This window comes from Amycolatopsis tolypomycina (assembly GCF_900105945.1).
GTDB classification, from domain to species: Bacteria; Actinomycetota; Actinomycetes; order Mycobacteriales; family Pseudonocardiaceae; genus Amycolatopsis; species Amycolatopsis tolypomycina.
Window position 1 is genome coordinate 6,306,467 of the sequence record NZ_FNSO01000004.1, and the last position, 57,671, is coordinate 6,364,137.

At 68.9% G+C, this 57,671-nt stretch carries 40 protein-coding genes, 2 tRNA genes and 1 pseudogene; 16 read left to right on the top strand and 27 right to left on the bottom strand.

Features of this window, described 5'->3' with window-relative positions; all coding sequences use genetic code 11:
- The first annotated feature begins 104 nt into the window (after positions 1-104).
- The 3 genes from BLW76_RS38475 (at position 105) to BLW76_RS38485 (ending at position 3,337) form a co-directional block, all read left to right on the top strand.
- Positions 105-854, top strand: a complete 750-nt coding sequence (locus BLW76_RS38475; RefSeq protein WP_091316832.1) for a class I SAM-dependent methyltransferase — start codon at positions 105-107, stop codon at positions 852-854.
- Positions 855-893: 39 nt separating this feature from the next.
- The gene (locus BLW76_RS38480; protein WP_091316834.1) at positions 894-2,216 is read left to right on the top strand and encodes a M20 family metallopeptidase; all 1,323 of its coding nucleotides are present in this window, start codon (positions 894-896) and stop codon (positions 2,214-2,216) included.
- A gap of 98 nt (positions 2,217-2,314) precedes the next feature.
- Positions 2,315-3,337: a S1C family serine protease gene (locus BLW76_RS38485; RefSeq protein ID WP_091316835.1), complete on the top strand. Its 1,023-nt coding sequence runs from the start codon at positions 2,315-2,317 to the stop codon at positions 3,335-3,337.
- Positions 3,338-3,451: 114 nt separating this feature from the next.
- Here the strand turns inward: BLW76_RS38485 and BLW76_RS38490 are convergent, their stop codons facing one another.
- The gene (locus tag BLW76_RS38490; RefSeq protein ID WP_091316837.1) at positions 3,452-3,829 is read right to left on the bottom strand and encodes a DUF3224 domain-containing protein; all 378 of its coding nucleotides are present in this window, start codon (positions 3,827-3,829) and stop codon (positions 3,452-3,454) included.
- 67 nt (positions 3,830-3,896) lie between these two features.
- Positions 3,897-5,423, bottom strand: a complete 1,527-nt coding sequence (locus BLW76_RS38495) for a helicase HerA-like domain-containing protein (protein ID WP_091316839.1) — start codon at positions 5,421-5,423, stop codon at positions 3,897-3,899.
- 102 nt (positions 5,424-5,525) lie between these two features.
- On the opposite strand from BLW76_RS38495, the gene orn reads away from it, so the two are divergent.
- The 3 genes from orn to proP all read left to right on the top strand — a co-directional run bounded on the left by orn (position 5,526) and on the right by proP (position 7,945).
- Positions 5,526-6,134, top strand: coding sequence for an oligoribonuclease (orn, locus tag BLW76_RS38500; RefSeq protein ID WP_091316840.1), 609 nt, complete (start codon positions 5,526-5,528; stop codon positions 6,132-6,134).
- A gap of 77 nt (positions 6,135-6,211) precedes the next feature.
- Positions 6,212-6,287 (top strand) — tRNA-His (locus BLW76_RS38505).
- A gap of 206 nt (positions 6,288-6,493) precedes the next feature.
- Positions 6,494-7,945 (top strand): glycine betaine/L-proline transporter ProP, encoded by a 1,452-nt coding sequence (proP, locus tag BLW76_RS38510; RefSeq protein ID WP_091316842.1) that lies wholly within the window; start codon positions 6,494-6,496, stop codon positions 7,943-7,945.
- On the opposite strand, the gene BLW76_RS38515 is transcribed toward proP, so the two are convergent.
- A complete protein-coding gene (locus BLW76_RS38515; protein ID WP_208613473.1) occupies positions 7,942-9,129 on the bottom strand; it encodes a L,D-transpeptidase family protein in 1,188 nt (395 codons plus the stop codon). The two genes, proP and BLW76_RS38515, sit on opposite strands and share 4 nt — an antisense overlap.
- 166 nt (positions 9,130-9,295) lie before the next feature.
- Between BLW76_RS38515 and BLW76_RS38520 the strand changes: the two genes are divergently transcribed.
- Positions 9,296-9,368: transfer RNA gene (locus BLW76_RS38520), tRNA-Lys, on the top strand.
- Positions 9,369-9,475: 107 nt separating this feature from the next.
- Here BLW76_RS38520 and BLW76_RS38525 read toward each other — a convergent pair.
- The 6 genes from BLW76_RS38525 to BLW76_RS38545 form a co-directional block, all read right to left on the bottom strand.
- Positions 9,476-10,669, bottom strand: a complete 1,194-nt coding sequence (locus tag BLW76_RS38525) for a tyrosine-type recombinase/integrase (protein WP_167384873.1) — start codon at positions 10,667-10,669, stop codon at positions 9,476-9,478.
- A 992-nt stretch (positions 10,670-11,661) separates the two neighbouring features.
- Positions 11,662-12,051: a hypothetical protein gene (locus BLW76_RS38530; protein WP_091316845.1), complete on the bottom strand. Its 390-nt coding sequence runs from the start codon at positions 12,049-12,051 to the stop codon at positions 11,662-11,664.
- Between the two features lie 7 nt (positions 12,052-12,058).
- Positions 12,059-13,540 (bottom strand): RHS repeat domain-containing protein, encoded by a 1,482-nt coding sequence (locus tag BLW76_RS38535; RefSeq protein ID WP_482746700.1) that lies wholly within the window; start codon positions 13,538-13,540, stop codon positions 12,059-12,061.
- 82 nt (positions 13,541-13,622) lie between these two features.
- Positions 13,623-14,003 (bottom strand): hypothetical protein, encoded by a 381-nt coding sequence (locus BLW76_RS48150; protein WP_143060765.1) that lies wholly within the window; start codon positions 14,001-14,003, stop codon positions 13,623-13,625.
- Positions 14,004-14,099: 96 nt separating this feature from the next.
- Positions 14,100-19,844 carry an RHS repeat-associated core domain-containing protein gene (locus BLW76_RS38540; RefSeq protein ID WP_167384874.1) on the bottom strand — a complete coding sequence of 1,915 codons (5,745 nt, stop codon included), beginning with the start codon at positions 19,842-19,844 and terminating at the stop codon, positions 14,100-14,102.
- A gap of 140 nt (positions 19,845-19,984) precedes the next feature.
- A complete protein-coding gene (locus BLW76_RS38545) occupies positions 19,985-26,653 on the bottom strand; it encodes a LamG domain-containing protein (RefSeq protein WP_143060766.1) in 6,669 nt (2,222 codons plus the stop codon).
- Between the two features lie 1,081 nt (positions 26,654-27,734).
- Here BLW76_RS38545 and BLW76_RS38550 point away from each other — a divergent pair.
- Positions 27,735-28,280: a sulfite exporter TauE/SafE family protein gene (locus BLW76_RS38550; RefSeq protein ID WP_091316852.1), complete on the top strand. Its 546-nt coding sequence runs from the start codon at positions 27,735-27,737 to the stop codon at positions 28,278-28,280.
- 24 nt (positions 28,281-28,304) lie between these two features.
- Here the strand turns inward: BLW76_RS38550 and BLW76_RS38555 are convergent, their stop codons facing one another.
- Genes BLW76_RS38555 through BLW76_RS38580 form a run of 6 tightly spaced genes read right to left on the bottom strand, consistent with a single transcriptional unit; the run spans position 28,305 to position 34,380 of the window.
- On the bottom strand, positions 28,305-28,766 hold the full coding sequence (locus BLW76_RS38555; RefSeq protein WP_091316853.1) for a hypothetical protein: 462 nt from the start codon (positions 28,764-28,766) through the stop codon (positions 28,305-28,307).
- Positions 28,767-28,783: 17 nt separating this feature from the next.
- Entirely contained in the window at positions 28,784-32,917 is a 4,134-nt protein-coding gene (locus tag BLW76_RS49005; RefSeq protein WP_167384875.1) for a golvesin C-terminal-like domain-containing protein, read from the bottom strand.
- A 28-nt stretch (positions 32,918-32,945) separates the two neighbouring features.
- Positions 32,946-33,296 carry a hypothetical protein gene (locus tag BLW76_RS38565; RefSeq protein WP_091316857.1) on the bottom strand — a complete coding sequence of 117 codons (351 nt, stop codon included), beginning with the start codon at positions 33,294-33,296 and terminating at the stop codon, positions 32,946-32,948.
- A gap of 4 nt (positions 33,297-33,300) precedes the next feature.
- Entirely contained in the window at positions 33,301-33,675 is a 375-nt protein-coding gene (locus tag BLW76_RS38570; protein ID WP_091316858.1) for a hypothetical protein, read from the bottom strand.
- Between the two features lie 22 nt (positions 33,676-33,697).
- Positions 33,698-34,030 (bottom strand): hypothetical protein, encoded by a 333-nt coding sequence (locus tag BLW76_RS38575; RefSeq protein WP_091316860.1) that lies wholly within the window; start codon positions 34,028-34,030, stop codon positions 33,698-33,700.
- Positions 34,027-34,380 (bottom strand): hypothetical protein, encoded by a 354-nt coding sequence (locus tag BLW76_RS38580; protein WP_091316862.1) that lies wholly within the window; start codon positions 34,378-34,380, stop codon positions 34,027-34,029. The genes BLW76_RS38575 and BLW76_RS38580 overlap by 4 nt, the downstream gene beginning before the upstream one ends.
- A 163-nt stretch (positions 34,381-34,543) precedes the next feature.
- Here BLW76_RS38580 and BLW76_RS38585 point away from each other — a divergent pair, with 163 nt between their 5' ends.
- Together BLW76_RS38585 and BLW76_RS38590 are read left to right on the top strand one after the other, a co-directional pair.
- Positions 34,544-35,038: a DUF2690 domain-containing protein gene (locus BLW76_RS38585; protein WP_167384876.1), complete on the top strand. Its 495-nt coding sequence runs from the start codon at positions 34,544-34,546 to the stop codon at positions 35,036-35,038.
- Positions 35,039-35,205: 167 nt separating this feature from the next.
- The gene (locus BLW76_RS38590; protein ID WP_091316865.1) at positions 35,206-36,237 is read left to right on the top strand and encodes a winged helix-turn-helix domain-containing protein; all 1,032 of its coding nucleotides are present in this window, start codon (positions 35,206-35,208) and stop codon (positions 36,235-36,237) included.
- Here the strand turns inward: BLW76_RS38590 and BLW76_RS38595 are convergent.
- The 3 genes from BLW76_RS38595 to BLW76_RS50150 all read right to left on the bottom strand — a co-directional run bounded on the left by BLW76_RS38595 (position 36,155) and on the right by BLW76_RS50150 (position 40,871).
- Positions 36,155-39,460: an AfsR/SARP family transcriptional regulator gene (locus BLW76_RS38595; protein ID WP_091316866.1), complete on the bottom strand. Its 3,306-nt coding sequence runs from the start codon at positions 39,458-39,460 to the stop codon at positions 36,155-36,157. The two genes, BLW76_RS38590 and BLW76_RS38595, sit on opposite strands and share 83 nt — an antisense overlap.
- 129 nt (positions 39,461-39,589) lie before the next feature.
- Entirely contained in the window at positions 39,590-40,240 is a 651-nt protein-coding gene (locus BLW76_RS38600) for a hypothetical protein (RefSeq protein ID WP_091316868.1), read from the bottom strand.
- 16 nt (positions 40,241-40,256) lie between these two features.
- The gene (locus tag BLW76_RS50150) at positions 40,257-40,871 is read right to left on the bottom strand and encodes an HAD family hydrolase (RefSeq protein WP_244170509.1); all 615 of its coding nucleotides are present in this window, start codon (positions 40,869-40,871) and stop codon (positions 40,257-40,259) included.
- 548 nt (positions 40,872-41,419) lie between these two features.
- Here BLW76_RS50150 and BLW76_RS38610 point away from each other — a divergent pair.
- Positions 41,420-42,394 carry a hypothetical protein gene (locus BLW76_RS38610; RefSeq protein ID WP_091316869.1) on the top strand — a complete coding sequence of 325 codons (975 nt, stop codon included), beginning with the start codon at positions 41,420-41,422 and terminating at the stop codon, positions 42,392-42,394.
- A gap of 783 nt (positions 42,395-43,177) precedes the next feature.
- A complete protein-coding gene (locus BLW76_RS38620; protein WP_091316871.1) occupies positions 43,178-43,942 on the top strand; it encodes a DUF1206 domain-containing protein in 765 nt (254 codons plus the stop codon).
- A gap of 180 nt (positions 43,943-44,122) precedes the next feature.
- Here the strand turns inward: BLW76_RS38620 and BLW76_RS38625 are convergent, their stop codons facing one another.
- Together BLW76_RS38625 and BLW76_RS38630 are read right to left on the bottom strand one after the other, a co-directional pair.
- Complete coding sequence (locus BLW76_RS38625; RefSeq protein ID WP_091316873.1) at positions 44,123-44,473, bottom strand: UBP-type zinc finger domain-containing protein; 351 nt, start codon at positions 44,471-44,473, stop codon at positions 44,123-44,125.
- 156 nt (positions 44,474-44,629) lie between these two features.
- The gene (locus BLW76_RS38630) at positions 44,630-45,811 is read right to left on the bottom strand and encodes a serine hydrolase domain-containing protein (protein ID WP_091316875.1); all 1,182 of its coding nucleotides are present in this window, start codon (positions 45,809-45,811) and stop codon (positions 44,630-44,632) included.
- 92 nt (positions 45,812-45,903) lie between these two features.
- Here BLW76_RS38630 and BLW76_RS38635 point away from each other — a divergent pair, with 92 nt between their 5' ends.
- Together BLW76_RS38635 and BLW76_RS38640 are read left to right on the top strand one after the other, a co-directional pair.
- Positions 45,904-46,794 carry a LysR family transcriptional regulator gene (locus BLW76_RS38635; protein WP_091316876.1) on the top strand — a complete coding sequence of 297 codons (891 nt, stop codon included), beginning with the start codon at positions 45,904-45,906 and terminating at the stop codon, positions 46,792-46,794.
- Positions 46,795-47,112: 318 nt separating this feature from the next.
- Positions 47,113-48,129: a glycoside hydrolase family 5 protein gene (locus BLW76_RS38640; protein WP_244170510.1), complete on the top strand. Its 1,017-nt coding sequence runs from the start codon at positions 47,113-47,115 to the stop codon at positions 48,127-48,129.
- On the opposite strand, the gene BLW76_RS38645 is transcribed toward BLW76_RS38640, so the two are convergent.
- The 4 genes and pseudogenes from BLW76_RS38645 to BLW76_RS38660 form a co-directional block, all read right to left on the bottom strand.
- The gene (locus BLW76_RS38645; protein WP_091316879.1) at positions 48,107-48,547 is read right to left on the bottom strand and encodes a DUF6292 family protein; all 441 of its coding nucleotides are present in this window, start codon (positions 48,545-48,547) and stop codon (positions 48,107-48,109) included. The genes BLW76_RS38640 and BLW76_RS38645 overlap by 23 nt on opposite strands.
- A gap of 179 nt (positions 48,548-48,726) precedes the next feature.
- Positions 48,727-49,388: pseudogene (locus BLW76_RS38650) on the bottom strand (ABC transporter permease).
- A gap of 59 nt (positions 49,389-49,447) precedes the next feature.
- Positions 49,448-50,173: an ABC transporter ATP-binding protein gene (locus tag BLW76_RS38655; protein WP_091316881.1), complete on the bottom strand. Its 726-nt coding sequence runs from the start codon at positions 50,171-50,173 to the stop codon at positions 49,448-49,450.
- A gap of 169 nt (positions 50,174-50,342) precedes the next feature.
- Positions 50,343-53,219 (bottom strand): glycoside hydrolase family 9 protein, encoded by a 2,877-nt coding sequence (locus BLW76_RS38660; protein WP_208613474.1) that lies wholly within the window; start codon positions 53,217-53,219, stop codon positions 50,343-50,345.
- A 245-nt stretch (positions 53,220-53,464) separates the two neighbouring features.
- Between BLW76_RS38660 and BLW76_RS38665 the strand changes: the two genes are divergently transcribed.
- Together BLW76_RS38665 and BLW76_RS38670 are read left to right on the top strand one after the other, a co-directional pair.
- On the top strand, positions 53,465-55,093 hold the full coding sequence (locus BLW76_RS38665; protein ID WP_091316883.1) for a glycoside hydrolase family 27 protein: 1,629 nt from the start codon (positions 53,465-53,467) through the stop codon (positions 55,091-55,093).
- Between the two features lie 95 nt (positions 55,094-55,188).
- Positions 55,189-55,422 carry a hypothetical protein gene (locus tag BLW76_RS38670; RefSeq protein WP_091316885.1) on the top strand — a complete coding sequence of 78 codons (234 nt, stop codon included), beginning with the start codon at positions 55,189-55,191 and terminating at the stop codon, positions 55,420-55,422.
- Between the two features lie 243 nt (positions 55,423-55,665).
- Here BLW76_RS38670 and BLW76_RS38675 read toward each other — a convergent pair whose 3' ends face one another.
- The 3 genes from BLW76_RS38675 to BLW76_RS38685 all read right to left on the bottom strand — a co-directional run bounded on the left by BLW76_RS38675 (position 55,666) and on the right by BLW76_RS38685 (position 57,267).
- Positions 55,666-56,019, bottom strand: coding sequence for a hypothetical protein (locus BLW76_RS38675; RefSeq protein WP_091316886.1), 354 nt, complete (start codon positions 56,017-56,019; stop codon positions 55,666-55,668).
- Positions 56,020-56,480: 461 nt separating this feature from the next.
- Complete coding sequence (locus tag BLW76_RS38680; RefSeq protein WP_091316887.1) at positions 56,481-56,831, bottom strand: hypothetical protein; 351 nt, start codon at positions 56,829-56,831, stop codon at positions 56,481-56,483.
- A gap of 82 nt (positions 56,832-56,913) precedes the next feature.
- The gene (locus BLW76_RS38685) at positions 56,914-57,267 is read right to left on the bottom strand and encodes a hypothetical protein (RefSeq protein ID WP_091316888.1); all 354 of its coding nucleotides are present in this window, start codon (positions 57,265-57,267) and stop codon (positions 56,914-56,916) included.
- Positions 57,268-57,671: the final 404 nt, after the last annotated feature.

Genomic DNA, 57,671 nt, shown 5'->3' on the forward strand with positions numbered 1-57,671 from the left:
GGACCGACAATTCCGGGGGTCGAACGCCTGAACGCGGATTTGTTCACTCGATCGAGTGGGCGGGGAGTTGGCATACTGCCGGTATCCGAAAGTCAGGAGGACCCGTGCCGACCAGCGCTTCCGACCGCCTCCGGTCCCTGCTCGGGACGCCGGCCGAGACGGAGAACGGCTACCTCGACCTGCTGGGCGCCGCGGACCAGGCCGGTCCGCCGACCGGGCTCACGCAGCGCCTGATGCGCACGACCCTGCTCCCGCAGGTCTACGAGCGGTACTGGCGCCCCGCTCTCGGCCGGGCGCTCAAAGGCCCGCTCGGGCCGAGCATGGCGGGGGAAGTCCGGCTCGCCGTGCGGCACCTCGCCCTGCAACCGGGCCACACCGTGCTCGACGTGGCCTGCGGCACCGGCCGGTTCACCCGCGCGTTCGGCGCGGCCGTCGGCCCGGACGGGCTCGCCATCGGGCTCGACGGCGCCCGCACCATGCTCGCCAAAGCCGTGGCCGAGGGCGGTCCGGACACCGTCGCCTACCTGCGCGCGGATGCGGTGCACCTCCCGCTGAAGCCGTCCACAGTGGACGGCGTCTGCTGCTTCGCCGCGCTCCACATGTTCGCCGAGCCGGAGACCGCGTTGGACTCCTTCGCGCGCGTGCTGAAACCGGGTGGCCGGATCGTGCTGCTGACCAGCGCCCGCCGCAGCCGGCAGCCCGCCCGCCTGCTCGAATCGGCCGGCGGGCTGGTGAGCGGCCAGAAGATGTTCGACCGCGGGGAAATCGCGGCGAACCTGCGCGCCCGCGGCTTCACGGAGATCACCGAGCGGTACGCCGGCGTCACGCAGATCGTGGCGGGCCGGCTCGGCTGAGCACCGCGGATTGTCGGGGGTCCCGGTTAGCATCGCCCCATGACCCACACCGCCCCCGTCCCGCCCGACGACAGCTACCTGCGTTCCCTGGTCGAGGCCACCGCCGACGCCGTCACGGCCGCCGAACCGCTGTCCTCGCCACACACCGGCGCGGACGAGGCGACGCGGGCCGAAGTGACGGCCGCGGTCGAACGCACTTCACCCGATCTGGTGGCGTTGAGCCAAGATCTGCACGGCCACCCCGAAGAGGGGTTCGCCGAGCACCGGTCGGTCCGCGCCCTCGCCGACCTGTTGCACCGCCACGGCCACGAAGCCACGGTCGGCGTCGGCGGGCTCGACACCGCGCTGCGCGTCAGCACACCGGCGCAAGCGGGCCCGCACATCGCGGTGCTCGCCGAGTACGACGCGCTGCCCGGGCTCGGCCACGCGTGCGGCCACAACGTCATCTGCACCACCGCCGCGGGCGGCTTCCTCGGCGCCGCCACCGTCGCCGAGCGGCTCGGCGGCCGCGTCAGCCTGATCGGCACGCCCGCCGAGGAAGGCGGGGGCGGCAAGGAGATCCTCGCCCGCGCCGGCGTGTTCGACGACGTCGACGCGGTGATCATGCTGCACCCGTTCAGCCACGACATCGCGTTGCACCCGTTCCTCGGGCGGCGTCAGCTGGAGATGGTCTTCCACGGCGTCGGCGCGCACGCGAGCGCCCAGCCGTTCATGGGCCGCAACGCGCTCGACGCCGCCGTCGCCGCGTACCAAGGCGTCGCCGCCCTGCGCCAGCAGCTTCCGCAGAGCGATCGCGTCCACGGCGTGTTCACCGACGGCGGCGCCCGGCCCAACGTCATCCCGGCGCGGGCCGCGTTGCTGTTCTACCTGCGGTCCCAGACCCCGGAGACCCTGCGCGACCTCGCCGCGCGCATGACGTCGATCGCCGAAGGCGCCGCGGCGATGACCGGCTGCGGTGTCGAGCTGATCTGGGACGCCCAGGCGGCCTACCTGCCGATCCGGTTCAACACCGCGCTCGCCGGCCGCTGGTCGGCCAACCAAGTGATCACCGGCCGCAAGCCACTGCCACCGGGCATCGTGCCGGAGTCGCTCACCGGCTCGACCGACCTGGGCAACCTGTCGTACCGCATGCCGGCGTTGCACCCCATGCTCGCGGTCTCGGGTCCGACGGTGGCGTTGCACACCAAGGAGTTCGCGGCCGCGGCGGGGTCGGAGACAGGCGACGCGGGAGTCCGGGACGGCGCACTCGGGCTCGCCCTCACCGCCGCCGACTATCTCGGCGACGCCGAGCTGCGGCAGGCCGTGCACGACGAGTTCGAGGCGGCGGGAGGTGCGCTGGACGTCCCGTCGTTCTTCGCCTGACACCTGAGGATCGGCTGAGTTTTCTCAGCTGATTCTTCTCAGCAAAGCCTGAGGTGTTTCCACAGGCTGCTCACAAGCACGGGCGCGAATCTTGTCCCATGACCGAGAACGAGAGTCGGCCCGGCCCCGCCTCACCCGGTGGGCACCAGCCGCACCAGCACACCAACCCGCAGTACGGGCCGTACGCGCAGCACGCCTACCAGCAGCAGGCGCCGCCGAATCCGCTCTTCACGCCGCCGCCGGGTCCTCAGGCGCCCACGGCGCTGAAGGCCAAGCCGCGCAAGGGCGGCCGCGTCGCGATGATCGTCAGCGCGACCGCGCTCGGTGCCGCGCTGGTCGGTGGCGTAGGCGGCGCGGCGATCGTCGGGCTCACGACGAACTCGGCGGACGGCGCGACGACGTCGGTCACCACGCCGGCGGCGAACGGGCAGACGGTCTCGAACCCGACCTCCGGCGACGTCAGCGCCGTCGCGGCGAAGGTGACGCCGAGCGTCGTCCAGATCAACGTCACGACCGACCAGGGCGAGGCCATCGGCTCCGGCGTCATCCTCACCTCCGACGGCCGGATCCTGACCAACGCGCACGTCGTGAACGGCGCCCAGAACGTCGTCATCACCACATCCGACGGCAAGAAGTACCAGGCCAGCGTGGTCGGCGCGGACACCAAGGCGGACATCGCCGTGGTCCAGGCCCAAAACGCCAGCGGCTTGACGGCGGCGAGCCTGGGCGACTCGAGCAAGCTTGTCGTCGGCCAGGAAGTGGTCGCGATCGGCTCGCCGGGCGGCCTGCAGAACACCGTCACCACCGGCATCGTCAGCGCGCTGAACCGGAACCTGTCCGACATCGGGCAGGGCGAGCAGCAGCAGCGCTCGCCGTTCAGCCGCACGTCGAACCAGAGCGAAGACTCGCCCAGCTACACCGCGATCCAGACCGACGCCGCGATCAACCAGGGCAACTCCGGCGGCGCGCTGGTCGACGCCCAGGGCAACGTGATCGGCATCAACTCGGCGCTCTACAGCCCGTCGGCTTCGGCCAACGGCGCGGCGGGCAGCGTCGGGATCGGCTTCGCCATCCCGATCAACGACGCCAAGAAGATCGTCGACCAGATCGTGAACAACTAGGACGCGGACGGGCCGTGGTCGGGGCGGCCCGTCCCCCCGCTTCGGGGAGCGGGAGAACACGCGAAGGCCGTTTCGAGAGTCAATCGGGGGCTCTCGAAACGGCCTTCGTGCTGCTCACAGCTCGTACGTGAGCGTGAAGGTGTGGTTCTGCCCGGCGTCGATCTCGATGCTCGCCGTCCCGGAGATCCCGGTCAGCTCGCCGAAGCCCGAGCCGGTGAGGATCTTCAGCGTCAGACCGGAGTCGTCGGCCGAGTGGTGCAGGACGAAGCCGCCCTTGCGACCGTCGACCGAGACCTCGAGACGTTCGAAGGCGACGTACGCGCGCGAAGCAGCGTTGGACGCCGACAGCATCTCGACGGTGCTGGTTCCCTCGACCGCGCCGGTGAACGTCTTGGCGATCGCCACCCGGGCGAATTCCGTGCCGGCGGCCTCGTCGGAGGCCTGCGGCTCCCACTTGTCGAGGACGAACGACGCGGTGGCAGTGCTGGTCATGGCTGGTTTCCTTTCGCGGATGCCCCCAGCCTGCCAGCCATACCTGACAGGTTGCGTCAGGTATTCCTCAGCGCCTCCGGTTGCCGAACAACCCGCGCGTGATCTCCCGGCCGAGCGCGCTCGCCGCGGACCGCATGAACGACTTCACGGCCGGGTTCTTCATCGCGGACTCGAGGAAGCCGGGCTCGTCCTTCGCGGGCGGCGGCGGTTCCGGAGCGGCCTCGGGCGATGGCGGAGGAGCCGCGGCGACCTTCGCGGCCAGCTTCTCGTACGCCGATTCCCGGTCGATCGTCTCGGCGTACTTCGCGTGCAGATCGGACGAAGACACCGCCGCGGCGACGGCCTCGTCGCCGATCGAGCCCATCTTCGACCGCGGCGCCCGCAGCCGCGTCCACGCCACCGGCGTCGGCGCACCCCGCTCCGACAGCACCGTGACGACGGCCTCGCCGATGCCCAGCGACGTCAACGCCGTGTCGAGCTCGTAGAACTTCGTCTTCGGGTAGGTCTTCACCGTCTTGGCCAGCGCCGCCTGATCGTCCGGGGTGAACGCCCGCAGCGCATGCTGGATCCGCGCGCCGAGCTGCGAAAGCACGGCGTTCGGGATGTCCGTGGGCAGCTGCGTGCAGAAGAAGACGCCGACCCCTTTCGACCGGATCAGCTTCACGGTCTGCTCGATGCGCTCGAGGAACGCCTTCGACGCGTCGGCGAACAGCAGGTGGGCCTCGTCGAAGAAGAACACGAGCTTCGGCTGGTCGAGGTCGCCCTCCTCGGGCAGCTCCTCGAACAGCTCGGCCAGCAGCCACATCAGGAACGTCGAGAACAGCGCCGGCTTGGCCTGCAGGTTGTCCAGCTCCAGCAGCGTCACGACGCCCTTGCCGTCGCGGGCGCGCATGAGGTCGTGCACGTCCAGCTCGGGCTCGCCGAAGAAGTCCTCGCCGCCCTGGGCCTCCAGATTGGACAGCGCACGCAGGATCACCCCGGCCGTCGCCGCCGAGACCCCGCCGATGCCCTTGAGGTCCTCCTTGCCCTCGTCGCCGGTCAGGTGCGTGATCACCGACCGGAGGTCCTTCGTGTCCAGCAGCGCAAGGCCGCGCTGGTCGGCCCAGTGGAAGATGAGCCCGAGCGTCGACTCCTGCGTCTCGTTCAGCCCCAGCACCTTGGCCAACAGCACCGGCCCGAAGCTCGTGACCGTCGCCCGGATCGGCGAGCCCTTCCCACCCGTGCCCAGCGACAGGAACTGCACCGGGAACGCCGCGCCCGCCCAGTCGTCACCGAGCTCCTGGGCACGCTTCGTGACCTTGTCGTTCGCCTCGCCGGCCGCGGCCAGCCCCGACAGGTCGCCCTTGACGTCGGCGAGCACCACCGGCACACCGGCCGCCGACAGCTGCTCGGAGATCAGCTGCAACGTCTTCGTCTTGCCCGTGCCGGTCGCCCCCGCGACCAGCCCGTGCCGGTTCAGCGTGGCCAGCGGCAGGCGCACGGCCGCCGCCGCGTCCACCTGCCCGTCGATCACCACCGCGCCCAGCTCCAACGCGGCGCCCTCACTCGCATAACCGGCGGCGATCTCGCTCGCCGGCGACCCCTGCTCGGTCACTCGCAGCTCCCCGATCGTGTGTCCTGGACCACATTGGGAGCGTAACGCGCCGTACGCGCAGGTAACGCCCTTCACATCCCCGTGTCGGGTTAGGGTCACCAGGTGACCGACCGCCTAGTCTGGATCGACTGCGAAATGACGGGGCTCGACCTCGGCAAAGAAGCGTTGATCGAAATCGCCGCCCTCGTCACCGACGCGGACCTCAACGTGCTCGGCGAAGGAGTCGACATCGTCATCCACGCCGACGAGGACAAACTCGCCGGGATGCCCGAAGTCGTCCGCGAGATGCACGCCCACTCCGGCCTCACCGAAGAAGTCCGCCGCTCCACCGTGACCCTCGAAGAAGCCGAACGCCGCGTCCTCGACTACATCCGCGAGCACGTCCCCGAATCCGGCACCGCACCCCTCGCCGGCAACTCCATCGCCACCGACCGCGGCTTCATCGCCCGCGACATGCCCGCCCTCGACGCCCACCTCCACTACCGCATGGTCGACGTCTCCTCCGTCAAGGAACTCGTCCGCCGCTGGTACCCGCGCATCTACTACGCCAAGCCCGAGAAAGGCCTCGCCCACCGCGCACTCGCCGACATCCGCGAATCCATCGGCGAACTCGACTACTACCGGCGCGTCGCCTTCGTCCCCCAGCCCGGCCCCACCAGCGACGAAGCCAAGGCCGCCGCCGCTGAAGTGCAGGAACAGCACCAAAGGTGACCCCCTGAAAACCGGTCGAGGGCACCCGCTACGATTACAGCCAGCGAGGTGATCGCAAGCGGATCCCCTCGGCGATGGTGGGCGTAGCTCAGCTGGTAGAGCACCTGGTTGTGGTCCAGGAGGTCGCGGGTTCGAAACCCGTCGCTCACCCCATCACCCCAGTTTGGTCGGGCCCTGGCGGGCCCTCCCCCGAGCTGGGGTTTCGCCTTTTTGTGGGGGTCGAACCCCCACACCCCCGCCGGGGGCTCGCCCCCGGACCCCCATCCGTGTGGCTGAGTTGCGTTGCCGGGTGCCGATTGTGCAGTTGGTCCTTTTTGGGGCCTTTGCGTTGGTCCGTTCGTGGTAGGGCTCACGACTGGATGGCTCAGCGTGCGGGGTTGGGGGTCTCGTTGCACCTTGGGGTGGTGGAACGTTCAGGTGCGAAGGTCAGGGGTCGGAAGAAGAAGCTTCGGTATGAGGACATCACCGTTGTCGATCAGTCGCTGCTGAAGCGGGCTGTGGGGGCTGCCGCTCTGGGCAATGCCATGGAGTGGTTCGACTTCGGTGTCTATGCCTACATTGCCGACACCATTGCCGAGGTTTTCTTTCCGGCCAGTGTCTCGCCCGGGGTTCGGCTGATCGGGACCTTCGGGGCCTTCACCGCCGCCTTCCTGATGCGGCCCCTCGGAGGGCTCGTGTTCGGGCCGCTGGGGGATCGGATCGGGCGGCAGAAGGTTCTCGCCGTCACCATGATCATGATGGCCATCGGGACCCTGTGCATCGGGTTGATCCCGTCGTACAGCTCCATTGGGGTCTGGTCGCCGATTCTGCTGGTGCTTGCGCGGATGGTTCAGGGGTTCTCCACCGGTGGGGAGTACGGGGGCGCGACCACCTTCATCGCCGAGTACTCGCCCGACAAACGGCGGGGGTTCATGGGGTCCTGGCTCGAGTTCGGGACGCTGTCCGGGTACGTGCTCGGGGCGTCCGTCGTCACCGGGATGAAGGCCTGGGTGCCGCACGAGACGCTGCTCGACTGGGGGTGGCGGGTTCCGTTCCTGGTCGCCGGGCCGCTCGGCATCATCGGGCTCTACATGCGGCTCAAGCTGGAAGAGACGCCGGCGTTCCAGAAGCACGCCGAGGAGGCCGAGAAGCGAGGACGGTCCGGGGAGCCGTTCTGGAAGATGTTCACCCAGTACTGGCCCGCGCTGCTCATCTGCGTCGGCCTGGTGCTCGTGTTCAACGTCACCGACTACATGCTGCTGTCGTACATGCCGACGTACCTGTCCGAGCAGCTGCACCTCGACGCCACCCACGGGCTGCTGCTGATCATCGTCGTCATGGTCGTGATGATGCTCATCATCATGGTCGGCGGGCGGATCACCGACCACGTCGGCCGCAAGCCCGTGATGATGGCCGGCTGCCTCGGGTTCCTCGTGCTGTCGTGGCCGCTGATGCTGCTCGTGCACGACGGCGGCCTCGTCCTCACCTTCCTCGGGCTCATGGGCCTCGGCCTGCTGCTGCTCTGCTTCGAGGTGTCGATGCCCGCGGCGCTGCCCGCGCTGTTCCCCACGGCCATCCGCTACGGCGCGCTGTCCATCGCGTTCAACATCTCGGTGTCGCTCTTCGGCGGCACGACGCCGCTGGTGATGCAGTCGCTGATCTCCGCCACCGGCCACGACTTCTGGCCGGCCTGGTACCTGATGGCGGCGGGCGCGATCGGCGCCGTCGCGGTGTTCTTCAGCCGCGAGACGGCGAACAAGCCGCTGTGGGGCTCGGGGCCGGCGGTGTCGACCGAGGCCGAGGCGCGGGAGCTGGTCCGCGGGTCGGGCTAGTTCGCCGCCGTCCGCCACTCGTCCCAGGACAGCTGCCACACGCTCCAGCCGTCGGTCGGCTCGAGCTTCGGGCCACCGCTGTTCTGCACCGTGATGATGTCACCCTTCTTCGAGGTGTCCATCAGCCACTTCGTGTTCTCGGTGGACAGGTTCAGGCAGCCGTGGCTGACGTTGCTGTGGCCCTGCTGCCGCACCGACCACGGCGCGGAGTGGTAGAAGATGCCGCTCCAGGACAGGCGGACCGCGTACTGGACGAAGGTGCTGTAGCCGCCGGGAGCGTCCTCGGGCACGCCGTAGGTGGCGGAGTTCATCGTGTAGCCGGTGTGCTCGCTCATCACGGTGTAGGTGCCCTGCGGGGTGTTGTGCCCGGGCTTGCCCATGGAGGTCGGCATGGTCTTGACCTCCTTGTCGTTGATGCTGACCTTCATCTGGTGCGTCCCGCCGTCGGCGACGGCGACGAGCTTGTCGCCGACCGTGCCGGTGACGGTCTTGTCCTCGCGGCCGTAGCTGCCGCCCCCGAGCGGCTTGCCGTAGACGGCGGCGTCGACCTTGATCTTCGTGCCGCTCTTCCAGTAGTCCTTCGGCCGCCAGGTGACCTGCTTGTCGCCGGACCAGCGGAAGGCACCCTCGGCGGCCGGCTCCGCGGTGACCTTCAGGGCCTTCTCGGCCGCGGGCTTGTCGGTGACGTTGCCGGTGAAGGTGAAGATCAGCGGCAGCCCGACCCCGACCGTCTCGCCCTCGACGAGGTTGACCGAGACGCCGAGCTGCCGGGCGGGCTTCACGGTGCTGAAGGTCGACTCCGACGTCACCGGCTTGCCATCGGTGCCGGTGGCGGTCGCGGTCAGCTTGTAGGTCTTGTTGTAGCCGAGCGGCTCGGCGGAGTCCCACCCGGAGCCGTCGGCCCGCGCCTTGCCGGCGACGGGCTTGCCATCGGCCCCGGTGAGCTTGACGTCCCCGACCTTCCCGTCCTTGACGGCGACGCTGACCGGCTCCCCCGGCGCAACGTCCTTCGCATCCTTGGCGGGCGTCAGGCTGAGCACGGCGGGCTTCGGCGCAGGCTTGGTTTCGCCGGCCGGCGGCGCCGTCTGCTTCGGAGGTTCACCCGAAGGGTTACCGCTGCACCCGGCCACCGTGAGGCCGATCACCCCCGCGGCCACCAGCAGCCGCGCCTTCATACCCCGCATGCCCACCCGCCTGTTTCGCCGTCGATGTCCGGCTCCAGTGTGCCCGACCAGCCGGGACACCGGGGCGGCAATGCCGGAACCCGCTTAGGGGACCCCCCTGAAACAGGCCTCGGCGCGGGGTGCTAATCTTTTCCACGTCGCCGAGGGAAGCCTCCGGCAGACACCGGCGCCATTAGCTCAATTGGCAGAGCAGCTGGCTCTTAACCAGCGGGTTCGGGGTTCGAGTCCCTGATGGCGCACAGTTGGAAAGCAAAGCCCACCAACAGATTCCCTGCAATTTAGGGGTCACTGTTGGTGGGCTTTGCTTCTGCGTGCAGCCCGGGTGCAGCCGACGTGTCGCCCCGATTCAGTGACTGGCCGTCACCAGCCGTGCCCGTGGTGACCCGCTGCGCTGACGGGGCACCACCACCTTGTGGATCTTGGCCCCGTGCTGGTACCCCGCGCGCCGGACCAGCGCCGCCGTCGCATCCGCCGCCTGCTGCGCCAGGCAGGGCGGGACACTGGTGTAGGTGTCCGCGGTGAGCACGATGCTGGAATGCCCGAGCAGGGCCTGCACCACCTGCAGCTCGTTCCCGGCCGCCAGCGACAGGGTCGCCGCACCATGCCGCAGGTCATGGAACCGGATCGGCGGCAAGCCGGCCTCGTCCACCAGAGCCTGGAAGGTGCGGGAGACGTAGCTCGGGCTCCACGACCGGCCCTGATCATGAGAGAACACCCAATCCCCAGCCGGGTCCTCCCGGGCAAGCCGGCGCAGCAAGGCAGTCGTCCCCCGATCCAACGCGACGATCCGGCAGCTGGCGTCTGTCTTCGGCAGGCATACACCCCGGCCATCACGTTCGACCAGCTGCCGCACCACCGACAACGTCCGATTTGCCAGATCGACATCGCACCAGCGCAGACCGACCGCCTCCCCACGTCGCAACCCCAGCAGAGCCGCCACGTGATAGAGCGGGTACAGCTGGTGATCGCGGACCTGCTCGAGGAACGTCGCGGTCTGCTCGGCCGTCCACACCGCAACCGCCGGACGTTCCCCGGTCCGGCGCCACAGCTCGACCCGGGCCTCGGTCCACACCACCGCCCGAGGGCGACGCGCCGAGGGCAACTCCACCCACCGCGCCGGATTGTGCGTGATCAATCCACGCCGGATCGCACCGTTGAGCGCGGCCCGCAGCACCTCACGAATCCGCTGCACCGTCGTCGGCGACAACGGCCGCGACCGCACCACGTTCGCCCGCAACAACGCCGTGAACGCCGCCTGCACCTTCCCGATCGTCAGCTCCGGCAGCGCGAACCCACCCAACCGCGGCTGCAGATAGTCACGGATCAGCTGCTCATACAGCTGACGTGTCGACGGCCGGAGCGTGTTCCTCGTCGCCAGCCACACATCCAGCCACTGGCCCACCGTCACCAAGGCCCGCCCAGGATCCACATCGTCACCCAGCCAGAACCCCCGCGCACGTTCCGCCGCAGCCCGCGACGCAAACCCGCCACGCTGCACCCAACGACGACCACCGTCCCGGCCCGCCGCCAGCTCGACCACGAAATACCACCGCCCGTGCCCACGCTCACCAGCCGCGGACAACGCAACCCCCAGCGGCGACCATCGTCCGGATTGACGCAACCACACCGCTTGAACACCCGCCCACCTGATCGCTTCGTCATGATTCCTCCGTCCACAGAGCACACCAACACATCAACGATGCGCGCGTCATGCGAAACTCTCCAGTTTCGACGACAAGACAAATTGCGCGACGGAGCCCAAGACCATGGGATTTCCGAGACGAGGCGTACTCGATACTGTCGGCCACGCCTACCGACCCGTCACGCCTGCTCGCCTGCCCCAGTGCGAACAGGCTGCGTGATCGCCCGAGCTACACAGGGTCAGTGACGCAAAGTGCCACGGTGGGCGATCTGGCTTACTAGGTCAGCCCCGGCGTACCAGAGGTTCGATCTCACGCTGTTCGGCAGCAGGTTGCTCCCAGGCCTCCGAGCCCCGTCCCAGATCACCTGCACACGACGCCGCGGTGTCACGGGCGCTCGAAGTCCCGGTCCTGCCGGAGATCGCGGGTTGGCAGCACGGTGTGCCTTCTCGGGGTCGCGCCGGACGATGATCCGGAACAACGGCGCCGGCACGACCGCGACAACAGGCCGTCACCGCTCTCCCATAGCAGCTGCAGGTAGCCGTTGATGAGGCGGTTGGGACCGGTGTCGAGGATCGTGCGGCCAACTCATCGGTGCACCAACGCCTAATACCCTGATGGGACGGTCGTACGCGTCAAACCTGGGACAGCGCGCTGAACAAGCTTACGGTATCTCGCCGCTAAAATGCTCGAAAATGGCCGAATTTGCTTACTTGTAGATGCAGTAGCAAATCGCTGACACTCACATTAAGACAAGAACGACCCGCAAGATATTCATCAGCTTTTCACCAGAGTTCCACCTGGCGATCTGGACAGAGGCGACCACCAAGGAGCTCATACAGAATCGATCTGAACCGATTCGGACAATCGATTATCTTTGAGACACCTACCATCACCTCTTTGACATCGTCGAAATGCCACCCGATGCCATAGAGAACAGGCGGTAAAGCGCCTTTCTAACATCCGAATCTCGATCAAGTCGTTCCAATGACGTGAATCTCATCGGATCAAGGTCGACCGTAGCGACTCCGCCCGCATCCTCACTGTTCGAGGCGGAGAAGATCGCCAAGCATCGATAGGCTCGCACGGATCCCTCCCTCTCCTCGCGCATCAGCGACTGCAGAAACACGCTATCATCCTCAACCTGGCCACGAAGAGCACTGACCGAGGTCCAACGAGCAGAAAAACCCTGCCGCTCCGCATCCAATTGAATTTCTACCAAAGTATCAAAATCAATTCGACATATACGGAAGTCCGGATCGGCCGAACTAATCATTGTCATCTAAGAACTATCCTCCACCGTAGACGTCGATACGAATGGGCGTATTTGGATCAAGGCTTCCATTGCTGATTCTTCTTTGGATTTCATCCCATCGATGATGTCCACCTAGAATCGTGCCACTTCGCGATACTACGATCCCCTCCCCTTCTGCCACTCCGTTGATGCCACGCAGAAGCTCTTCGTTGCTCAATTCCTCATGATACCACTGCGACGCAGGGTCTCGAGTCGCTTGACCAGGCCTGTACTTCCCGGCCAGATCAGCAGCCTTTTCAGTGCGCTGCGACCAGTTGCCACTTGCAGCAGCAACCTTGCCTGCCTTCGCAGCTTCCTCAGCGGCCTTGCCAACCTTCCCTAAGCCGCCACCCGGAACCATCGAAGCAGCCAGTCCCACACATGCATCAGTATGACCTGTCGCACACTCGGGGATGTCCGCGAGGAAGACATTATAAATAAAGCCCGCTAATCCAGTGAGTTTCCCACCCATTCGACATTCATCTGCAGAGCCTCCCAGCGCATCGCACACCAGAGTGTTCGGCCAATCGGCAGTCGCAGCGAAGTCTATCGCTTCCTGCCACGTCAGTGCGCTGGACCCTTTATAACCGGAGTCAACGAACATCTTAAATTGTTCCTTGGACAGCCCGTGGCCTGCTGCGGGCCTCGCAAGCATTTCCTCGCGCGGGGAACGCTGGCGCTGTACAGGGGCGCGTTTCCAGTTGGTCTTGACTCCGGCGTTGTAGTTCCGGGCCCGCGCGGCCTTGGCTGGGCTCATGCTGGCGATCGCGTCCTGGCCGATCCAGGCGGGGCGGCCATCCATCTGAAGGATCAGACCACTTGGGTCACTGAAGTTGATCGGCGAGTTGTTGGCGTAGCTGTAGCCGTTGATCTGCTGCGGACTGAAGAAGTCCGTGATCAGGTCGAGGGAGACGAACCGGCCCAGGTCGGCGTCGTAGTCGCGGGCGCCGAGATGAGTCAAGCCGGTTGCCTGATCGATCGTGCCGCCGACGAACCCGCGTTCACCGGGCAACTCACCGCTCATTCCACGCGGAGACCCGAACGGCGTCTGCCGACGCTGCTGGACCTTCGGCTCGGCGGTGTCGTCGGTGACGCTGATCGCGATCTGGGTCGTGCCCTGGTGGTCACCGGCCAGCCAGCTCAGCTTTCCACCAGTCCGCACCGCAACCATCGCGCCACCGTGGCTGTAGTAGCGGGTCGTCTTAGCGGTCCCGGACTGCTTGTCGACCCGGACCTCCTGATCACCCAGATACAGGGTCGTGCCGGTGGGATCCCGACGAATCAACCGCCCACCGTCGGCGTCGTAGAGAAAGCTGGTCTGCGAGCTCCCCTCGGTGACCGTGCTGAGCCGACTCTCCGTGTCCCAGTCCAGCATTTGCTGCGCCGTGGCGCCAGGGCGGGTCTTGGTGTTGCCGACCTGGTCGTACGTGTACTGGCTCGTGCCGGCGGAACCGGACGAGGTGACGGAGTTCAGGATGTGCGGTTTCGGGGTTCGGTCAGCCGTTGCAGGTAGCCATCTCGGATCCCCTCACCGAGCACAACAAGATATCTTTAGCAGATCAGCCACCATAGAGCTTCTCGCGCATCCGATCGTTCATCAAATATATCCGTCGATGCAGGTACCCCGGCCATTCCTTATCAGTATCACCAAGATACTTGACAACTTCGAAAACTACATCCTTATCCAGAAGTCCAACGGTTGCAGATTCGACATCAGAGACTAGTTCATTGAGATCGTCATCGACAAGGTGATTATCCTCTGATATGCACGCGTGAATTACCACCCTTTGCGCCTTCACCTCCACACTGACTCCGAGCAATTCAGGCCCAAGCAATCCAACAGAGGCCTGAAGAACTATTCCAACCGCATCACTCTCCCAAACGTCGAAACCCTCACCCTTCTCGACCCGCGGAGCAGAGTCCGGCCGATCAATTCCCATACCTTTACCCCATTGCAAAATAGTTCACAACCTCACCATGGGCCCCGCACAGTGTACCGCACAGGCAATCACGCTCGCCGCCGCTACCGTGGACCACTATCCACCTAGCTTCGGATTAGTCGGAACAATGCTCGGACTCTGCGTACCTTTCATCATGAATATATTGGTCGGCTGATTCGGGAAATTGTTGGCGGGGTTGTGATTATACCCAACCACTCCGTCATATCGAAATATAACATTCCCACTCGGAAGTACGTTTAGCACGCGGACGTTACCAGATTTGTAGGCGTCGAATACCTCTTGCGCTTCCTGCATTGACCTGAAATAGCTCTTCCCCGAGTACAGACGGTCGCCCATGATATGCCTACCTTGCCTCTGCAAACTCAACGCCGAACCGATTTGGGGGATAGATATTGTCACCCCCTTGCTGTTTGTCAGGAAACTCGGCGTCTTCATATTCTTGCCTAATGCTGCAGCACCGATGGCGATCCCACCATCGGCCGCCGCCGCCATAAATGCACATTTGACCCAATCAGGACATCCGTCTGCCTCATTGATGTTCATCGCGACAATCTGCGCCCATACCAGACAGTCATCGCCGTCGAGGTTGCTGGCGACGCATTGCGCATGAACCTCGTCGAGGACCGCTGGCCCTCCACCTTCTTCATACGCTTCCAACGCCATGTTCAGGCGAACCTGACCAGATGAGCGCCGCATATCGTCATCCGTGGAAACCGTGTTCGTGTAGTCGAGGTCGTCACGCTGCTTACGGCTCAGATGCTGCCCCTTGACAACGCCTTTCCTGACCAACTGGTCTTTGCTGTAGTGCCCGTTGATGTCAGCACCGTGTCCGCCGCCAATTGCCGGTGCTGATGGGTTGATCCCGCAGTCCCCGCGCCAGCCAACGCAATAGCCGGGCTTGTCTTCGGGCCGGAGTCCACTGGGATCGCTGAACGTGATGGGACTGTTGTTGGCGTAGCTGTAGCCGTTGATCTGCTGCGGACTGAAGAAGTCCGTGATCAGGTCGAGGGAGACGAACCGGCCCAGGTCGGCGTCGTAGTCGCGGGCGCCGAGATGAGTCAAGCCGGTTGCCTGATCGATCGTGCCGCCGACGAACCCGCGTTCACCGGGCAACTCACCGCTCATTCCACGCGGAGACCCGAACGGCGTCTGCCGACGCTGCTGGACCTTCGGCTCGGCGGTGTCGTCGGTGACGCTGATCGCGATCTGGGTCGTGCCCTGGTGGTCACCGGCCAGCCAGCTCAGCTTTCCACCAGTCCGCACCGCAACCATCGCGCCACCGTGGCTGTAGTAGCGGGTCGTCTTAGCGGTCCCGGACTGCTTGTCGACCCGGACCTCCTGATCACCCAGATACAGGGTCGTGCCGGTGGGATCCCGACGAATCAACCGCCCACCGTCGGCGTCGTAGAGAAAGCTGGTCTGCGAGCTCCCCTCGGTGACCGTGCTGAGCCGACTCTCCGTGTCCCAGTCCAGCATTTGCTGCGCCGTGGCGCCAGGGCGGGTCTTGGTGTTGCCGACCTGGTCGTACGTGTACTGGCTCGTGCCGGCGGAACCGGACGAGGTGACGGAGTTCAGGATGTGCGGTTTCGGGGTTCCGGGCGCGGCGTAGGTGTAGCGGCGGATGACATCGCCGGTGGCGTTGTGCTGGGTGTCCGTGGTGCGGTTACCGGACTTGTCGTAGGTGAAAGACTGCCAGTAGCGGGCCGGGCCACCCAACCCGCCCGTGGCCGGGTCGGTGCTGCACGGTTCGCTGGCCGGCGTCCAGGCTTCGGTCAGCCGTTGCAGGTAGTCGTAGCGGAAGCACTGGGTGTCGGCGGCTTGGTCGAGTGGGGTGTTGGCGATCGAGGTGATGGCGCCGGCGGGGTTGTAGGTGTAGTGGTTGTCGGCCTGCATAGGGTGGGCGACTTCGGCGTCGACGATGGTGCGGTCGAGCCGACGGGTGTTCGTGTCGTAGTAGGCCGACAGCCAGGCTCGGTGGCCGGTGACGCCGAGCTGGAGGCGCTGCAGTTCCCCGTACTTGGTGTAGTCGGACGCGGTGACGTATTCCTGGGTGCCGTTGTTGATCCCACCGCTGGTGGTGAGCGCATTGCCCAGGTCGTCGTGGACGTAGAGCATGCTTTCGACGGGGAGGTCTCCCGCTTTCGGGATGCTGGCGCCGCCCAGGGTGCCGTCTTCGGCGTAGGTGGTGTTCGTGACGTAGGTGCCGGCCAGCTGGGTGCCTTCGCTATCGGGGATAATGGTTCCCAAGATGGCAGGCTGGCCGAGCGGGCTGTACGCGTAGACCTTTTTGGTGTAGGCGTTGCCGTTGACCCAGCGGGTCGAAGACGCGGGCTGCCCGACGCCCTTGTAGGCGGTGTCGTAGGCCCATTCGGCGAGCTTGGTCCCGGTGGTGCTGCCCTGGTAGAGCCCCGTCCTGCGCCCGAGGTGGTCGTAGCTGTAGGCAAGCGTGACGTTGCGCGCGTCGGTGCTCGTGGCCAGCTGGTTGAGCTTGTCGTAGGTGTAGGTCGTGGTTCCGCGGTCAGGGTCGACGGCTTGGTTCAGCGAGCCGTGCAGGTCGTAGCCGTAGGACCAGTGGTTGCCGCTGGAGTCGGTGACACCGCCGAGCTTGCCTGCGGGGGTGTAGGCGTAGGTCGTTTCGTCGTAGTCACCGGTCGGCGTGGTGCCGTGGTACTGGCGGAGGTTACGAGTGTGGCCACGGGCGTCGGTGATCGTGGTGGTCGGGGTGCCGCCGCCGGGTGGGGTGATACTGATCCGGTCGCCGCCGTAGGTCGTGGTGGTGCGCCAGCGTTCGTTGGCGTCGGTCTTGTAGATGGCTGCGACGGGGCGTTCCGCGCCGTCGAACTCGGTGGTGGTGAAGCCGGGGATCTCGGTGTCGTCGGCGATCCACAGGTCGGTGTCGACCGGCTGGTCGTTGTAGAACGGCTGGGTCGTCTTGAATGTGCGGCCGTGGGAGTCGTAACGGGTGTCGACCAGCAGCCGGCCACCGCCGGGCACCGGGGTCTGGACCTGCCGGGTGCGGTAGAGGCTGTCGAGGATCGTGGTCGAGGTGGTGAAGTTGCCGTTGGGGCCGACCCGGGTGGTCGAGACGGCGCTGGGCCGGTCGTTGCGGATGTCGTAGGTGAACCGGGCGGTCCCTTGCGGTTTTGACGAGCGAGGGCGGTTCGGCGCCCAGACCTCAGTGGTGCGTCCCAGTGCGTCGTAAGTGGTCTCGGTGGCCCAGTTGTTGAGGTCGGTGACGGTTCGCGGTGTCCCCCACGCGGGCTCATAGACCCTGGTGGTCTTCTGGTTGAGCGCGTTGGTGAGCACCAGCTGGGTCACCGGCCCGCCGGTCGTCGGGGTGTAGGTGGACCTCGTTGTGTTGCCGTCCGCGTCGGTGACCGCGGTCGCGCGTCCGTGCACGTCGTAGGTGGTGGTGGCGACGGTCCGGTACCGCGGGGTGGCCCCGTCGTAGTGGTCGATTTCTTCGGCGAGGGTGATGTCACCCTTGGTCGGCGGGGTGCCGTTGGCTTGCGGCGTGCTGGGGGCCTGCGGGGTTCCGTCGCCGCGCGTGTCGTAGGAGGCGAGGGTGTCGGACACCGTGTCGCGCGGGTACTGCGGGGTTTGGCCGCAGTTGACGGCGGTGGTCTCGACACGCGAAGCGAACTGCATCAGCCACAGCGCGGTGTTCTGCGCGTAGGTCGTGGTCGTGCACTGGTCGTCGTCGGCGACGTTGATGTCACCGAGGTCGTTGACCTTGGTCGGCAACCCGTATTGGTCGTAGTCGGTGGTGACCTTGGTCGTGCGCCATCCGCCGGCGGCGAGTGCGGTGAAGGTGCGTTCGGTTCCGGCGTGCACGAGGTAGGCGTTGAACGGTCCCCGGGTGGCGGTGGGGCCGGTCCAGCTCGGATCCGTGATGGACTTGCTGACTACTGGCCCGTTCTCGCCGTTCTTCGTCACGCTTTCGAAGGAGAAGCCACGCAGCCAGTCTTCGTCGGCATGGCTACCTCCCTCACTGTCGGACAGCGTGACCGTGCGGGTTTTGTCGTCGGGGAGCTTGTCCCCGTTCATGCCGCGGTAGTAGCGGCTCTCGGCGTAGCTGGTGGGGCCGGTGAGGTCGTCGGGCTTGCCGGTGCGGACGATGACCCGGTCAAAACCGCGGAAGTCGTCCCAGGTCTTCTTGTCCTCGGGTGTGAACTCGGACGTGCTGAAGTGCCACGCCGCACCGTCGGGGTACTCGTAGCTGGTGACCTGCTCGGAACTGGAGCTGATCCGATCGGACTGGACGACCGAGGCGACGACGTACTTGTTGAAGTAGTCGGTGCGTTCGGCGTAGTTGCGTTTCGCCCACGTCGCCGGGTAGCACCGCTTGGTGTTCTTCTCCGGCTTGTCCGGCAACGCCCCAGGACCGCAGTCGGGTGCCGCGTAGTTGATGGTCGTGACGCCACCGGATTCGGACACGATGGCCGAGAGCCGGTAGCGGTTGAGCGGGCCGATGCCGTCGGACACGTCGCCCTTGTCGGCCCGGTTGGCCAGCTTCTTGCCCTCGAACGTGACGGCGGGCAGCGCGATCGGGGTGCCGACGAGGCCGGCGTGGGTGATGCTCTTCAGCCAGAGCGCAGCTTTCTCACCGTCACCGGGGTCCGGGAAGGACTGCTCGAGCGTCCAGCTGTCGACGTCGGCGTAGCCGGTGCCGTTGCGGACCTTGGTCGTGATCTTGGCGAGCCGTTTGGTGGACCAGAATGTCGGGGAGTAATGGTCCTTGCAGTTGGTCGCTCCGCAACGCTCAGCGAGCGGGACGTCCGGCCAGTTCTCCGGATGGTCGAAATTGCACAGGTTGCTGCCGGGCACACAGCGATCCGCAGTCTCGAAAACGACCTTGCCCGACGCCGGCGCGGTGTCGTTCTGGCGCAGCCCGTACTGGACCTCTTTGAGGGTTCCGCCGCGGACATAGGACACCGGTGTGTCCTTGACGTTCTGGCCGTAGGTCCCGGTCTCGACTTCGTAGGTGTAGAGGATCATGTTGCCGTGCCGGTCGATGACCTTGTCCAGGTTCCACCGGTAGCCCTGCACGCACGAGGAGTTGGCGAAAACGTCGTCGCCCGCGTGGCACGGCTCGCCTGCGTCGTCGCCGTAGACCGGCACGGTCCAGGTCGAATTCGCCCCTGAGGTGACGCCGAAGAAGTATTGGGTCCCGTCCAGCGTGGTGATTTTCCACGCCTCGCCGTCGTGGGCGCCGTTTCCTGCGCCGGTGAGGTGTTCGATGCGGGCACCGTTGTCGGATTTCTGGCGCCAGACCTTCTTGTCGGTGTCGTGAATCAGGGGGCCACCGCTGCCGTTGTAGGAGGCCGTGGCGTTGTCGCTCTTCCAGCACAGGTCACCCACCTGCGGTGGCGTTGTTCCGCCTTCTTTGTCGTCGACACACGAGCCGTAGGTGCGTTCGATGAAGCCGGGGTTGAGCTCCCAGCCGTCGCCGATCCAGGAGGCTTGGTTGTTCGTCACGCTGGTGCGCCCGTCGATCTCGGCCGAGTTGTAACCGAGCGCGAGATCAGGTACCAGTCCGCCGGCAGCCGGCGGCACGCGCAACGGATAGGACCAGGTGAAGTCGCCGGTCTGTTCCGATACATCCCAGGTCGCCGCGGGCGACAACGAGGTCGCCTTGCTGGTTCCTCCGCCGTCCGGCGTAGTCGATCCGCTGCTTTGGTTACCGCTCAGAGCGTGCACACTGGCGTCGTCGGGAGCCCGTGGGGTCATGGTCTGTTTGGTGACGGGTGTGGATGGCGTTTGCGGCAGCGGGACGCTGGGACCGCCGGCGGCATCCGCGATGCCGGTTGCGCTGACCATTGTCATCACCAAGGTGCAGGTCAACGCCATGGTGAGCGTTCTCGGACGGCTGAAGGCGGCCGGTCGCATCGTTCCTCCAGGGACGGTGAAAGGTCGGGATGAGTCCGGAGCAGGACTCGGGGGTGCGGTCCTACGACCGATCAGCCCGGAGGTGCTGGGAACGCCGGCGTTACGTCGGGCAGCGTCGTCAGGGTGTAACCAAGAACGGTGTCGACCGTGCCGCCGTAGCAGTCGGATGAGTTCGCGGTGATGGTGTCGACACCGGGAAAGACACAGCGGTAGAGGGGCTGACCGGCCATCCCGTTCGGTGGTGCGGTCCAGATTTCACCGATCGTGCCGAGCACGGTCTTTCCGTCGCAGGTGGCGTCGGTGGAGAGGAACTTGTCGAAGTCGTTGGCGCAGCTGAGCAAGGGCCGGGTGCCGGGTTGGGAGACCAGGGGCAGGTAGCCCTGGAACACCGTGGCCGTGTAGCCAGGCAACCCACCGCCTGTGGTGGCCATCCGATCCAACGCCCGGTTGTTGTCGGATGCGGACAACGCCGCATAGGCGATGGTGTAGCCGAGGATGACCTCGCGTGTCGCGCCACCACAGTCCGGCTGCCGGCTGTCGAACCGCTCCGCGCCGGTGTTGCAGCGGTAGATCGCGGCGCTGGGGAGGTTGCTCGGTTGCTGGGTGAACACCTTGCCGATGGGGCCGTTGACGGTCTTGCCTTCGCAGGCGTTGTCGGTCGAAGTGAATCCATCAGCGCCGTCTTGGCACGAGTAGAGCGTCGTGGTGCTGGCACTGTCCCCGCTGACGAGCATGCCGAGCGTCTCTTCGACGTGGTAGCCGGTCAAGGCCGGGCCATCGGTGGCACCGGTGTAGTGCTCACCGGCTCCGTTGACGTACCGGCCGAGCTGGCCGGCAGCGACCGTGGGCCACGTAGCGTTCTTCGCGATCGAAGCCTCGGTGAGGACGCCGTAGCTGCTGGACACCTCGTCGATGCTGCCGGGGAAGAAGTCCGCGGCCACGCCGTTCAGCAGGTCACGGCCGACGGTCAAACCGCTGGTCGCGGCCCACGGTGACACGTTGGCACGAGAACCACCGAGCTGTCCGTCGACGTACAGCCGAAGTTGCCCGGCACCTTCGTCGTAAACCCCTGTCAGGTGCGTCCACCGGTTGAGCACCGGAGTCTGGAACGAAGCGGCGTAGGCGAACGGGGAAGAGTCCTGGTCCGCCGCCGGCGTGCCGAACACCCAGCGGTTGAGCTCAGGCCGGTACTGCAGGACGAACCCGCTCATCCGGGCCCCGTCTTGGCCGAGGACGGTCGCGACCTTGTCCGTGCGCGACAACTTCGCCCAGGCCGACACGCTGAAGCTCGCGGTCATCGGTACTCCGACGCCAGGTGTCTTCGCTTGCCCGGTGGTGCCGTCGAGCTGCAGCCCCTTTCCGCTGATCCCGGCAGCCGACGTGACGCCGCCGGAGAGGACCGCGTCGTTGTGCCGCCACGAATAGTCCTTGCCTGTTCCGGCATCGAAGTGCCAATCCCCTGCCGGTGCTTCGACGACATCCCCCGTCACCTTGCGGACCTCACCGTCGCTCAGTGCTCGTCCGAACACCCGGACGTCGTCGATCGGGCCGGGGAAGAACCCCGTGTCGAAGCCGTTCCACTTGCCACTTCCCAGCGTGAACGGGCCGGTGACGCCGGCCAAGGTGACACCGACCTGGACCGTGGTAAGCGCGCCGTTGACGTAGAGCTTGATGACGTGCTGCGCCGCGTCGTAGCTCATCGCGAGATGGGTCCACTCATTCGTGACCACCGCGACGTTCGACACAACGGCCGTGACGGCCGGGTTGTTTTGATCGGACTGCGGGATCACTACGGCCCACTTGCGCAATGTGCCGTTGTACTGCACCTGGAACCCGCTGACCGCCGCGCCGCTCTGACCGAAAACGGTGTAGTTGGCGCCGTCCGCCTTGGACAGAACCGTCCAGGCGGAGATCGAGAAGCTCTGGCCGGTGTTGACGACCTGCCCGGACGTGACGGCATGCCCGGTGACGCCGTCCAGCCAGGCTCCGCCGCCGCTGCGGCCTCCGGCCCATCGATAGCCTCCGCTCAGGACGGCGTCATGGCCTTGACCACTCATGTCCTGAACCCGCGCTGCGCCGACGTTCTGATCGAAGTCCCACTTCGCGACGTTCGCGGTCGGCAAGGTGGCCGGGCTCGTATCCAGAGCCGGATACGAGCCGTAGAGCGAGGAGATGTGATCGCGGTCCAAGGTGCCCGCGTAGAGGCGGACATCGTCGATGGAGCCGGGCCAGAACTGCGCTGCCTGACCCGCTTCTTTCCCCCGCCCGAAGGCGGCGCCGCCGGTGGCCTGCCAAGCCGTGTTCACGGTGCCGTCACCGACCCGCTCGCCGTCCACGTACAGCCACGTTTTGCGGGACTGCTTGTCGTAGACGCCGGTCAGGTGCGTCCACGTGTTGATCTCAGCGGACAAGGTCGACACGGCCGCCCTTGTCACGACGGCGGTGTCGCTGTCGGACTCGGCCATCTCGAACACCCACTTGCCACAGGCGTTCGAGTCGCCTGGCATGCCGTCGAAACAGAACGCGCTCATGTCATCCGCGACGTGCCCGAGGCGGAACTTGCTGGCCCGGCTGCCATCGACGCTGACCGCGGTGAACTTCGATACCACGTCGCTCTTGCGGTCGAGGTACACCCACGCCGAAACGGTGAAGCTGTCGTCGGTGCGCAGGTCGACGCCGGCGGTGGAGACGGCACCGGTACTGCCGTCGAGCTTCGCTGCGTTGCCGACCCGGCCTGGCATCAGCTTCGCCCCGGCGTTAAGTGTGCCGGGCCGCGCGCCGATGGAGTCGGCGGTGTTGGTGCCGCTCGATTCGTCGAACTGCCAGTCGTGCACCAGGGCGAGGTCGCGGCCGGACATGGCGCGAATCTCGTCGGTGAACAGGGCGCGGCTGTAGACCTTGATGTCATCGGCCGCACCGACCAGCTGGTTGGCCCAGGTGCCGGCCCACTTCGCGCGGCCGATGTCGAACTCGCCGGTGGCGTTCCACGGCGTGCTCATCACCCCTGTCGCCGAGAGCGTGCCGTTGACGAACAGCTGCATCTCGCCCGTGGAAGCGTTGTAGGTCGCGGCGAGGTGGGTCCACACCCCGGTCTGGACCGGCTGCGCCGACCGCACCCGGGGCGTCGAGGACGGGGAGTCGGCATCGCTGCCGTTCATGCCGAACGCCCACCGGTCGTCGGTGGACCCGCTGTAACCGAGGGTGAACGCAGGGGCCCGGGTGCCGTTCTGGCTGGCGACCGCACCCCAGTCCGCGGTCTTGCTGCCCAGCTTGACCCAGGCGGTGACCGAGAAGCTTTTCCCGGTGTCGACGGCCGGAGCTGAGCTGATGTAGCCAATGGAGCCGTTGAAGCTCGCGGCGAGGTCGCTGGGGTCCGGGTTGTTGGTCTGGCCCGGCGCCCAGTCCACGCGGCCGTTCACCGTGCCGTTCTTTCCGTTGCCGGAAGCGTCCTGGGTGTTGCCGTCGAGTTTCCAGGTCGCGGCGGTGACGTTGTTCTGCGCGACGATGCCCTGGATTTCGTTGGCGGCCAGAGGACGGGTGTAGGCGCGGACCTCGTCGATGTCGCCTGTCCAGAAGCCTGTGGCGGCACCGTATTGCCCGCGGCCGATCACGAACGGGCCGTTCGCCGTCCACGGTGTCGCGGGCGCGGCCGCGGTGGCGGCTTGGACACCGTTGACGTACAGGGTGATGGTCTTGGCCGTGCTGTTGTAAACGCCGGTCAGGTGTGTCCACACCCCGACCTGGACGGTACTCGCCGCCGACCGCGCTTCGACAGGTGTGCTGCCGGTTGCGTCGGACGAATTCATTCCGAAGATCCACGAGCCGTTGGCCTGTTTGAGGTACAGGCCACTGACGTTCTTCCCGTCCTGGGCGATGGCGGCCATGTCCGCGATCTTGGTGGGCTTGACCCACACTCCGACGGTGAAGCTCTGATCGGTCCGCAGCGCCGGACCCGAGGTCGCGGCGTAGCCGCGGGTACCGTCGAATCGGACCGCACCATTGACGGCTCCGGCCTGTGTGAATGTCGCGCCCGGCTGCAGGACCGCCATTTCGCCGCCCGCAGTCGCGTTGCGGGCGGTCGTACCGCCGGTTTCGTCGAAGTTCCAGTATCCGCTGGTGACGTTGTCGCGAGTAACGATCGATTTGACCTCGGCGTCGTTCAGCGCGCGGTCGTAGGCGCGGACCTCGTCAGCCGCGCCGGACAGGTAGCCGCCGCCGATCGCACGGCCGACGGCGAACTCGCCGGCCGCCGCCCACGGCGTGGTCCAGGGCTGTGTTCCAGCGAGATCACCGTTGACGTACAGCCTGATCTGCCCGGCCGCAGCGTCGTACACGCCAGCCAGGTGCGTCCATGTTCCAACCTGGGCCGGCTCGGTCGACAACACAGTGGTCGTCGCCGCGGATGGGTTATCCGAGGTCCGCAGCGTGAAGGCCCATTTGTCGATGCCGCTGCCGGGGTAGCCGAGGGCGACCATCGAGGCGGTTGTGCCGTTCTGGCTCAGCAGTACCGACCAATCGCCGGACTTCCGGGCGAGATTGACCCACCCGGCGAAGGTAAAGCTGGTCCCGGTGCTTGCCGAGACGGGGGCGGTGACGTAGTCGGCGGCGCCGTCGAGGCGGACCGCGGAGCCGATCGCGCCCGGAGTGTAGGCCGGGTTGCCGTGCAGGGTCGCATCACGGAACCCGAGCGTTGCGGTGTCCTTGGTGTTCCCGTCGAACGACCACTGGGCCAGCGGTCCGTTCCCTGCCCGTACGTAGAAGTGGTACACCCTGTTCGGACTGCGGTGACCTGCTCGATCGACGCTTTGCACGAAGAGGTCCCGCGGCCCGTCACCGGGCGGAGTCAGCTTCACCGATGCCTTGCCGCCCAGTGCATCGGCGTCGACCGATGTCGTCGGCGGGTCGTTCCAGCCGTACAAGAAGTGATCGACGTCGGTGACACCATTGGCGCCGAAGGTGAACGTGTCGGGCACGCCCACCCCGCCGTGCCACAGATTGTCTTCGCGGTACAGCGGGGCCGACACGACCGGCGGCTTGTCGACGCCCACTTGGTCGACGATGAACGGACCTGGCCCATTGCGCCAGTCGCCACCGTCGCGGCCGTCGCTCGCCCACGCCGTCCAGGTGACCCGCTGGCCGTCTCGGCTGCGCAAATCCACATCGGTGCTGAAGTAAGCCCCCGAGGCCTGGTTCGGGCCTACGTCGCGATGGTCGGTGCTGGGGCCGCCGTAGATATCCCAGATGGGATGGAGCTGGTCATTACCGTCCGGGTCCGACAGCCGGGTCAGCAGCCGGATCGAGTTGTCCGCCACGTACGGGACACCGCCACACCAGCGGCACGGCGCCAGCAACGGCGGGTCCGTCTTCATGTCGTACGGCGGGTTCGGGCGAGTGTTGTACCAGACCCGCAGGAACGTGCTCGGCACATCGAACCTACGCCAGTCGCGAGACTCCGACTCGTTCGCCGCGCGCATGAAGTAGGTCGAGACGCCGCCGGGGTTGATGTTGCCCGCCTGCGGACTGAATCGGACGCTCTGGGAGCCCCCGCAGCTGTCACCGCCGCTGACCCCGGCGTCCGCCACCCAATGCCCGGAGGGCATGTTGTTCCAGCTGGTGTCCCAGCCCAGCCCCCAGTCGGCGTAGTACAGCTGGTGAGTTGCGGTGGAGCACTGTGGACCGTGCACCACGGTGGTGTCGAAGGCCGTGCTCGTGATCGCGCGGCCGGCCAGGAAACTGGTGTCGAACTGGAAGTACGTGCGGGCGATTCCGATGCCGTTGCAGCTAGAGCCGTAGCACTTCCCGGATTTCGCCCAGGCGTCGCCGTCGTGCGTGCCGTTGACATAGTTGTCTTTGGGATAGCCGGAGAACACTTTCGCCCACATCGACTGGTTCCACGACTTCATGTCCGGGTCGACCACGACGGGGAACCGGGTCGCCGGGTTCTTCAGCATCGCCATGTCCGGCTTCAACCGCAGCGTCGAGCCGTTCACCGTGACGCCCACACGAGTCGAGGCCACCTCCGGACCACGGGAATCCCACATCGACGCCGACGGCGACACGAACACCGATTTCCCGGCATCGTCGAGTGCGTGGAGCCGCCCTTCGGCATCGGTCTCCACACGAAGGCCATCTGTTTTGAGGGTGAAAGCAATGTCCCGCAACGCGGGATTGTCCGCCGCCGCCTTGTCCCGGACGACCAGGTGCTGTTCGTATCCGTCGACCTGTGCCCGCATCACCAGGTCCACACCGGGCAGCACATCACGATACGTGGCGGCACCGTCCTGGAGAGAAGGTTTGGGCAACCGCCCCGGCCACGACAAGCTCATACGCTTGCCATCCCGCGCGAACTCGACCAGCGGTGCGTCACCACCGGCCGAGAACGCGAGATCTCCGACCGTCGCTCGAGGACGGATCAGCCCGCCTTCCACGGGCTTGAGGGTCGCGTCGACCGGCACCCACTTGTCACCACGTCGTACCCGTGTCGGCACGGTGGACAGCTCAGCAGCCAATAGCCCGTTCGGCTCAGCGAGCACCCGCTTGGTCTCGGTGGTCAGATTCGCCACCTCCACCCGCGTCCCCTGCCGGCGCGCGGCCGCGAACGCCGCAGCCTCATCCGGAGCCGACACGACCGGAGCGGCGGCCGGAGCAGCCGGCTCACTGCTTGTCACGATCACCAGCACACCGGTCAGAACAACCACGACCAGGCAAAACGCGCGCAGCTTCAAGCCACGCGTCAGCACCCGACGCACCACGGCAGAGGACCCCCTCGGTCCGGTCGACGCGCGTCCCCGACGCCACGCAACCACAAAGTAAGGAGAACAATTCACGATCACCAAGGCATAGCAAAAGCCACCAACTGGGTGATCGATCACATGTTCGAGTTACCGAGAACATAATTCCACGAGTTTTGTCCCTTTTGTCCGATGATTAACATCGGATCCGCCATCTTGGAGGCCACCGTTACGCCGTGAGCGGGCTGGCGAGACCGGCACACGCGGGCTCCGCCCACAGCGCCGCCCAAGCCGGCATTCCCAAACAAAGAACCAACTTGAAGAAGTGCCCGAAACCAAACAGAAAGATCGAAGCTGCGAAGATCCCAGATCAGCGTGACCGCCGACAGAACCGGATCACGTCCCTCGCCAGGACTCAACACAGCAACCACCCGGACCCGAGACGTCCGCGATTGACCTGCACGGATACCTCAACAGGATTCAGCACCCACGTGCCCGAGAGGTCTCGCACACGTCGACAGAACGCGGCAGAGTCCGACACAAGTGATGGCCGGTGACCAGCCGAGCAGGGCTTGTCCGACATCACTCGGCACCGCCCGACACCCCAAAACGCGTCTCTTAACCAGCGGGTTCGGGGTTCGAGTCCCTGATGGCGCACCCCACTGAATCGAAGCCCACCTGCGGGTTCCTCGCTCATGAGGATCTTGCCGGTGGGCTTTGGTCGTGGTTGGGGCCGCGTTGTCGGCCGTTGTTCTTGGCGTTCTTGTTGCAGGCATGGCGTCCTTTGCCTCGGTGGCGTTGTTTCCCGTTCCCCCGGCGGAAGCGGCAGCACCATGGCTCAGGTGATGCGGTCGCGGCGCACGCGCGCCAGCTGGTCGACCTCGACGACGGCCGGCAACGCGGCCCGAGCTGCGCCGGCGGGTCGGCGGCGTCAGCGACACGCCCTGACCGACCTCGCTCGCGGCGCCACCTCCGCACTGCGGCACCTGCCGGACGGGCCGCACAGCAGGCCGTCGGCGGATCAGCCGTCGTCTCCGGGGCCGCGCACGGCGATAGGCTGTGGGTAACCGTCCGGAACGGGGGATGTCTCTTGGGCGCCAAGGACCTGGTGACCGTGACCGGGCTGGCGTTGCTCGACTCGCTCAACATCTCGCTGATCCTCGGCACGGTCCACCTGATGCTGAGCAACAAGCGCCCGATACCCAAGGTCCTCGTCTTCGCCGGCGTGTTCTACGCCGTTTACGTGGCGGCCGGGGTGATCCAGCTGGGCGTCGGCGTCCTGTTGTTCCTCTACGGCATCTTCGCGAAGACCGAACGCCGGGAAATCCCGGTGGCGACGAGTTATCCCGCCACCGTTGCCCTCGCCTGCACCGTGGCCGCGGTGGAGGTCGTGACCGCGCTCCCGTACCTCGCCGCGATCTCCGTCGTCAGCCAGAGCGGGCTCGGCTTTCCCGCCCGCGTACTGGTTCTCCTCGGCTACAACCTCCGCCGAGAAACGGAAAACGAAGAACGACCGGAAGGGCTGTTGTGCATCGTGGCGGGCTTCTACATCACCGGTGACGCGCTGACCCAGCTCGAGTTCTTCGGTCTCGTGGAGCTCACCGACGAGCAGCGGAGACAGATCCACGGTTACTGAGCCGGGGCAGCGCTCATCGCACCGTCACCACCAGGACGAACAGCGCACCGTCGGATCGGGGTACACCGAGCCGCAGACGCGGAACTGGTAGCTGGGGGCCGTCGTCATTGCCGGTGTTGTCGCCGAGGCGCCGGTGCGGTTGTTGGGGAACGGGCCGCATTGGAGCCACGGTGACACCGGGCCGCCCGCCCAGTCCATCCAGAAGCGGTCGCTGCCTGCCGGGGACGTCTTGCCCGCGAGGTGTGCCCAGCCGCGCTGCTTTCCGTCGACCGTTGCGTAGTACAGCGTGAAGTACACCGGGTTCGTCTCCGCGTTGACCACGAAGCCGGTGGCGTACATGCCCGTCGAACTGTCCGGCATGTCGCGGAACCCGTTGGTGCCGCCGGTGCACTGGCCCGCCGTCGCACTGGCGACCCCCGCCGGTCCGGCGACCACCGCGCCGAGGGCGAGGGACACCACGGCGGCCGCGGTGAAGAGCTTCCTCATTTTCTTTCCTTTCCGGATCAGCCGTAGTCGCGGTGCGGGACGGTGCCGTCGGAGCAGAACACCATGCCGGACGGATTCGTGTCCGCCGGATCCGCCAGTGCCATTCCCCACGGGTTGCCTTCCTGGTCCCCGCGCGGTGGCTGCTCCCCCTGCTGCTGCCGGTTGCAGAACCCCCATTGGGTCTGCCGCGGCGGCAGCGCCGTGAAGTTGCCGTAGTTGCCGCTCACCACCGGATCGGCCGACGTGCGGGCCGACCCGTCCAGGTTCATCGCCTGGCCGTCGCGGTAGAGGTACTGGCTCGGCATGAAACTGTTCAACGCCACCGGTGTCGACGCGTTCACCTGGCGCAGCGACAGGTCCGCGCAGGAGGCGAAGTGCAGCTCCTGGTGGATCGGCGACGCGTGCGCGAACGGCGAACCCAGCGCCGGGTCCGGGTCGAAGAACAGGTTGTACGCGTCCAGCGCCGTCTGGGCGACCCCGTGCGGGATGTTCTTCAGGTCGCGGCCGGCCTTCACCTGGTTCGCCCACCGCGCCACCTGGGACGTCAGGTAGTCGCTGGCGAGCGCGGTCCGCAGCGCGATCGCCCCGCCGCCGGCGCCGTGCGCGACGACGCAGTCGACCGTCCCGCCCGCCGCACCCGGCAGCTGGACCAGCTGCGGAGCCGCGCCGCCGAATCGGTAGGCACGGGCGTTGAGGACGCCGTGCTCGTTGCCGTTGACGTGCGTCACCCGGTGGTTGTGCTCGTTCGCGTCCACCAGGTCGAACTGCAGGTCCGGTGGCGCGATGCCGTAGTCGCGGTGCAGCGCCCCGAACAGGGCCACCAGCCACGGCGGGAGGTGGGTGTTCGCCGTGCGGTGCCGGTAGTCGACGTCCTCCGAGCCCGGCACGATCCGCCCGTCGTCCCCGCGCAGGAACGACACCGTCGCCTGGGTGCGGATCTTGTACCCGAGGTCGTCGTTCAGGAACCAGTCGGGCAGGTAGGCCGACGACGGCCGCTTGTCGACGGAGTTGGCGAAGCCCAGCCACTGCGGGATGCTCTTGCCCCGCGGGTGGTTCACCGGGTCGGTGCCCGCCTGGACCACGTTGTCGCGCCACGCGGTGAACACGTCCTTGGTCGCGGCCCGGACGCACTGGTCGTTCGCCACCTCGCCGCAGACCGGCTTGGCGGCGACCTGACCGGTCAGGTCCATCGCCCAGTCGTAGATCGTCTGGCGGCTCTGCAGCTTGCCCGCGATCCAGGTGGCCGGAATCAGGGTGTCCAGGTTCTGGTTCTCGTCGAAGTAGGCGACGTTGTCGACCTTGTCCTCGAGGTAGGTGCCCTGCACCGGGACCAGGGCGAGCGCGTCCCACGCCACCGTGCCGACATCGGCGGCGGTGTCGGACTTGGTGATGTTGGCGAGCTCCACAGTGGACCCCGGGCCGAGCACGTGCACGCCGAGCGACTTCCAGTGGTTGAAGTGCTCGTGCTGGTTGACCACCCGCTCGGCGACGGTCCCGTTGGCGTTCTTGATCTTGTACACCGCACTGCCCGCCGACGCGCCCGCCGTCGGGATGTGCGCGCGGACCATGTAGGTGCCGTTCGCGCCGAGGTTCGGCCGCCAGGTGCCGGTCACGCGCTTGGCGGGTTCGCTCGCCAGCGCGTTGCCCGCGAACCAGGTGTGCGCCCCCAGCCCGCTCGCCACCTGGTGGAAGTTGATCTCGGAGATCGGCATGCCCGCCGCCGTCTTGCCGAAGTCCAGGGTGAACGAGCCGCCGGACGTCCAGTCGACGCCGCCGCAGAAGATGTTCTGGTTCGGGGAGCTCAGCTCGTCGACGATGATCGTGCCGGTGGGCAACCCCTTCGCGCAGGCCGGTGGCCACGGGTTGTCGCCCGGGGGCTCGGGATCACCCGCGCGGCTGACGTAGGCCGAGGCCGCGCACACCTTGGCGCAGTCGGCCTGCATGGTCACCGGGGCGTGCCACCAGCAGTGGAACGCGAGGTCGCCGTCGGTGTAGCCGCAGCGCTTGGCGGTGTCCGGGTTGCAGTTGTTGCTGCTGGTGCACAGCAGCTTGCGATCGGGGTAGGTGATCGTGCCGCTGCTGGTGTTGCCGGGGCTCTTCAGCGCCGGGCGGTAGGCGTCGACGCCCTGGTAGTCCTTGATCGGCGTCTCGGTCCAGCCGAGCACCCGCTCCTGGTAGGGCCACTCCCACGGCCGTGCCGCGTCGGCGTAGCTCTGCCGCAGGAAGACCGTGCGGCCTTCGCGGTAGGAGTCGTTGTTGGGGTTGTTCGTCCAGCCGAGGCCCCAGTTCCCCGCCCGGTCGGTGCACGCCGGGCTCGGCGTGCAGCCCGAGGTGTTGCCGGTGGCCGGGCTCGGCTGGATCCCGGAGTTGTACGCCCAGAGCGCGAAGTACCAGTTCTCCACCAGCTCCGGGTTGCTGTTGTTCATCCGGATGCCCATGTCCTGGAGCGTGTTCCACTTCTCGGCCAGGATCTGCATGCCCGCCGAGATGTTCTCGGCGTAGTCGACGGCGATCTTCGCCTTGCCGTTCGGCGAGATGCTGGTGTCGGCCGCGCTCATGCCGGTGGTCACCTGGGCGATGCCGTAGCCGCAGTCGGCGTTGTCGTAGTCGATGGTGTCGAGCCCGCCCTTGGCGCCGTAGTAGTCGCCGATCAGCGGGTTGCCGCCCGACCCGGGCAGCGCGCGCCAGGTGGCGTGCTTGTAGGCGCTTTCCTGCGCCAGCACGCCGTTCATCACCACCGGCGGGACCCGGCCGCCGCCCGGTTTCAGCGCGGGCACGGTGAAGTCGGAGCTGGGGCTGTACGCCGGCAACCCGGTCTTCCGGTAGTCGGCGGGCCGCGACGGGAGGGAGTTGAGCGTCGCGAGGTCCACGGCCCAGGCCGCCTGCCGGGCGATCGGGCCGTAGACCTGGCGGTTCGGCGCGTTGCGGGGGACCGCGCACTTGGGCGTGGTGAAGTTGCCTTCCGCGGTCCGCGCGCCCGACGCGGTCACCCGCTGGGCCGGCACCCCGGTGCCCACCTTGGCGCCGGGGGTGAGCTGGACCCCGGTGCGGAGGGTCTCCCCGGTGCCGAGCCAGACCAGCGCGGCGTCGCTGCCGGCCTCGTCGTGGTGGCCGCGCTTGTCCGACACCGCCCGCGGCAGGTCGGTGAGCGCCAGTTTCCCTTCGGCGCTGACGTCGCGGACCCGCATCTCGGTACCGGGCGCCGGTTCGGCTTTCGGCTTGGCGGCGGCGAGGCCGGTGCGCGCCGCCTGCCCGGTGCCGAGCAGCTTGGCGGCACCGGAGACCGGCGCGAGGAGCTGCGCGGCCGGGTCCACGGCGGCGGCCTGCTCGGTGAGCCTGCGGTCACCGAGGTCCAGCGCGCGCAGCACGGTGCGCTCCCCCGCCCGCTCGGCGAACTCGAGCAGCCTGCCCCGCACGCCGGCGAGCTCGACGCCGCCACTGGCTTCGTGGACGACTTCGGCGCGCTCGGGCCGGGCCGCCGTGACACGCACGATCTGGTTGCCGCGGCGCAGGAACGTCTGCCCGCCGTCGAGCACCGGGTCGACGAACTGGCCGTCGAGCCGGGCGACCTGGCTGGTCTTCGCGCTCGCCGGGTCGATCGCGTACACCCCGGTCTTCGTGCTTTCGGTGTCGCTGTAGGACAGCACGGCCGCCCGGCCGTCGCGACCGCAGCGCAGGCTGGCGCTGTTGATCGCGGCACCGGTGGCGACCGGTTTGACCGCGCCGTCGGCCAGCGCGACCGAGTAGACCAGGCCGCCGCCGGCGAGGTACTTCGGCTTGTTCGCCGCGCGGGCGGTGATGAGGCTCACCACGACGTGCGTGCGGTCGCTGGTCAGGCAGTACTGGCCGAGCCACGTGTCGTCCGCGTCGAACGGCTTGACGGTGGCCAGCGGTTGAAAGGCGTACGACGCGTTTTCCCGGCCGGCGAAGAGGTGGAAGCCTTCTTCGTCCCCGGTTCCGGTGACCAGCACGTCGTCACCGTCCGGCCAGGACGGCTCCAGCTTGCTCAGCCGGTCCAGCACGTGCGACTGGCTGTCGCGCGGCTCCGCCGGCTTCTCGTGCCCGGGGCCGTGCGCCTCGGCCGCGGCAGGCGCGACCACCATCGCCGCCGCGGCCAGCGCCGCCACGGCGGCCGCCTTCGCTCTTCTCACGCTCGCTTGCCTTTCACGCCGCCCCGCCCTACCAGCGAAGACCGATGTTGGACGGGCCCTGCGGGCCCTCCACCTTGGCCGTGTAGTGACCGGTGGGGTAGTTGACGCAGGTGACCGACCGGGGCGGGTCCTCGGCGCGGAACCGGTCGGTGCAGACGTAGCCGCGGGGGCCGCTCACCGTCCACCGGGCCTCACCGCTGCCGTGCACGTCGAAGTCGACGTGGAAGGTGGTCGTCCCCTGGATGTCCGCTCCGAGCTCGCAGGAGGGGGTGGAGCAGTCGGCGCTCTTGCCGCCCGCGCTCGCCACCTGCGGGAACACCACACAGGCGGTCACCGCGACGACGGCCGGGAGTGCGGCACGGAGGAATTTCGCGCGCATGTCCTCAGCTCCCCGTCGGGTTGTCGAGCCAGCGCAGGCCGATCGTCACCGGGCCCGCCGGCCCGGTCACCCGCGCGTGGTAGCGGCCCTTCGGCGACCAGCTGCGCAGCCAGGAGCCCGGCCCGGCGGCCGCGTCGAAGTCCTGCACGTGGTACCAGTTCTCCTCCAGGCTCCACAGTTCCCAGCGCCCGGTGCCGGTCCCGTGCACGTCGGCGTCGATGGACAGGCCACCGCCCTGGTAGCCGGACACGTAGAGGTCGCAGACCGTGTCCTGGCAGGTGGTGGAGAACGCCGCGGCCGACGCGGCCTGCGGGGTGAGGGCGGCGGCGGACGCGGCGAGCACGCCGACGACCACGCCCCGGGTCAACATCTTGGGCATTCGGTTCCCCTTGGTGAGTTGGTCAGGCGAGGAAGTACGCGCAGTTGACGATGGCGTCGGTGGCGCTGCTGGCCGGCTGGTACCGGGCACCCGGCGGGTAGTCCTGGATGCGGTACAGGTTCCCGTTTTCCCATTCGGCGGTGCACATCGCGACGTCGGTGGCGTTGGTGAACTGCGTCAGCCCCTGCTGGTGCACGTCGGCGGGCAGGTCCCGGTACCACTGGTAGTCGAAGGTGTAGGCGGCACTGCGGCTGCTCACGATGTACTTCCCGGTGTCCGCGGCGGCCGTGCCGGGCAGGCAGGCCAGCGCGGCACCGACGGCGACGGCGACGGCCGCGCAGTGCACGGCCTTCACCAGCGGAGACCGATGTTCGACGGCCCCTGCGGCCCTTCGACGCCCGCCGAGTACCGGCCGGCGGGTGCGTTGAAGCACAGCCAGGATCCCGGCCCCCACACGGCTTCGAAGGTGCCGCTGCAGTAGTAGCCGTTCGGTCCCCACACCTGCCAGCGCGACTTCCCGTCGCCGTGCACGTCGGCGTCGACCGAGAGCGTTCCGCCGGGGAACCCGTCGACCTGCACGACGGAGCAGTAGCTCTGCGGGCAGTCTGCGTGCTTCGGTTCGGCCATCGCCGCGGGGGAGGTCAGCACGAGCGCGGTGCCGGCGACCGTGGTCGCGATCACACCGCGCAGCACGGACTTGCGCATGGAATTCTCCTCGAAGGATGTCGGTGACGCGGCGATCTTGAAGGAGCGGCTGACCGAAAGGCAACGGTTTCGGCCCTGCCTGAAACCGCTTGCCCGTGCTCACCCGCGGCGGCACGCTGGTGCGCCGAAACCCGGATCCGGAAAGAAAAGCGAGCAGACGCGCATGAAGACGAAACCGTTCCTCGGCAAGGCCGCGGCCGTGCTGGCCCTGCTCCTCACCGCGCTGGTGCTGCAGCCCGCGCAGGCCGGCGCCGCGACGGCCGCGCCGCGGACGCTCGCCGCCGCCTGCTCGCACGACGGCTGCCGGGGACTGGATCCGCAGTCCACCGGCTGCTCGGCCAGCGCCTACACCTACGACTCCTTCACGGCGCACTGGGGCGACCTCGTCGAAATCCGGCACAGCACGGACTGCGGGGCCTACTGGGCCCGCGTCACCGCGAACTCGGACAACCGGCCGTACCGCACGGCGGCCCAGTCCGGGCGGGACAACGGCACCGTCGTCTACGAACAGGTCGTCAGCGGGAACTGCTGGCCCAACGGAACGGGCACGCCCTGCGCCGCGGTGTGGACGCCGATGATCGCCGGCCCGCTGATCCGTGTCTGCCACAACGCCGACGTGCTGGAGTGCACCCGCTGGTACGTCGTCAGCATGGGCTGACGGCCGGTCAGGCGCGGCACAGGGGCCCTTTCTCGGATCCGCGAGGAAGGGCCCCTTTTCAGCGTCCGCCGAAAGCCGGCCGAAGCGGTCACCATGCACGGGTGTGTGGCGGCTGTATGGCGGCGGCCGCCATAGTCGGCGGGCACCAGGGGGAACCGGGGGGGACGATGCTGCGCATCCATTTCGAGGCCGACGACCTCGCCCGCACGCGGATTCTGGAAGAGCCGGATCCGCTGTGGGAGACACTGCTGAGCCTGCACCAGCTGCAGGGTGGGGCCGGACAGGCCGTGTTCGGGGACTGGCGCTCGTCGGTCCGGTCCCGGCTGGACCGGTCCGCGGGGATGCTCTTCGCGCTGGCGCCGCCGCGCGGCTACTCCGTGGACTTCCTCACCCCGGTGGTCGGGACGGACGGGCTCGACAGCGGGATCGACGGTGTGCTGAGCACCCCGCGCTCGGTGTTCCGGGCCGATCTCACCGCGCTCGCCGCCGAGCGGCGGCCACCGGCCTGGGCTCCCGCGCTCGCGGAGGGACGCCTGGACGTGCTGCGCAAGCTCGGCCACTCGATCCGGCAGTACTTCTCGGTCGCGCTCGCCTCGTCCTGGTCGGCGATCACCGGCCTGGTGCGCGCCGACCGCCTGCAGCGCGGCCACACGATGCTGAGCCACGGCGTCGAAGGGATGCTCGCGACGCTCCACCCCACCGTCCGGTGGCGGTCGCCGGTGCTCGAGGTGGCCTACCCGGTCGACCAGGAACTGCACCTCGGCGGCCGCGGGCTGCTGCTGGTGCCGTCGATGTTCTGCTGGCAGTCGCCGGTGACGCTGCTGGACCCCGGGCGCCAGCCGGTGCTGGTGTACCCGGTCGGCCGGCGGCCCGGCTGGTTCGGCGGCGCGCCGAACCGGTCGGCGGAGCAGCTGCTGGGCCGGACCCGCGCCGCGGTGCTGGAGGCCATCTGCGAGCTGCCCGCGCCGACGACGTCCGAGCTCGCGACCGAGCTGGGCGTCTCCCCGGCGAGCGCCAGCCAGCACGCGACCGTGCTGCGCGAGTCGGGTCTCATCACGACCGACCGGACCGGCGGTGCGGCCCGGCACCGGCCGACCGGGTTCGGCTCGGCCCTGCTCACGATCGGGGCGGGGGAACCGGTGCCGCCGGCGCGCACGGCTGCGGCGCCCTGGTCGCCGCGAGCAGCGTACGCACTCTGACCATGACGGTGCCGGCGTCGGTGTCGCGCACGAGCGCCTCGGCCTCGTGCGCGCACGCGCGGGCGGCTTCGGGTCCGGCGCGCGCCAGCCGGATCCGGCCGAGGACGACCCAGGCGTCGGCCTCGCCGAGCCGGTACCCGGCCCGGCGCAGCTCCTCGATCGCCTGCCCGGCGTACGCCTCGGCCGCGGCGCTGTCGCCGTGGTCGAGGGCCGCTGCGGCCAGGCGGAGCCGGGCCAGCTCGGCCAGCGGGCGGAAGCCGCCCCGCTCGGCGAGGCGCAGGGCGTCCGCGGCCTGGGCGAGCGCCTGCCCGGGTTCGACGACCGAGAGCCCGATCGCGGCGATGATCTCGCCGCGGCGGTACCCGATCGCCCCGGCCTGCTGCCGGGTCTCGAGGTAGCAGCCCCGCGCCGAATCGGTTTCCCCGGCGAGCCGGTGGACGTGGCCCAGCTCGCTCAGCGCGTCGGTCTCGAACCGCCGGTTGCCCGCCTCCCGCGCGACCGCGATCGCCTGGACCGCGCAGGCACGAGCCGCCGCGTCGCCGGTGATCCGGTGCACCGCGGCCAGCCGGACCAGCGCGTCCGCCTCGTCGTCACGCGAACCCAGCTCGCGCAGGCAGGCGAGGGCTTCGGTGAGCACCTCCCGCGCCCGGCGGAGCTGCCCGGTCGCGCGGTAGCCGTAGCCGAGGTTGCACTGGGCGATGGCGGCCGCGTGCGCGGAGCCGACGCTGCGGCAGATCGCGAACGCCCGCTCGTTGTGCCGGATCCCGTCGGCGAGGTCCCCGTGGTCGAGCAGGGCCGCGCCCAGGTTGATCAGGCTGTTGGCCACCTGCGCCTCGGTGCCGCGCTCCTCGGCCGCGGCGAGGGCCGCGGTGAAGTGCTCGATCGCCGCTTCGAGCTGCCCGAGGTCGAGGTGCACGGCGCCGAACGCCTGCAGCACCGAGTCGGCGCCGTCGAGCGCGCCCGCGGCGAGGTAGCACTCGCGGGCCGCGCCCAGCTCGGCGAGCGCCTGCCGGTAGTTCCCGCGGCCCCAGGCCAGCACCCCGAGGCTGTGCCGCATGGCGCCGGCCGCCTGCCGGTCCCCGGCCTGCTCCGCGGCGGCGAGGCCGGCGGTGGCGGCCGCCTCCCACTCGGCGTCGAGCCGGTGGGAATGGAAGAACCCGCGCAGGACGTCGGCGAGCCGCCAGGCGACCGCCGCGGGCCCGTGCCCGGCGGCCCAGCGGATGGCGGCCAGCAGGTTCGGGTGCTCCGCGAGCAGCCATTGCCGCGCTTCGCCCGGCGCGAACGGTGTGCCGGCGGTCTCGGCGGAGCGGTCGTCCGGCAGCCGCCGGAAGTCCGGGTACAACGCCTGCGCGGCACGGTCCGCGGTCTGCAGGTAGTGCTCGAACAGCCGGCCCAGCGCGTCGTCCCGCGTCTGCTCCTTCAGGTCCTCCGCCGCCCGCCCCGCGGCGTACGCCCGCAGCAGGTCGTGCATCCCGAACCGGTCGGCGCCGCGCGGCTGCACGAGGTGGCTCGCGACCAGCTCACGCAGCAGGTCGGCGGCGCCGGCGACGTCGGTGCCGGCCAGCGCCGCGGCACCGGCGACGCTGATCTCGGCCCCGGGCACGGAGCCGAGCAGGCAGAAGAACTCCCCGGCCGCGTCCGACACCCCGTCGTAGGAGAAGTCGAGGGTGCGCCGCAGGCCCAGCCGCTCGTCGCCGGCGACCTTCAGCTTGGCCAGCAGGTCGCCGCCGGTCAGCTCCGCGAAGTAGCCGGCCAGGGGCTGGTCGGGCCAGTGCAGCAGGTTCGCCGCGACGATCCGCAGGGCCAGCGGCAGGCCGGCGCACAGCGTCGCCAGCTGCCGGGCCGTGTCCTCCTCGGCCGCGACACGCTCCGGGCCGAGGACGTCGGCCAGCAGCGCGACCGAGTCGTCGGCGGACAGCTCCGGCAGCGGCAGGACGCGGGTGTCGACGGTGGCGGTCAGCCCGGCCAGCCGGTCGCGGCTGGTGATCAGCACCGCCGAGCCCGGGCTGCCGGGCAGCAGCGCCCGCACCTGCTCGGGCGTGGCGACGTTGTCCAGGACGACCAGCACCCGGCGGTCGGCGAGGATCGAGCGGTAGAGCGCCGCCGCGTCCGCCTGCTCGGTCGGCACCTGGCCGGGCCGGACGCCGAGGGCGTGCAGGAACCCGGTCAGCACCTGCAGCGCGGGCAGGGCGGGCGCCGGCGCGTAGCCCTGCAGGTCGGCGAACAGCTGCCCGTCCGGGAAGTGCGGCGCGGCCCGGTGCGCCCACCGCACGGCCAGCGTCGTCTTCCCGACCCCGGCCGGCCCGGTCAGCACGACCGCGGCCGGGCGGGCCCCCGCCGCGCCGGCCAGTTCGTCCAAAGTGGAGAGCAGGGCGGCGCGGCCCACGACGGTGGCCACGTTCGACGGAAGCTGCCGCGGCCGGACCGCGGCGTCCCGGACCGGCTCCGGCGGCGCCTCGATGGCCGGGTCGGCGGTGAGGATCGCGTGCTGCATCCGGCGCAGCGCGGACCCGGGCTCGACGCCCAGCTCGTCGGCGAGCACCTGCCGGGCCCGCTGGTAGGCCGCCAGCGCCTCGTCGGTCCGGCCGCCGCGGTGCAGGGCCAGCATGAGCAGTTCCCACGGCCGTTCCCGCAGCGGGTACTGCCCGGTCAGCGCGCGCAGCTCGGCGGTCGCGACGGCGTGGCAGCCCAGGTCGAGCCAGGCGTGCGCCCGGTGCTCGGTGGCGCGCACGCGGGTTTCCTCGAGCCGCTGGACGTCGGGGTGCAGCGCCTCCGGCAGCTCCAGCCCGCTCAGCACCGGGCCGCGCCACAGGGCGAGGGCGGCGCTCAGGTGCTCCATCGCGGCGGCGGGGGCGCCGGCGGCCAGCTCGTCGGCGCCGCGGCCGGCGAGCTCGGTGAACCGGCCGAGGTCGGACTCGCCTTCGTCCACGCGGAGCCGGTAGCCGCCCGGTCCGGTCTGCAGGCGCTCGGCCCCGGCGACGTCCGGGGTGGCCAGCACCCGCCGCAGTTCGGTGACGTAGGACTGGAGGTTCGCGACGGCCGAGGCGGGTGGCTGCTCGCCCCACAGGTGGTCGACGAGGGTCGCGGTCGGCACCACGGAGTTCGCCCGGAACACCAGCAACGCCAGCAGCAGCCGCGGCTTGCGCCGGGTGATGGGCAGCACCGTCCCCGCGCCGTCGTACACCTCCAGCGGTCCGAGGACGCCGAACCTGTAGCCGCTCACCGTTCTGTCCTCCCGAAGCCGGCGTGATCACACAGTAGCTGGTCAGCGGCGCAGCGCGACCGAGGATTCCGCGGTCCGGCGGGTCGGCGGTCGAGGATTGCGTATCGGGAGGGCGGCTCGCGCCGCGGTTCAGGCGGTCGGGTAGCCGATCGCGGCGACCTCGGCCGCGACGGCGGCCAGGGTGGTGGCCGGGTTGAGCGCGGTCACGACGTCCGCGGTCAGCGGCCGCCCGGCGTGGACGTGCCGCACCGCGGCGAGGTCGACCGGCGTTTCGAAGTAGTCCTGCGCCCAGTCCCGGTACGCCTCGGGGGTGCCTTCGGTCAGGAGGAGGAACAGCCAGTCGGCGCCGTCGTCGCCGTGGCGGGGGAAGGTGATGTCCCCGTGCTGCCAGGCGGTGTCACCGTGCCCGCGCCACAGGCACACCGTGACGACCGGTGTGCCGGACTCGTCGGCGGAGTCCGGCTCCTCGAGGCACTCCCGGAACGCCTCGGGCACGGCGTCGAGCACCCCGGGCCACGGCTCCTCGTCGTCGGTGGCGTAGGGACTCATCGGCGACTCGTGGTCGAACCCGCGCACCCACGCGCCCGCGGCGGTGAACACGATCGAGTACTCGTTGCCCGCACCGTCCTCCATGGACGCCCGGTCCCGATCAGGCGCGTAGCCGTGGCGGCGCTCCGTGCCGCCGGGGCTCAGCACGACGTCCAACACGGCCAAGGCGCGGCACAGCTCGCGCAGCTCCGGGATGGCGGGGAGGGCACGGGCCACGTCGTACACGGTCACCCGGGGATTCAAGCACTCACCCGGGAGCGCCGGAGACGATCTCCTCGATGCCGGCGATCACCTGGGCGTTGTCCCGGAACTGCAGGGCGTGGATGCCCAGCGACCGGGCGGCGGCGACGTTGACCTCGAGGTCGTCGACGAAGAGCAGCTCGCCGGGCGCGACCCCGTGGCGGGCGCAGGTCAGCTCGTAGATGCGCGCTTCCGGCTTGCTGACCCCGACCTCGTGCGAATAGACCAGGTCGTCGACGAGCGACTCGAGACCGTAGGCCGCCTGCTCCCGTTCCCGGGCACCGACGAAGCTGTTGCTGAGGATGCCGGTCCGGAACCGCGGCCGCAGCTGCCGCACGTAGCCGATCAGTTCGGTGTTGCCGACCCCGAGGTACTGCACCCAGAAGTCGGCCATCATCAGCTCGACCTCGGCGGCGGTCAAGCCGAGCCGCTCGACGGTGGCCTCGAGCAGGGCGGCTTCGGTCACCCCGCCGACGGCGCCGGCCGCCCACATGTCGGCGAGCCGGCCGCGGATCTCGCCAGGGGCGAGGCCGAGCCTGGTCTCCCAGGTGCGGGTGAAGTCCATGGGCCCGGTGATCTCGAGGACGCCGCCGATGTCGAACACCACTGCTCGGATGGCCATGAAACCATGCTACCGCAACGGTTTTCCGCTTTCCCCGCCAACATACTGGGACGACAGTCTCTTCCGAGCCGTCGGCGCCAGAGAAGGCTCGCCACCCGTCGGGGTTCCGTGGGCGCCGCGGAACTAGTCCGGAGTGGACGACGTGACGTACCGCGCCTGGCTGGCCGACACGAAGGCGGCGGTGGTCGTGGCCGCCCGCAGCGCCGCCCGGTGATGTGGGCGTCGAACACCACCAACGACCCGGCCGACCTGGCCGACGTGTTGGGCTCCGACAAGTACTTCGGCTACTTCTGCGGCAAGGACGAGGACGTGGGCACAGCCGGGTTCCCGGGCGCAGGTTTGCGGGTACACGTTCTGGGTTTGATTACAAGGATTACAAGCAGCGGTGCGGGTACAACTACGACTACAACGGTATTTCCGTGATGAGGTGGTCGGCTTCAGCCGAGAACGGCCGAAGCTGATGCGTAACGCTTTCCGGGAGGCGGAGATTCCACAGCGCTGACGCGCGGTAGGCTGCCTGCCTCGAACGAGGCAAAGGTGCAGCATCCATGCCCAGCACGGACCCGGACGACGACCGTCCCGTTTCGGCGACGACAAACGAGGTCAAGGACTCGTGGATCGGCGCCTCGGTTCAGGCACGTACGATCTTCGGTGGCGTCCGGGTGCAGCAGTTCACCCTAAGCGCCATCGAGCTCGTCCGCGCCTGCTGTGTGATCACCATGATCGTCGTCGCGGCAATCTCCCCTTGGCCGTGGCCCATCGCCTCGATCATCGGCAGTTGCGGGGCACTGCTTTTCATCGCCGCACGAAAGCGGCAAATCTGGGTCCGATTCACGTGTGCTACTACTTCTGTTGCCCTGGCAGCGAGCCTTTTCTGGCTACCACTCAGCCGCCCGGAACCCGCGGACCACACGCAGGCCCTCCCGTTCACGCCCGGAATCTCGCTGCAGAAAGTGAGCCACGCGTTCAACCCGCAGTTCGACCGCGTGGCGTTGTTCCTCCACAATCCCGCCGCCGAAGCGGTACCCATCGCCGAAGTAAGCCTCTACCTCGATTTCGATGCCAAGCACTGGTGGCACGACCCGGGAGATCGGCAGGAGTGGCATTTCGAAGTCGGCCGGGAGATGTTCGCGGGGCCGGCGAACCACGAAGGAGCTACTCGCCTGCACGGCACCGTCCGAGCCGGTGACAGCCAGTTCGACCTGCCTCTCGTCGGACAGGGCTTTGTGACCGCGGACGGCAGCTGGCGGCGCCTGCTCAGCTTCTCCCCGCAGATCATGGTGGCGGCCGGGCAGACGGCCGAGGTGACGATTGACATCCCGGTCGCTTTCCCCGTCAAACTGGGTACGACCGGAAAACTGTCTGAGGCGCAGTTCGATCCCGCCGCCGGATCGCTCTTCACCCACGTCCTCGTACGCACGCCGAACTCGGCCGCCCACGCCTGCGACTTCGTCCGGCAGAAGCCGGATCCCGGCCTCTGCGACACGGTCGATCCAGCCGCCATGGTGAACGCGCCGCGTTAGAGCCTCAGTCGGCCGGCGCCGCCTGGGACGCGGAAGCCGCAAGGCTTGCCAGCAGCTTGAGTCGGTCCTCCGAATCCGCCCTCGGCTCGGCCGTGTAAATCGTCAACTCGTGCATGCCAGGATCGCGATCGACAGGTCCAGCGTCTGCTACACCAGATCCAAGTCGCCCACTTCAGGATGGCAAAGGCGTCTCATCCCGTCATGGCGGATGCGGACGTCGCGGGCGGCCCACTGGGTAAGGTCGGGGCGGCCGCGGACGGCGTTTCACTCTCGAACACCGGCGAGCGCAGCAGGTCCAGCTGTGACGTGCGGTTGTCGACGTGACGGTGTGTGGCAGGTTCCGTTGAGATCAACGAACCTGGGTGCTCGTGGCGCTCTCGGCGGCTTCGGCGGGCTTGGTGCCCAAGAGCGACGTCTAAGCGACCGCGACCCGTGCCGGCCACGACGAAGGTGCGCCGGGACAGCCCCGTCGGCCGATCTGTTACGAAGGATCTCTGCTCGTCGGCTCAATGGTCCATGCCCTCGACGGTAGCCAACGGACGCGGCGGGGGTGAGTTGTCCCTCCCATAACCGCGGCTCTCCCCCGCGTCGCGGTGAACGCGGCGGTGCCGATCGCACCGGCCGGCCGGTTCGCGGGCCGGGGCCGATGCCGGCGTCCGCGCTCACTGTGGCGGCGTTCGGCTTCGGCACCGCGGCCGGGTCGTGGCTCGCCGCGCTGACTCTGATCCCGGCGATCGCGATGGCGTCTGGTCAAAGCCGGCAAGGTGAGCAAAACTCACCTTCATGCCCGAACTGAGAGTATTCAGCCTGCTTGCCCGGATCGGGCTGACCTGCTACGCGGCCGTGCACCTGATCGTCGCGTGGCTGGCCGTCCAGGTGGCGCTCGGCGACAACGAGCGGGCCGACAAGGCGGGCGCGCTGCAGATCGTCGCGGCCGAAGGCGGGGCGTGGCTGCTCTGGCTGGTCGCCGCCGGCACCGGGGTGCTGGCACTGTGGCAGCTCGCCGAGGCCGTCACCGGTCACCGGCAGGCGGAACCGCGCCGCCGGTGGGTGCGGCGGGCGATCAGCGGGGTCGAAGTGGTGCTGTACGGCCTCGTCGCCTACAGCGCGGGCAAGACCGCGACGGGGGCGTCCGGCAAGACGGGCTCGGTGGTCGCGACCGTGCTGAGCTGGTCGTGGGGCGCGGTCGCGGTGATCGCGGCGGGCCTCCTGGTGATCGCGGTCGCGGCCTGGCTGGCGTACCGAGGCGCGCGCAAGAAGTTCCTCCACGACCTCGACTTCGGCGGCGCGTCCCGCACCCTGCGGCTGTCGACCACCCGGCTCGGCCAGATCGGCTGGTGCGCGGTGGGGGTGCTGTACGCGACGGTGGGCGCGATGTTCGTCCTGGCGGCGGTCCGCTACGACCCCGCGAAGGCCGGCGGCCTGGACCCGGCGTTGAAGACGCTGGCTGTGCAGCCTTACGGGCAGGCGCTGCTGCTGGCGCTGGCCGCGGGGATCGCGGTGTTCGGGGTGTTCGCGCTGCTGGAGGCCCGGTTCCGCCGGCTGTGAGGCGGGGTCACAGCCAGCCGGCCGGGTCCAGGGTTCGCCAGGACCTCGCAGTCGTCGGGGTCTTCGTCGAGGTGGTCGAGCAGGTCGGCGAGCTGACCGGCGGACAGGCCGAGGCGGGCCCACATCTCGTCCCGGGCGCGCTGCTTGTACGTGTTCTTCGCTCTTCGTCGCTCAGCGCGGCTACTGGTGCAGGCGCTGAGTCCAGTCGGCGGGCACCCGTCCGGCCGGTCCGGGGGCGGCCTGGCTCAGCGGCCGGTGTTCCGGAGCCGCGAGGGCGGGCCCGGATTCGTAGAGCACCTCGTCGCCGTAGTCCCAGAACCACTCTTCGCCGGGCTCGAAGCTGCGCGCCAGCCGGTGCCCGGAGGCGGCGGCGTGGCCGCTGGCGTGCTGCCCGGGCGAGGAGTCGCAGCAGCCGACGTGCCCGCATTCCGCGCACCGCCGCAGGTGGAACCACCAGCCCTGAGGCTCGGCGGCGTCGCAGTCGGCGCAGCCGGTACCGCTCGGCGGCACCGTGGGGTTGATTCCTTGCACCCGGACTCCTTCGCTCACCAGCCGACTCACCCACTGTAGGCGACGGCGGCGGGATCGCAGCTTTCCGGCTGACCGGCCGGCGTACCCGGGCGGACGACACGCGCACCTGGGTGGACGACACGGCGGGCGGCCGGCGTGTCGTCCACCCCGGGCGGGTCAGGCGTCCAGGGACTGGTAGGCCGCCGTCCAGAAGTCCTGGTGGAGGCGGGGGGTGTCCGGCGAGTCCATGGCCGTCTGGGTCAGCAGGATGCCCACCATGTCCTCCGCCGGGTCGGCGTACGCGGTCGTGCCGAGGCCGCCGTCCCAGCCGAACTGGCCCGGCGAGGCCAGGTCGCGCCGGTGCGTCCGGACCGCCATCCCGAAGCCGTACCCGCCGTGCCGGCCGAAGTGGTCGCCGTACAGGTCCTTCTCCGCCTTCTGGGCCGGTGTCAGGTGGTCCATCGTCATCAACGCCACCGCCGCGCGGGACAGCACCCGCCCGCCGCCGGTCGCCAGCATCCGCAGGAACGCGTGGTAGTCGTCCACTGTGGACACCAGGCCGTCGCCGCCCGCCTCGAACGCCGGCGGGCGGCTGTACTTGCCGCCCGCGGCCTCGTCCCACACCGTGAGCTCACCCGTCGTCGGGTCGTGGGCGTAGCTCGTCGGGAGCCGGTGGATCTTCTCCGGCGGCACGTGGAACCCCGTGTCGGCCATCCCGAGCGGGGCGAACAGCCGCTCCGCCAGGAACTCGCCGAACGGCCGGGCCGCCACCCGCGACACGAGCACGCCCAGCACGTCCGAGCCGACGTGGTACTGCCAGCGCTCCCCCGGCTGGTACATCAGCGGCAGCGTGCCCAGCCGGCGCAGCCACTCGTCCTGGCCGGTCGTCGGCCAGTTCGGGGTGCCGTCGCCGACGACGCCCAGCGAAAGCGCCGCCTCCAGGATCGGGTGCGCGGCGAACACGGCACCGAAGCCGAACGTCAGGGTCAGCAGGTCCCGCACGGTGATCGACCGGGCCGCCGGGACCGTGTCGTCCAGCGGCCCGTCGATCCGGGCCAGCACCCGCCGCTCGGCCAGCTCGGGCAGCCACGTCTCGACCGGGTCGTCGAGCCGCAGCCGGCACTCCTCCACCAGGATCATCACCGCGGCCGCGGTGACCGGCTTGGTCAGCGACGCCATCCGGAAGATCGTGTCGCGGCCCATCGGCGTGGTGCCGCCTTCGTGCAGCGTCCCCAGCGCCTCGACGTGCACCTCGTCGCCGCGGCTCACCAGCGCGACCAGCCCGGGCACCGTGCCGACCTCGACGTGCCTGCTCAGCGTGTCGCGGAGCCGGCTTGAGTAACTCACTGTCTGTGACATGCCTCAGAGCATCGGGGCGAAGCGCCCCGGGAACAACGCCGATTCTGGCATCTTGGTGATAACACGGCACTTATCGTTCCTGGGGGCAGGAGTTGGAACTGCGGGACATCGAGATATTCCTGACCCTCGCCGAAGAACTGCACTTCGGCCGCACCGCGGCCCGGCTGCACGTCTCGCAGGCCCGGGTGAGCCAGGCGATCAAGAAGCAGGAACGCGGCGTCGGCGCCGCGCTGTTCGAGCGCAGCAGCCGGTCGGTGCGGCTGACGCCCGTCGGCGTGCAGCTGCGCGCCGACCTGCTGCCCGCCTTCCGCTCCCTGCGGGAGGGCATGGCACGGGCCCGGCTGGCCGCCGAGGGCAAGACCGGCGTCCTGCGGGTCGGCATGCTGCCGGCCAACGCCCACGACCTGCGGCCGTACTGGGAGACGTTTCGCGCCCGGCACCCGCAGTGGGGCCTGCACATCCGCCACAACCCGTTCGTCAACGCGTTCGCCCCGATCCGCAACGGCGACATCGACGTGCTCGTCGCCTGGCTGCCGGTGGAGGAGCCCGACCTGACCACCGGCCCGACCGTCTACACCGAACACAGCGTGCTGCTCCTGGCGCCGGACCACGCACTGGCCGGCGAGAAGTCGGTGTCGCTGGAGGTGTTCGGCGACCGCGGCATCCTGCAGGGCCCGCCCGGACCCGACTACTGGGCCGACGCGTTCACGCCGTTCCAGACCCAGAGCGGCCGCCCGATCGAACGCCACCCGCCGGACATCGCCAGCCTCGACGACATCTTCACGCACGTCGGCAACGGTGAAGGCTTCCACAACCTCGGCGGCCACGTGGCGCGCTACCACGCCCGGCCGGACATCGTGTACGTGCCGATCCACGACTGGCCGGGCCTGCGCTGGGGCCTGGTGTGGCGCAACGACGTCGAGAACGAGATGGTCGACGCCCTCTCCGCCGTGGTCCGCGACCTCGGCGTCAGCCGGTTGTGAGGCGAGCCGACCTGAACCAATTCCGTCGATTCTTTCGATTGTTCGACGGCTTCGACAATCAATGGCAACGAGGAGCATTGACGCCGGGTATCGGCCATGTTGGAATATGTCCACCAATGGGCATGAGAGGTATCCGCCATGACTTCCCGAGCAACGAAGCTCCGGTCCGTCCTGCTTGCCGCCGCACTTGCCGTCACCGCGACCGTGTCCGGGATCAATCCGGCCGGCGCCACCGCGCAGCTCAATGCTGCGCAAATCGTCGCCGATATGGGCGCAGGCTGGAATCTGGGAAACCAGCTGGAAGCCAGCGCCAATGGTGTGCCGAGTGAAACGGCGTGGGGGCAGCCGACCATCACCCAGGCCCTCGTCGACAAGGTGAAGGCCGCCGGGTTCAAGACCATCCGGATCCCCGTCTCCTACCTCAACCACATCGGTGCCGCCCCGAACTACCCGGTCAACGCGGCCTGGCTCAACCGGATCCAGCAGGTGGTCGACTACGCCTACCAGCGCGGGCTGTACGTGCTGATCAACATGCACGGCGACGGCTACAAGTCCGTCACCGGCTCCTGGCTGATCTGCGACGCCGGCAACCAGGCCGCCGTCAAGGCCAAGTACCAGAAGGTCTGGCAGCAGGTCGCGACCCGGTTCGCCGGCTACGACCAGCACCTGATCCTCGAGTCGATGAACGAGGAGTTCGACGGCCAGTACGGCACCCCGACCCAGCCGTGCTACTCGAACATCAACGCCTACAACCAGATCTTCGTCGACACCGTGCGCAGGACCGGCGGGAACAACGCGTCCCGCTGGCTGCTCGTCCCCGGCTGGAACACGAATATCGACTACACCACCGGCAACTACGGTTTCGTGATGCCGACCGACCAGTTCCGGTCGCCGTCCATTCCGGCCGCCGAAAAACGGCTCATGATTTCCGTGCACTACTACAGCCCGTGGGACTTCGCCGGCGAGGAAAACGGCACCATCACGCAGTGGGGCCGGAACGCCACCAATCCCGCGAAGAAGTCGACCTGGGGTCAGGAAGACTACCTCGACGCCCAGCTGAAAGCGGTGCGCGACGTCTTCGTCTCGAAGGGCTATCCGGCCGTCGTCGGGGAATACGGGTCCGTCGACAAGTCGGCGTTCGATTCGGCGAACAACCGGTACCGGGCCGACTTCGCCCGGGCCGTGGTGTCGACGGCCAAGAAGTACGGCGCCGCCGCTGTCTACTGGGACAACGGCTACAACGGCCAGTACGGCTTGGGCCTGTTCAACCGGGCCGCCCTCACGGTGACCCAGCAGGGCATCATCGACGCCATCAGGGCCGGCCTCGCCAGTTGACGATCACCCGGCGGTGCGCGCCCAGCCGCTCCACCAGGTCGAACCGCGAGCCACGCAGGTCCGGCGGGTCCGGGTGACCGGACGCCCCGGCCCGCACCGCGGCCACGAAGCCGCGGACGTGGGCCGGGGCCGGTACCAGCTCGCCGCCGAGGTACCCGAGCACCAGCAGGTCCTCGCCGGAGTGGGTCTCCATCGCGAACGCCCAGCCGTGCCGCTCGTCCCACAGCAGCGCGGTGTCCCGGCCGGGGTGGCGGGGCAGCCGCAGGTCCAGCGCGATGTACGCCGACGCCGGCGCGTCGAGGTCCACCGTGCACGACTCCTCCCCCACGTCCACCGCGGCGCTCACCGCGGCCAGGTACCCGGTCAGCCCGCTGCGCAGGCGGTGGTCACGGTCGATCCCGGTCAGCAGGGGAATCACCCTCTCCACGGTTCGGCAGGCGGCCACGGCGGACCGGGCCTCGACGCTACGGGCCCGCCGCCGCACGCGGATGGCGTCGTTCGGCCCGGAAACCCGGGACTTTCGGCACCTGCGGCTGTGACATCCGGGGCTTCGCCCCGAGCCGGGGGCTCCGCCACCCGGAACCCCCGAAAAGCCGCTCAGGGAGTCCGACGCCGCAGGGTCGCCGCGCCCAGCAGCAGCGCCAGCACGGCGCAACCGGCGATGATCCCGATGTCGCGCACCAGGGTGCCGTCGACCTCGGCCGAGCGGGTCACCTGCGTCAGCGCGTCCACCGCGTAGGACAGCGGCAGGACGTCCGACACCGCGCCGAGCACCCAGCCCATCTCCCCGCGCGGCACGAACAGGCCGCACAGCAGGAACTGCGGCAGCACGAACACCGGCAGGAACTGGATCGCCTGGAACTCGGTGCGGGCGAACGCGCTGACGAACAGGCCGAGCGCGGTGCCGAGCAGCGCGTCCAGCACCACGACCAGCAGCAGCACCCAGACCGAGCCGGCGATGTCGAGCCCAGCCAGGTCAGGGAGATCCCGGCGGCCACGACCACCTGCAGCGTCGCGAGCAGGCCGAACGCCAGCGCGTACCCGAGGAGCAGGTCGAGTTTGCCGATCGGCAGCGTCATCAGGCGCGTCAACGTCCCCGACGTGCGTTCGCGCAACGTCGTCACCGAGGTCAGCAGGAACATGATCGTGAACGGGAAGATGCCGAGCAGGGCCGGCGCGACCGCACTGAACCGCTGCTCGGAGTTGAGCACGTACCGCAGCAGGATCATCAGCACGCTGGGCACCGCGACCAGCAGCACGATCGTGCGCGGGTCGTGCCGCAGCTGGGTGAGGATCCGCCGGGTGGTGGGCAGGGCGCTCATCGCGAGGCCTCCGAACGGCCCTTGATCAGGCGCAGGAACGCCTGCTCGAGATCGGGTGCGCCGGTCTCCGTCCGCAGCGCCTCCGGGGTGCCGCGGGCGAGGAGCTGCCCGCGGTGCAGCAGCAGGAGGTCGTCGCAGCGGGCGGCTTCGTCCATGACGTGGCTGGAGATCAGCAGCGTGACGCCGGTGGCGGCCAGCTCGTGGAACAGCCGCCACAGCTCGTCGCGCAGCTCGGGGTCGGAGCCGACCGTCGGCTCGTCCAGCACCAGCAGCTCGGGCGTGCCCAGCAGCGCCGCCGCCAGGTTGGCCCGGCCGCGCTGGCCGCCGGAGAGGCGGCCGACCAGGACGCGGGCCGACGACGTGAGCCCCGTCCGGGTGATCACCCGGTCCACATCGGACGCCGGGCAGCCGAGCACCGCGGCGAAGTAGCGCAGGGCTTCGGTCACCGTCAGGTCCGCGTAGAGCGCCGGGTCCTGGGTGGCGTAGCCGATCCGCCGGCGCAGCTCGGGGTGGCCCGCGGGCCTGCCGAGCACCTCCACGCGCCCGGACTCGACCACCTGCACGCCGACGATCGAGCGCATCAGCGTGCTCTTGCCGCAGCCGTTCGGCCCCAGCAGGCCGGTCACCGTCCCGCGACGCACGGCGAAGCCGATGTCGCGCAGCACCTCGTCGCCGCCGCGGCGGACCCGCAGGCCGGCCACGACGATCGCCGGCTCGGACACGGCGTCCTCCTTCCGCCCCGGGCTCCTCATGGTGAGCGCCGGTGCGGGCGGAGACAAGAGGGGAAAAAGAGCGGGCAGATGCGCCGAGGGGGGAGGAGGCGCACCTGCCCGCAGGTGTGACGTTAGCGGAGTCTCCGTCAGTCCGCCGATCGAGCGACCGGAACGGGCGTCACCCGCACGTCTTCCCGTTCACCGCGAAGGGCGACGGCGGCGGGTTGCTGCCCGTGTAGCTGCCGTTGAAGCCGATCGAGACCGACTTGCCCGGCGCGACCGAGGCGTTCCACGGCAGGGCCGTGGCGGTGACGGCCGCACCGGACTGCGACCAGGTCGCCGACCAGCCCTGGGTCACCTTCTGGTTGCCCGCGAAAGCGAACTTCAGCGCCCAGTTCGACCACGCCGTGGTCCCGGTGTTGGTCAAGGTGAGGTAGGCCGTGAAGCCGCCCGACCAGTTGTACGACGTGTAGGTCACCGAGCAGCCGCCGGCCGGGGTGTCGGGCGGGGTCGTGAACGCCGTCGACGCCGAGTCCGGGCCGGTGAGGCCCGCGCCGTTGCGGGCCACCACGACCAGGGTGTACGCCGTCGACGGCGTCAGCCCGGTCAGGGTCGCCGACGTCCCGGTGACGGTGGCGAGCACCTTGCGGCTCGTGCCGGTCACGCTCACGACGTCGTAGTTCTTGATCCCGCTCTCCGCGTCCGAAGCCGCCGCCCAGGTCACCGTCGCGCCGGTGGCCGTGACCGCGGACACGGCGGGCTTGCCTGCCGCGGCCGGGGCGGTGGTGTCCACCCCGGACGGCGACTTCTCCGCCGTCCAGTTCGCCAGCCAGGCCAGCGCCGAGTTCCAGTTGACGGCGACCTCGTTGACCGAGTACGCCTGGATGTCGTCGACGTAGCAGCGCTGGGGCGGGCAGCCGGCGAGCAGCCGGGCCGCGGTCGGGTCCTGCAGGCCGCTGTTGGGCCCGCCGGACAGCGACCCGGGCGGCGCGGTCGGCAGCGTCGCGTCCAGCTGGTGCGCCCAGAACCGGTGGTGCACGTTCTGCACGGCCCGGTCACCGTGGCCGGCGACGTAGGAGTAGTTCGCCGGGTTGCGGCCGAGCAGGTAGTCCATGGCCGCGAACGCGCCGTTGCGGTACTTGTCCTGCTTGGTGAAGTCGTAGGCCAGGGCCAGCACGACGCCGTTGTTGGCGACCAGGCCGTTGGATCCCCACTCGTAGGTGCCGTCGGCCGTCCGGTAGGGCGCCGGGTAGCCCATGCCCCCCATCTGGGCGAGGTGGCTGTCGGCCGTGGTCGTGATCGCCGACTTGATCGCCGCGACGTCCGCCGCGGGCAGGTCGGTGGGCACCAGCGCCAACGAGATGTCGCCGAGCGCGCCCGTCGAGCCCCAGTCGAAGCCGTGGGTGTTGAAGCTGACGCCGCGGTAGAGCGACGACCCGGTGACGTCGGTGCGGTAGGCGCTCTTCGCCGTCGTCGCGAACAGTTCCGCGGCCGCCCAGTAGAACTCGTCGGTCACGGCGCCGTCGGCGTAGGTCCCGCCGCCGGTGCCGTCGTTCGGGTCGGCGAGCACGTTCGGGTTGGCCTTCGCCGCGGCGTAGGCCTTCTCGGCCGCCGTGAGCAGCTTCGCCGAGTACGCCGGGTCGATGGTCTTCCACAGCCGGGACGCCTGCGCGGCGACCGCGGCCATGTTCAGCGTGGCCGCCGTGCTCGGCGGGGAGAGCCGCCGCGGCTGGCTGTCCAGCTCGGGCCGGGTCGGCAGGGCGGTCCACGCCGCGTCGTGGATCTTGTGGTGCACCATGCCCGCCTGCGGCTTGCCGTCGGGCACCTGCATGGAGAGCAGGAAGTCGACCTCCCAGCGGGCTTCGTCGAGGATGTCCGGGACGCCGTTGCCCCGCTCCGGGATGGCCAGCTTGCCGTCGCCCAGCGCGCTCGCGTCGCCCAGCTTCAGCGCGCGCTCGTACTCGTCGAGCAGCTGCCAGGTCGCGATGCCGCCGTTGACGACGTACTTGCCGTGGTCGCCCGCGTCGTACCAGCCGCCGCGCACGTCGAGGGTGTAGCCGCAGTTCAGGTCCGACCGGCAGGGGACGTTGTTGTCACCCTGGTTCGGCGCGACGTTGACGTGGCCCGCGGGCCGCGCGTAGCTTGCGCCGACGTACTGGGCGTCGATCGCGATCCCGCTGCGCTGGTGGTAGAAGAACGCGAGCGCGTCGTAACGCAGCTTCTTCAGCCCGTCCGCGGAGATGTCGAACGGGAAGCTCGTCTCGGAGCCGACGGCGAGGGTGTACCCGGTGCCCGCGGTGTCGTAGGCGGAGAAGTCGATGTCGTGGACGCTCTCGCCGGAGGGGGCGTCCGCGCCGCGCGGGCGGGTCTGGCCAGTGGCGACCGCGGTGCCGGCGGCGTTGCGCAGCGTCCACGTCACGGGCGACGCGGAGCTGTTGATCACGGTGGCGTGCTTGGGCAGGCCGGGGGTGTAACTTTCCTGGTTCACCCGGATGCCGCTCGTCGGCGGCAGGCCGCCGGGCGGGATCACCCCGCCGATCAGCGAAATGTTGTCCAGGCAGACGGTGTTGTCCGCGGCCTGGCCGCCGAACCAGAAGGCCAGCTGGCCGTTGCCCGCGGCCGGGAAGTCCAAAGTGGACGTGAAGGTGACGGTGAAGTGCTGGGTCGACGGCGTGACCGTCAGGTCGGTGCGGGAGATCTGCCGGTAGGGCGAAACGGCCTCGCCGGCGACGGCGGAGATCTGCTGGGTGGTCGTCGCGTGCGCGTCGAACGTCAGCGTGTACTGCTGCCCCGCCTCGAACGGGACGCCGTTCTGGCCGGCGAGGGCGTCGTAACCGTTGGCCGTGCCGCCGGTGACGTCGGTGCAGAACTCACCGCCCGTGACGCGCCCGGTGGTCCCGGCCCCGGCCCACCAGGGGTCGAGGGTGCCACTGGCGAAGGTGCCGTTGAGCAGCCGCTCGTAGTCCGCGGCGGACGCGGGCACGGAGCCCGTCGTCAGCCCGAGCGCCGTCACCGCCAGTAACACCAGACCAGCCCGGATTTGTCTTGCCCGCATTCGCCATCTCCTCGTCGTCGAGCCCGGCGGAAGTGGGAGCGCTCCCAGACAGGGGACTGTAATCATGCGCGCGTGCCTTTGGCAATGATCGCGAAAGCGAGGGTGGACGCGGTACCTGCCTTCGTCTATACATACCTGGGCCACCGGGTCAGTGCGGCCGAAATTTTCGGAAAGTTTCACGACGCTCGGTGCGCCCGAAACTGTTAACGCTAACGTCCGGTCCGCCCCTCCGGAAAGGGACGAAGATGCCCGCTCGAACCCGTTCACGGATCCTGCACCTGTTCACCGCGGCCGCCGCCGCACTGTCGTTGTCCGTCGCGGTGCCACCGTCCGCCGTCGCCGCGCCCGGGAGCCCGGCGGTGACGCCGCCGCTGGGCTGGAACAGCTGGAACAGCTTCGGCTGCAACGTCAGCGAAAGCACCATCCACCAGGCGGCCGACGCGATGGTCTCCTCCGGCATGCGTGACGCGGGCTACCAGTACGTCGTGGTCGACGACTGCTGGTTCGACCCGCAGCGCGATGCCCAGGGCAACCTGCGCGCCAACGCCTCGAAGTTCCCGAGCGGCATGAAGGCCCTCGGCGACTACATCCACGCGCGCGGCCTGAAGTTCGGCATCTACCAGGTCCCGACCGACCGCACGTGCGCCCAGCGCACCGGCACCTACCCCGGCTCGACCGGCAGCCAGGGCCACGAGGCCCAGGACGCCCGCACGTTCGCCTCCTGGGGCGTCGACTACCTCAAGTACGACTGGTGCTCCCCCGCCGGCACCCGCGACGAGCAGGTCAGCCGCTTCGCGCTGATGCGCGACGCCCTGCGCGGCACCGGACGGCCCATCGTCTACAGCATCAACCCCAACAGCTACCACGCCATCACCGGCGACAAGTACAACTGGGGGCAGGTCGCCGACCTGTGGCGCACCACCGAGGACCTGCTCGACATCTGGCAGAACGGCAACACCAACAGCTACCCGATGGGCGTCGGCAACGTCCTCGACGTCACCGCGCCGCTGGCCGCGCAGGCCGGGCCCGGGCACTGGAACGACCCGGACATGCTCGTCGTCGGCCGCCCCGGCCTGACCCTCACCGAGTCCCGCGCCCACTTCGCCCTCTGGGCGCTGATGGCGGCGCCGCTCATGGCGGGCAACGACATCCGCACGATGTCCGCGGACATCAGCGCGGTCCTGCGCAACCCGCGGCTGCTGGCGGTCGACCAGGACAGCCTCGGTGCCGGCGGCCGCCGGGTCCGCGACGACGGCAACGTCGAGGTCTTCGCCAAGCCGCTGTCCGACGGGTCCGTCGCCGTCGGGCTGCTCAACCGCGGCAGCGGCACGACGACCATCAGCACCACCGCGGCGCAGGTCGGGCTCAACGGGACGTCGTTCACCCTGACCGACCTGTGGACCGGCGGCACGTCGGCGTCCGGCGGCGCGATCAGCGCGAGCGTGCCCGCTCACGGCGTCGCCGCGTTCCGGGTGTCCGGCGGCACCCCGCAGGCCGCGACGACGTCCCGGCTGCGCGACGCCGGTTCGGGCCGCTGCCTGGACGTCGACAACGCCTCCACGGCCTCCGGGGCGGGCGTGCTGATCTGGGACTGCCAGACCTCGGCCAACCAGCTGTGGACGAGCTGGGAGAACGGCGAGATCCGCGTCTTCGGCGACAAGTGCCTCGACGGCACCACCAGCGGCGCCCGCGTCTACAGCCGCTCGTGCACCGGGCAGAGCAACCAGAAGTGGACGCTGGGCTCGGACGGCACGGTCCGCAACGTCCAATCAGGACTGTGCCTCGACGTCGAAGGCGCCGCGACCGCCAACGGGACACGGGCGATCCTGTGGACCTGCAACGGCCAGGCGAACCAGCGGTGGAGCCGCGTGTGAGGCTCACCTGACCGAGGGACGCGGGGACGGTAACGCCGGGGCGGTAACGGAGCGATAACGGGATACGGACCGTCCGACAGCAGGAGAACCTTCCCGTGGAAACACCGTGCCGAGGCCCCATCGACGTCACCCGGGTCACCGGGTTCGACACCGGCACCGCCGACCCCGACGCCCTTCGCCGGGCCGTCACCACCTCGCCCGGCTACTCGCGCGCCGCGGCCGAACACCAGGCCGCGGTGCTGGACATCGTGCTGCGGGTGGGCACCACGCCCGTCCCGGAGCCGAGGCGCCGCCGCGGGGTCGTCGGGAGACTGCTCGGCCGGCGGTGAACACGGCGAAAGCCGCGACCGAAGGAATTCGGTCGCGGCTTTCGCCGTGCGCCGGGTGGGACCGGCGGTAACCGGTCCCACCCGGGCCGGCGTCGGCGCCGGATCGCTGCGTGCCCGGGACGGGGAACCGGAGTGTGCAGCTCGCTCCCTGTTCCGGGCACGCCGGACGATTCCCGGCGCGGCGCCGGATTCCGCGCCCCGGCCGGCTTCCGCACACACAACGGGCGGCCGTGGCGCGGGGACTCAGTGGCCCTGGCTCGTGCCGCCGTCGGCGATGCCGCCCGAAGCGCAGTTCTCCGGGTTCTCGCCGCTGGCCTCGTGCTCGCCCGGCGACAGGATCGGCACGCCGATGCCGTTGAGCGAGTTCTGGACCGGCACCTGGACGCCGAGCACGTTGACGTTGTTGTCGCACACGCCGAGCACGGCGTTGACGTTGTGCAGCACGTCGGTGTTGTTCAGGTTGAGCAGGCCGAGCTGGCCGGTGTGGCCACCGTGGTGGTGGTCGTGGCCGTCCGGCGTGCCGGCGGCCGCGACGCCACCGGCCAGGAAAGCGCCGGCCGCCATGGCAGCCGTGACGAAACCAACCTTCTTCAGCATTTGTTCTCCTCGGTTCAGTCGGTGCATCGGAGTCGGTGCATCGGACAGGACGGCGGCGAGGTGTGTGTTCGCCGTCCCGCGTGAGGGAAACGTACGGAGAGAATTGACCGTATTCCACTTCGCGCCACCATCGGGTGCGCCCGAAAGCCGCTGACCACGGCCTGGTTGGCCCGATCGGGTAATGCAGGTTTATCGCGCGAAAACTATTTCGGCACAATCGCACACTCGTTCAGGCCACAACCACCCGGAGAACGGCGACGGAAACAGCGCACGGGTTGTAGGCTCGTCGTACGGAACCCGTTCTTTCGACCCCGGAGCGGGTTTCCGGCCGGTGAACCGGCGAGGCGTGAACCCCCAGCCGAGCCCGCAGCCGGGCGACGCCCCGGCCTCGCCGGTTCCCGGGCAGCGAAAAGCCGCCGCGCGGAAAGTGCATCCACGCGGCGGCTTCCCCGGCCGGTTGGTCAGTGGCCCTGGGCCGTCCCGCCGTCCGCGATGGCGCCACTGGCGCAGTTCGACGGCGAGTCGCCCTCGGCCTCGTGCGCCCCGGGCGACAGGATCGGGACGTCGACACCCTGGGCGACGTCCTGCACGGGGACCTGCACGCCGAGCACGTTGACGTTGTCTTCGCAGACGCCGCCGACCGCGTTCACGTTGTGCAGCGCGTCGAGGCTCTGCACGTTGGCCAGGCCGAACTGCTCGCTGTGGTCGACCGGGTGCCCCGAGACGGTGACGGTGGTCGCGGAGGCCGAGCCGCCGAACGCGGCCAACCCGGCGGCCAGTGCGGTCGCGACGAATCCGAGCTGCTTGATCACGAGAAAGAACTCCTCAACTACCCACCCGGCACCGGCCAGCGCCGGTGCCGGGAAATCATTTCTTCCCGCCGGAGCGGAAACTTCAGTTGCCCTGGCTGGTGCCGCCGTCGGCGAGCCCGCTCGAGGCGCAGTTGTACGGCGACGAACCCTCGGCCTCGCTCGCGCCCGGCGACAGGATCGGCACGCCGATGCCGTTGAGCGACTCGTGGACCGGCACCTGGACGCCGAGCACGTTGACGTCGTTGCCGCAGAACCCGAGCGTGCCCTGCACGTTGTGCAGCGCGTCGGTGTCGTTCAGGTTCACCAGGCCGACCTGGCCGGTGTGGTCCCAGCCGTGGCCGTGCTCTTCGTCCGGCGTGCCCGCGGCCGCGATCCCACCGGTGACGAACGCGCCGGCCGCCATGGCGGCGGCGACGAAGCCGATTTTCTTCAGCATGGATTCTCCTCGATAAGACAATTGCCGCGACGGCATTCAAGGCATTGTTCCGCCGCGGTGGGAAAAAACGTACTGATGGCCCGGCGCGCGTTCCAGCCGGTTCACCGATCGTGTGGGGTGCGCGAACCCCTGACCGGGGTCGGGATAGCTCGACCGGGTGAGCGCCCGGAACGGTCCCCGTTTCGACGGCGACCGGCGCGGATGATCATCGAACCGTTACTACGCAACGTGTTCCACGTATCGAGACACTGCGACATGTCACGCTTTGGGGTTGCGTCAGTCCGCCGGATCCGCGTCGGAGCGTAACGAATTACCGAACGGCATCCTTCGAAAGTGAAGCCACTTCCGCGTTCCTACGCTTTGCCGGGGCGCCGGTGCGCGGTGCCGGACGTGAGGAGTCGTTC

Excerpts from the sequence above, each read along its gene's own strand:
- BLW76_RS38480 (WP_091316834.1), top strand. The coding sequence starts at position 894 with ATGACCCACACCGCCCCCGTCCCGCCCGACGACAGCTACCTGCGTTCC.
- BLW76_RS38485 (WP_091316835.1), top strand. The coding sequence starts at position 2,315 with ATGACCGAGAACGAGAGTCGGCCCGGCCCCGCCTCACCCGGTGGGCAC.
- BLW76_RS38490 (WP_091316837.1), bottom strand. The coding sequence starts at position 3,829 with ATGACCAGCACTGCCACCGCGTCGTTCGTCCTCGACAAGTGGGAGCCG.
- proP (WP_091316842.1), top strand. The coding sequence starts at position 6,494 with ATGGCTCAGCGTGCGGGGTTGGGGGTCTCGTTGCACCTTGGGGTGGTG.
- BLW76_RS38515 (WP_208613473.1), bottom strand. The coding sequence starts at position 9,129 with ATGCGGGGTATGAAGGCGCGGCTGCTGGTGGCCGCGGGGGTGATCGGC.
- BLW76_RS38530 (WP_091316845.1), bottom strand. The coding sequence starts at position 12,051 with ATGACAATGATTAGTTCGGCCGATCCGGACTTCCGTATATGTCGAATT.
- BLW76_RS48150 (WP_143060765.1), bottom strand. The coding sequence starts at position 14,003 with ATGGGAATTGATCGGCCGGACTCTGCTCCGCGGGTCGAGAAGGGTGAG.
- BLW76_RS38540 (WP_167384874.1), bottom strand. The coding sequence starts at position 19,844 with ATGGTCAGCGCAACCGGCATCGCGGATGCCGCCGGCGGTCCCAGCGTC.
- BLW76_RS38555 (WP_091316853.1), bottom strand. The coding sequence starts at position 28,766 with ATGAGGAAGCTCTTCACCGCGGCCGCCGTGGTGTCCCTCGCCCTCGGC.
- BLW76_RS38565 (WP_091316857.1), bottom strand. The coding sequence starts at position 33,296 with ATGCGCGCGAAATTCCTCCGTGCCGCACTCCCGGCCGTCGTCGCGGTG.
- BLW76_RS38570 (WP_091316858.1), bottom strand. The coding sequence starts at position 33,675 with ATGCCCAAGATGTTGACCCGGGGCGTGGTCGTCGGCGTGCTCGCCGCG.
- BLW76_RS38580 (WP_091316862.1), bottom strand. The coding sequence starts at position 34,380 with ATGCGCAAGTCCGTGCTGCGCGGTGTGATCGCGACCACGGTCGCCGGC.
- BLW76_RS38585 (WP_167384876.1), top strand. The coding sequence starts at position 34,544 with ATGAAGACGAAACCGTTCCTCGGCAAGGCCGCGGCCGTGCTGGCCCTG.
- BLW76_RS38590 (WP_091316865.1), top strand. The coding sequence starts at position 35,206 with ATGCTGCGCATCCATTTCGAGGCCGACGACCTCGCCCGCACGCGGATT.
- BLW76_RS50150 (WP_244170509.1), bottom strand. The coding sequence starts at position 40,871 with ATGGCCATCCGAGCAGTGGTGTTCGACATCGGCGGCGTCCTCGAGATC.
- BLW76_RS38610 (WP_091316869.1), top strand. The coding sequence starts at position 41,420 with ATGCCCAGCACGGACCCGGACGACGACCGTCCCGTTTCGGCGACGACA.
- BLW76_RS38620 (WP_091316871.1), top strand. The coding sequence starts at position 43,178 with ATGCCCGAACTGAGAGTATTCAGCCTGCTTGCCCGGATCGGGCTGACC.
- BLW76_RS38630 (WP_091316875.1), bottom strand. The coding sequence starts at position 45,811 with ATGTCACAGACAGTGAGTTACTCAAGCCGGCTCCGCGACACGCTGAGC.
- BLW76_RS38660 (WP_208613474.1), bottom strand. The coding sequence starts at position 53,219 with ATGCGGGCAAGACAAATCCGGGCTGGTCTGGTGTTACTGGCGGTGACG.
- BLW76_RS38665 (WP_091316883.1), top strand. The coding sequence starts at position 53,465 with ATGCCCGCTCGAACCCGTTCACGGATCCTGCACCTGTTCACCGCGGCC.
- BLW76_RS38675 (WP_091316886.1), bottom strand. The coding sequence starts at position 56,019 with ATGCTGAAGAAGGTTGGTTTCGTCACGGCTGCCATGGCGGCCGGCGCT.
- BLW76_RS38685 (WP_091316888.1), bottom strand. The coding sequence starts at position 57,267 with ATGCTGAAGAAAATCGGCTTCGTCGCCGCCGCCATGGCGGCCGGCGCG.